General features: G+C 62.3%; 51 protein-coding genes and 2 pseudogenes (1 of these 53 only partly in view). 31 read left to right on the top strand and 22 right to left on the bottom strand.

Annotation, left to right across the window (positions count from 1 at the left end):
- Positions 1–122: 122 nt before the first annotated feature.
- Both QWI75_RS03790 and QWI75_RS03785 read right to left on the bottom strand, forming a co-directional pair.
- On the bottom strand, positions 123–872 hold the full coding sequence (locus QWI75_RS03790; RefSeq protein WP_289267356.1) for a hypothetical protein: 750 nt from the start codon (positions 870–872) through the stop codon (positions 123–125).
- 378 nt (positions 873–1,250) lie between these two features.
- Complete coding sequence (locus QWI75_RS03785; RefSeq protein WP_289267355.1) at positions 1,251–1,736, bottom strand: GNAT family N-acetyltransferase; 486 nt, start codon at positions 1,734–1,736, stop codon at positions 1,251–1,253.
- 482 nt (positions 1,737–2,218) lie between these two features.
- Between QWI75_RS03785 and QWI75_RS03780 the strand changes: the two genes are divergently transcribed.
- Complete coding sequence (locus QWI75_RS03780) at positions 2,219–2,692, top strand: DUF3015 family protein (RefSeq protein WP_289267354.1); 474 nt, start codon at positions 2,219–2,221, stop codon at positions 2,690–2,692.
- Positions 2,693–2,914: 222 nt separating this feature from the next.
- Positions 2,915–4,237, top strand: a pseudogene (locus QWI75_RS03775) (DUF4403 family protein); the annotation flags it as partial.
- Between the two features lie 44 nt (positions 4,238–4,281).
- On the opposite strand, the gene QWI75_RS03770 reads toward QWI75_RS03775, so the two are convergent.
- Both QWI75_RS03770 and QWI75_RS03765 read right to left on the bottom strand, forming a co-directional pair.
- A complete protein-coding gene (locus QWI75_RS03770; protein WP_289267353.1) occupies positions 4,282–4,737 on the bottom strand; it encodes a hypothetical protein in 456 nt (151 codons plus the stop codon).
- Between the two features lie 65 nt (positions 4,738–4,802).
- Positions 4,803–4,946: pseudogene (locus QWI75_RS03765) on the bottom strand (cupin domain-containing protein); the annotation flags it as partial.
- Between the two features lie 137 nt (positions 4,947–5,083).
- Between QWI75_RS03765 and QWI75_RS03760 the strand changes: the two are divergent.
- Positions 5,084–5,575 (top strand): DUF4112 domain-containing protein, encoded by a 492-nt coding sequence (locus tag QWI75_RS03760; protein WP_289267351.1) that lies wholly within the window; start codon positions 5,084–5,086, stop codon positions 5,573–5,575.
- Positions 5,576–5,758: 183 nt separating this feature from the next.
- Positions 5,759–7,633 (top strand): ABC-F family ATP-binding cassette domain-containing protein, encoded by a 1,875-nt coding sequence (locus QWI75_RS03755; RefSeq protein WP_289267350.1) that lies wholly within the window; start codon positions 5,759–5,761, stop codon positions 7,631–7,633.
- Here the strand turns inward: QWI75_RS03755 and QWI75_RS03750 are convergent.
- Complete coding sequence (locus QWI75_RS03750; protein WP_289267349.1) at positions 7,596–8,480, bottom strand: hypothetical protein; 885 nt, start codon at positions 8,478–8,480, stop codon at positions 7,596–7,598. The two genes, QWI75_RS03755 and QWI75_RS03750, sit on opposite strands and share 38 nt — an antisense overlap.
- A 242-nt stretch (positions 8,481–8,722) precedes the next feature.
- A complete protein-coding gene (locus tag QWI75_RS03745; RefSeq protein ID WP_289267348.1) occupies positions 8,723–9,322 on the bottom strand; it encodes a tyrosine-protein phosphatase in 600 nt (199 codons plus the stop codon).
- Between the two features lie 105 nt (positions 9,323–9,427).
- On the opposite strand from QWI75_RS03745, the gene QWI75_RS03740 reads away from it, so the two are divergent.
- Positions 9,428–10,267, top strand: a complete 840-nt coding sequence (locus QWI75_RS03740) for a DUF6502 family protein (protein WP_289267347.1) — start codon at positions 9,428–9,430, stop codon at positions 10,265–10,267.
- The gene (locus QWI75_RS03735; protein ID WP_289267346.1) at positions 10,264–11,739 is read left to right on the top strand and encodes a DUF5666 domain-containing protein; all 1,476 of its coding nucleotides are present in this window, start codon (positions 10,264–10,266) and stop codon (positions 11,737–11,739) included. Before QWI75_RS03740 ends, QWI75_RS03735 begins: the two co-directional genes overlap by 4 nt.
- 72 nt (positions 11,740–11,811) lie before the next feature.
- Here QWI75_RS03735 and QWI75_RS03730 read toward each other — a convergent pair whose 3' ends face one another.
- Entirely contained in the window at positions 11,812–12,342 is a 531-nt protein-coding gene (locus QWI75_RS03730) for an outer membrane beta-barrel protein (RefSeq protein ID WP_289267345.1), read from the bottom strand.
- Positions 12,343–12,502: 160 nt separating this feature from the next.
- Here QWI75_RS03730 and QWI75_RS03725 point away from each other — a divergent pair, with 160 nt between their 5' ends.
- Entirely contained in the window at positions 12,503–13,057 is a 555-nt protein-coding gene (locus QWI75_RS03725; RefSeq protein WP_289267344.1) for a hypothetical protein, read from the top strand.
- Here QWI75_RS03725 and QWI75_RS03720 read toward each other — a convergent pair.
- The gene (locus tag QWI75_RS03720; protein WP_289267343.1) at positions 13,054–13,659 is read right to left on the bottom strand and encodes a 2,3-bisphosphoglycerate-dependent phosphoglycerate mutase; all 606 of its coding nucleotides are present in this window, start codon (positions 13,657–13,659) and stop codon (positions 13,054–13,056) included. The two genes, QWI75_RS03725 and QWI75_RS03720, sit on opposite strands and share 4 nt — an antisense overlap.
- Before the next feature lie 214 nt (positions 13,660–13,873).
- Between QWI75_RS03720 and QWI75_RS03715 the strand changes: the two genes are divergently transcribed.
- Positions 13,874–14,740 carry a hypothetical protein gene (locus tag QWI75_RS03715; protein WP_289267342.1) on the top strand — a complete coding sequence of 289 codons (867 nt, stop codon included), beginning with the start codon at positions 13,874–13,876 and terminating at the stop codon, positions 14,738–14,740.
- Here the strand turns inward: QWI75_RS03715 and QWI75_RS03710 are convergent.
- A complete protein-coding gene (locus tag QWI75_RS03710) occupies positions 14,710–15,417 on the bottom strand; it encodes a zinc-ribbon domain-containing protein (RefSeq protein ID WP_289267341.1) in 708 nt (235 codons plus the stop codon). The two genes, QWI75_RS03715 and QWI75_RS03710, sit on opposite strands and share 31 nt — an antisense overlap.
- A 215-nt stretch (positions 15,418–15,632) precedes the next feature.
- On the opposite strand from QWI75_RS03710, the gene QWI75_RS03705 reads away from it, so the two are divergent.
- The 9 genes from QWI75_RS03705 (at position 15,633) to QWI75_RS03665 (ending at position 24,826) form a co-directional block, all read left to right on the top strand.
- Entirely contained in the window at positions 15,633–16,844 is a 1,212-nt protein-coding gene (locus QWI75_RS03705) for an acetylornithine transaminase (protein ID WP_289267340.1), read from the top strand.
- A gap of 28 nt (positions 16,845–16,872) precedes the next feature.
- On the top strand, positions 16,873–17,862 hold the full coding sequence (argF, locus tag QWI75_RS03700) for an ornithine carbamoyltransferase (RefSeq protein ID WP_289267339.1): 990 nt from the start codon (positions 16,873–16,875) through the stop codon (positions 17,860–17,862).
- 13 nt (positions 17,863–17,875) lie between these two features.
- Positions 17,876–19,096, top strand: coding sequence for an argininosuccinate synthase (locus QWI75_RS03695; protein ID WP_289267338.1), 1,221 nt, complete (start codon positions 17,876–17,878; stop codon positions 19,094–19,096).
- Between the two features lie 56 nt (positions 19,097–19,152).
- A complete protein-coding gene (argH, locus tag QWI75_RS03690) occupies positions 19,153–20,523 on the top strand; it encodes an argininosuccinate lyase (RefSeq protein ID WP_370693613.1) in 1,371 nt (456 codons plus the stop codon).
- Complete coding sequence (locus QWI75_RS03685; protein WP_289267336.1) at positions 20,520–20,786, top strand: hypothetical protein; 267 nt, start codon at positions 20,520–20,522, stop codon at positions 20,784–20,786. Before argH ends, QWI75_RS03685 begins: the two co-directional genes overlap by 4 nt.
- Before the next feature lie 60 nt (positions 20,787–20,846).
- Positions 20,847–22,109, top strand: coding sequence for a diaminopimelate decarboxylase (gene lysA, locus QWI75_RS03680; RefSeq protein WP_289267335.1), 1,263 nt, complete (start codon positions 20,847–20,849; stop codon positions 22,107–22,109).
- Between the two features lie 22 nt (positions 22,110–22,131).
- A complete protein-coding gene (gene dapA / locus QWI75_RS03675) occupies positions 22,132–23,004 on the top strand; it encodes a 4-hydroxy-tetrahydrodipicolinate synthase (RefSeq protein ID WP_289267334.1) in 873 nt (290 codons plus the stop codon).
- Positions 23,005–23,091: 87 nt separating this feature from the next.
- Complete coding sequence (dapB, locus tag QWI75_RS03670; protein ID WP_289267333.1) at positions 23,092–23,895, top strand: 4-hydroxy-tetrahydrodipicolinate reductase; 804 nt, start codon at positions 23,092–23,094, stop codon at positions 23,893–23,895.
- A 688-nt stretch (positions 23,896–24,583) separates the two neighbouring features.
- The gene (locus tag QWI75_RS03665) at positions 24,584–24,826 is read left to right on the top strand and encodes a hypothetical protein (protein WP_289267332.1); all 243 of its coding nucleotides are present in this window, start codon (positions 24,584–24,586) and stop codon (positions 24,824–24,826) included.
- On the opposite strand, the gene QWI75_RS03660 is transcribed toward QWI75_RS03665, so the two are convergent.
- The gene (locus QWI75_RS03660) at positions 24,823–25,128 is read right to left on the bottom strand and encodes a hypothetical protein (protein WP_289267331.1); all 306 of its coding nucleotides are present in this window, start codon (positions 25,126–25,128) and stop codon (positions 24,823–24,825) included. The genes QWI75_RS03665 and QWI75_RS03660 overlap by 4 nt on opposite strands.
- Positions 25,129–25,337: 209 nt before the next feature.
- Between QWI75_RS03660 and fsa the strand changes: the two genes are divergently transcribed.
- Positions 25,338–25,985: a fructose-6-phosphate aldolase gene (gene fsa, locus QWI75_RS03655; RefSeq protein ID WP_289267330.1), complete on the top strand. Its 648-nt coding sequence runs from the start codon at positions 25,338–25,340 to the stop codon at positions 25,983–25,985.
- Between the two features lie 19 nt (positions 25,986–26,004).
- Here fsa and QWI75_RS03650 read toward each other — a convergent pair whose 3' ends face one another.
- Complete coding sequence (locus QWI75_RS03650; RefSeq protein WP_289267329.1) at positions 26,005–26,685, bottom strand: uracil-DNA glycosylase; 681 nt, start codon at positions 26,683–26,685, stop codon at positions 26,005–26,007.
- Positions 26,686–26,801: 116 nt separating this feature from the next.
- On the opposite strand from QWI75_RS03650, the gene QWI75_RS03645 reads away from it, so the two are divergent.
- The 3 genes from QWI75_RS03645 to QWI75_RS03635 are packed head-to-tail and all read left to right on the top strand — an operon-like array spanning position 26,802 to position 31,904.
- Entirely contained in the window at positions 26,802–27,893 is a 1,092-nt protein-coding gene (locus QWI75_RS03645; RefSeq protein ID WP_289267328.1) for a lytic transglycosylase domain-containing protein, read from the top strand.
- The gene (locus QWI75_RS03640; protein ID WP_289267327.1) at positions 27,893–29,230 is read left to right on the top strand and encodes a glycerate kinase type-2 family protein; all 1,338 of its coding nucleotides are present in this window, start codon (positions 27,893–27,895) and stop codon (positions 29,228–29,230) included. Before QWI75_RS03645 ends, QWI75_RS03640 begins: the two co-directional genes overlap by 1 nt.
- Before the next feature lie 4 nt (positions 29,231–29,234).
- Positions 29,235–31,904 (top strand): PEP/pyruvate-binding domain-containing protein, encoded by a 2,670-nt coding sequence (locus QWI75_RS03635; RefSeq protein WP_289267326.1) that lies wholly within the window; start codon positions 29,235–29,237, stop codon positions 31,902–31,904.
- A 23-nt stretch (positions 31,905–31,927) separates the two neighbouring features.
- Here QWI75_RS03635 and QWI75_RS03630 read toward each other — a convergent pair whose 3' ends face one another.
- From QWI75_RS03630 to QWI75_RS03610, 5 genes are all read right to left on the bottom strand, one after another.
- Positions 31,928–32,953 (bottom strand): MBL fold metallo-hydrolase, encoded by a 1,026-nt coding sequence (locus QWI75_RS03630; protein WP_289267325.1) that lies wholly within the window; start codon positions 32,951–32,953, stop codon positions 31,928–31,930.
- Between the two features lie 58 nt (positions 32,954–33,011).
- Positions 33,012–34,247 carry a sulfite oxidase gene (locus QWI75_RS03625; RefSeq protein ID WP_289267324.1) on the bottom strand — a complete coding sequence of 412 codons (1,236 nt, stop codon included), beginning with the start codon at positions 34,245–34,247 and terminating at the stop codon, positions 33,012–33,014.
- Between the two features lie 269 nt (positions 34,248–34,516).
- Positions 34,517–35,287: a methanethiol S-methyltransferase gene (gene mddA / locus QWI75_RS03620; protein ID WP_289267323.1), complete on the bottom strand. Its 771-nt coding sequence runs from the start codon at positions 35,285–35,287 to the stop codon at positions 34,517–34,519.
- 57 nt (positions 35,288–35,344) lie between these two features.
- Positions 35,345–36,010 (bottom strand): OsmC family protein, encoded by a 666-nt coding sequence (locus QWI75_RS03615; protein ID WP_289267322.1) that lies wholly within the window; start codon positions 36,008–36,010, stop codon positions 35,345–35,347.
- Positions 36,007–36,438 (bottom strand): hypothetical protein, encoded by a 432-nt coding sequence (locus QWI75_RS03610; protein WP_289267321.1) that lies wholly within the window; start codon positions 36,436–36,438, stop codon positions 36,007–36,009. Before QWI75_RS03610 ends, QWI75_RS03615 begins: the two co-directional genes overlap by 4 nt.
- 343 nt (positions 36,439–36,781) lie before the next feature.
- Between QWI75_RS03610 and QWI75_RS03605 the strand changes: the two genes are divergently transcribed.
- Positions 36,782–37,000 (top strand): hypothetical protein, encoded by a 219-nt coding sequence (locus tag QWI75_RS03605; protein ID WP_289267320.1) that lies wholly within the window; start codon positions 36,782–36,784, stop codon positions 36,998–37,000.
- Between the two features lie 56 nt (positions 37,001–37,056).
- Here QWI75_RS03605 and QWI75_RS03600 read toward each other — a convergent pair whose 3' ends face one another.
- Complete coding sequence (locus QWI75_RS03600) at positions 37,057–39,003, bottom strand: sigma-54 interaction domain-containing protein (protein ID WP_289267319.1); 1,947 nt, start codon at positions 39,001–39,003, stop codon at positions 37,057–37,059.
- 241 nt (positions 39,004–39,244) lie between these two features.
- Between QWI75_RS03600 and QWI75_RS03595 the strand changes: the two genes are divergently transcribed.
- Both QWI75_RS03595 and QWI75_RS03590 read left to right on the top strand, forming a co-directional pair.
- The gene (locus QWI75_RS03595; protein WP_289267318.1) at positions 39,245–40,336 is read left to right on the top strand and encodes an aldo/keto reductase; all 1,092 of its coding nucleotides are present in this window, start codon (positions 39,245–39,247) and stop codon (positions 40,334–40,336) included.
- Positions 40,337–40,461: 125 nt separating this feature from the next.
- Positions 40,462–42,015 carry an ATP-binding protein gene (locus QWI75_RS03590; RefSeq protein ID WP_289267317.1) on the top strand — a complete coding sequence of 518 codons (1,554 nt, stop codon included), beginning with the start codon at positions 40,462–40,464 and terminating at the stop codon, positions 42,013–42,015.
- Between the two features lie 80 nt (positions 42,016–42,095).
- Here QWI75_RS03590 and QWI75_RS03585 read toward each other — a convergent pair whose 3' ends face one another.
- Entirely contained in the window at positions 42,096–42,479 is a 384-nt protein-coding gene (locus tag QWI75_RS03585) for a hypothetical protein (RefSeq protein WP_289267316.1), read from the bottom strand.
- A 533-nt stretch (positions 42,480–43,012) separates the two neighbouring features.
- Between QWI75_RS03585 and QWI75_RS03580 the strand changes: the two genes are divergently transcribed.
- The 6 genes from QWI75_RS03580 (at position 43,013) to QWI75_RS03555 (ending at position 47,401) form a co-directional block, all read left to right on the top strand.
- Positions 43,013–43,246 carry a hypothetical protein gene (locus tag QWI75_RS03580; RefSeq protein WP_289267315.1) on the top strand — a complete coding sequence of 78 codons (234 nt, stop codon included), beginning with the start codon at positions 43,013–43,015 and terminating at the stop codon, positions 43,244–43,246.
- A 16-nt stretch (positions 43,247–43,262) separates the two neighbouring features.
- A complete protein-coding gene (locus QWI75_RS03575) occupies positions 43,263–43,631 on the top strand; it encodes a c-type cytochrome (RefSeq protein ID WP_289267314.1) in 369 nt (122 codons plus the stop codon).
- A 57-nt stretch (positions 43,632–43,688) separates the two neighbouring features.
- The gene (locus QWI75_RS03570) at positions 43,689–45,305 is read left to right on the top strand and encodes a bifunctional metallophosphatase/5'-nucleotidase (RefSeq protein WP_289267313.1); all 1,617 of its coding nucleotides are present in this window, start codon (positions 43,689–43,691) and stop codon (positions 45,303–45,305) included.
- A 334-nt stretch (positions 45,306–45,639) separates the two neighbouring features.
- A complete protein-coding gene (locus QWI75_RS03565) occupies positions 45,640–45,870 on the top strand; it encodes a DUF2798 domain-containing protein (RefSeq protein WP_289267312.1) in 231 nt (76 codons plus the stop codon).
- 101 nt (positions 45,871–45,971) lie between these two features.
- Complete coding sequence (locus QWI75_RS03560; protein ID WP_289267311.1) at positions 45,972–46,481, top strand: DUF2938 domain-containing protein; 510 nt, start codon at positions 45,972–45,974, stop codon at positions 46,479–46,481.
- Positions 46,482–46,519: 38 nt separating this feature from the next.
- The gene (locus QWI75_RS03555) at positions 46,520–47,401 is read left to right on the top strand and encodes a LysR family transcriptional regulator (protein ID WP_289267310.1); all 882 of its coding nucleotides are present in this window, start codon (positions 46,520–46,522) and stop codon (positions 47,399–47,401) included.
- 265 nt (positions 47,402–47,666) lie between these two features.
- On the opposite strand, the gene QWI75_RS03550 is transcribed toward QWI75_RS03555, so the two are convergent.
- The 3 genes from QWI75_RS03550 to QWI75_RS03540 all read right to left on the bottom strand — a co-directional run bounded on the left by QWI75_RS03550 (position 47,667) and on the right by QWI75_RS03540 (position 50,316).
- Entirely contained in the window at positions 47,667–48,689 is a 1,023-nt protein-coding gene (locus QWI75_RS03550; protein ID WP_289267309.1) for a D-alanine--D-alanine ligase family protein, read from the bottom strand.
- Positions 48,686–49,723: a putative zinc-binding metallopeptidase gene (locus QWI75_RS03545; protein WP_289267308.1), complete on the bottom strand. Its 1,038-nt coding sequence runs from the start codon at positions 49,721–49,723 to the stop codon at positions 48,686–48,688. The genes QWI75_RS03550 and QWI75_RS03545 overlap by 4 nt, the downstream gene beginning before the upstream one ends.
- 194 nt (positions 49,724–49,917) lie before the next feature.
- Complete coding sequence (locus QWI75_RS03540; protein WP_289267307.1) at positions 49,918–50,316, bottom strand: hypothetical protein; 399 nt, start codon at positions 50,314–50,316, stop codon at positions 49,918–49,920.
- 134 nt (positions 50,317–50,450) lie between these two features.
- Between QWI75_RS03540 and QWI75_RS03535 the strand changes: the two genes are divergently transcribed.
- Complete coding sequence (locus QWI75_RS03535; RefSeq protein WP_289267306.1) at positions 50,451–52,364, top strand: glycosyltransferase family 39 protein; 1,914 nt, start codon at positions 50,451–50,453, stop codon at positions 52,362–52,364.
- 307 nt (positions 52,365–52,671) lie between these two features.
- Here the strand turns inward: QWI75_RS03535 and QWI75_RS03530 are convergent, their stop codons facing one another.
- Positions 52,672–56,604 carry the 3' portion of a multicopper oxidase domain-containing protein gene (locus QWI75_RS03530; protein WP_289267305.1) on the bottom strand. 906 nt of this gene lie beyond the right edge of the window, so only the last 3,933 of its 4,839 coding nucleotides appear in the window; the start codon falls outside the window, past its right edge; the stop codon is at positions 52,672–52,674.

Raw genomic sequence — 56,604 nt, 5'->3', positions numbered from 1 at the left:
ATGCGTGGTCGTCAATCGCAAGGCAATGAAGGGGACAGGTAAAAAACTCGCCGCTCCTCTACGTTTGACGAAGTGGCGAATGACGGATGTCCGTCCGTCCCACGAGAGGCGGCAGCCGGCAGTCAGAACAACCGGCCTCGGCCGAACTGTTGTTCCGCCGACTCCTCCGTCACGGCGATCAGGAGATCGTCCCTCACCTCGGCTCCTTCGTCTCGATCTTGGAGTTCCTTGGCCGCGTCTTCCAACGCCAATTGCTGGCTCCGGACCAGCCCGCGCAGCCGCGCGATATGCGCCGCCGCACGCGCCAGCTCCTTTTCCTGAGCCGCCAAATGCGCGCGGACCACGCCGATCTCATGCCGCAGCGCCTGGTTCCGGACCAGGGACCGCTCCTGCCAGTAGGTGGAATCGTAGAAGTTGTCCGTCAACCCGTTCCACGGGATGGACGACGGCGCCGCTGGCACTTCGGCTTGATGCGCGCGTGTGGACAACCAGCCGTGCAGACGGGCCAGACCCTGCCTCATCCCCGCCCGGGAGGTTCGGCCAAGCCATCGGCCTGTCGCCGCCGCTCCGCGACCGGCCGCGCACACCGTCCAGGAAAACCCTGACCCCGCTGCCCTCCCAAACCGAAGCAGGTTAGTTCCCAACGAAAGGCGCTGGAACGTCGCCACGATCAGCCTGCCGGTGGCTCGCGCCATCCTCGTCGCGCCGGCAGCCAAGGCGCAGCCCACCGAAAGGAGCGCGGTCCCGATCTGCCGCCATCTCAACCCTGTTCGGGACGAACGGGAGGCACAGGGATACTTGGCCACGACGCCTTGCGGCATCAACTGCAACCGTTTGACCGGTTCTCGATTGGCCATGATATGTCGATTCATGGGACCCTCTCCTTCACATCCACGTCATCCTTTGCCGCTGGCGCTGTGGTCCTGTCACGGAGGCGGACGCGACAAACACGCGATCCGTGGCCGGAGGCCATGAGTCGCAGCACCTGTTCAGCGCAAGCGGTCAGACGACAGCATCCGACCGATGTCTCGACAATCGTTTACACGCTCTCGAACGCCTGATGCGCAGGAGGATCATATCCGTGACGATACGGATCGAAGGGAATGGGGCAGGAACCCGGATGGGTCTTGATCTTGGACCATCCGTCGGCCATGACTCCTGTTTACTCCGCTTCGCATCGTGAGTCAACCGCGCAAGGGCGGAACCGGAATTGTGCGGCGAGAAGCCCGGCGTCGGGACCATGCGGCCGATCACAGATCGAGCTTCAATTTGCGCCCGCCGGACAGGTTGAACCCCTGCCGTTCATAGAAACGCAGGGTGCGATCGAACTGAGGCAACGGGGGCGTCGTGACTTCGAGCCTGGTCCATCCGCGTGACCGGCCCCATTGCCTTGCACGCGCGATCAATTGTCCTCCGACCCCGAAGCAGCGATAGGCGGGACGGACGAACAGTTCCGGGATCGTGCCGAAGACGCCCCCTGCGTAGAGGGCACGGCTCTCGCCAAGCGCAAGGAATCCGCAGATCGAGCCATCCGCCTGATCACGAGCCAGAAAGACCGTATAGGTCCGCTCAGCCAGCCAGGTCTGCGCACGAGCGACGGTTTCCTGTTCGTGATACTCGAACACTCGGGCGCCGACGGCCGCCATGATTTCGCCCAGCAGCTCGCCGACCATCCGCGCAAGCGCCCGCGCATCTTCCGGTCGAGCTGGGTCTATGTGAACCGGCCGATTCGGCATGGTCGCCCGTCTCCTTCTTTCCCCGCGCCGTTCCCTCCGGCCATCACCCTTCATGGCGGCAGGCAGAATGGGCATCGCTATAGCAAGGGCTCCACCTCCATGACAAGAGTGGGGGTCAGACAGGAACGGCTGTATGAAGGGGGGTTCGATGCCCACTTACTACTATGCGTGCGCCGGCGCCGGCCTGCGCTCACCGATTGGGGACATTCCCTCCTAAGGCTAGGGAATCGCCCAGTGCAGGGGCTCATGCCTCCGCGATAAGTGTCGAACAGGATACGGCAGAGGCCGAGTGCCCGAGCGAGTGGGTCGAGAAGGAGCCTGACGCTCGCTCCCTGCATCAGCCTGATTCTGCCGGCCAGACCTGTTGATGCGACTGGCTGGATGATCGACATCGAGATCCGAAGGAATCGAAAAGAAATCGAGTAGGGACCACCGGCTCGGTCGAGCCCACTTCATTATCGTAGAGAGGGAGGAAGCACATCATGAAGCATCCGATCGGCAACGTCGGCATGAGTCAAGGAAACCAGCAGGGAACGACGTCGTGGGTATGGGCGATCGCCCTCCTGGCGGTCTCAGGGTTGATGGCCGCGTGCAATACGACCAAGGCCACCATCGACACGACGGTCAATTTTTCCTCCAGCACCTCCCCGCAGTCGCTGTTCACGCAGGATGGGCTGGTGGCGAAGGATCAGCAAATGAACCTCTATACCGCGGTCGCCTGGGAAAGCATCCAACAGGACATCGCGCGCGGACAAGGCGAGTACGTCACCTCCCTTGGGGTGCTGCTCGATGTGCCGCCCCAGGACCAGGCTGCGATGCCGGCTTACTGGCAGAGCCGGTACGACAGCCTCTTCCCGGAAGAGGCGCGAGGCGCCCGCGAATCCATCGCGCTCCTGCGAACGGGGTTGTCTTCACCCGGCTCCGCCGGGCAGGCGAGTTCAGCGTCCAGTCGATAACACCTTCATGACCTGTTGACCCAGGCAGGCGGCCCAGGCGCCGCCGGCCTGGAAGCGAGGACCCCATGTCTACGACCACACGGATGATCGCGGCCGCCGCAGCCTGGACCTTGCTCGCATCGGCCCTCGGATGCAGCCACACGATCCCCGCCGTCGTTCACCGCCACGGGTCAACCGGTCGCTCAGCCGCCGGAAGCTCAGTGGCCCCTCGCCGTCAAGGCAGATCTGCGTCCGATCCAACGGGCCATCCAGGCTTCCTTGCCGGAACGTTTCACCGATGCCACCCATCCCCTGGGGCGCGATTATCGTTGGACCTTCGTGCGTGACGGCCTGCCGGAGGTAACCATTCAGGACGGGCTCGTGACCATTCGGGCGACGTATCGGGGCGACATCGAGGCGCGGGAGCTGGCGCAATCCTGCCGTCTCGGTCCGCTCTATCCGGTCTTCGAAGGCGGCGGGCCGCTCCAGGTCCGCCAAGACGGCTCCTTTCTCGTCTTTGCCATGGACCAACCGCATCTGACCACCGTGCTCAAGCCGGAGAGCGAGGCCAAGTGCAACCTGTTTGCGCTGCCGGTCAAGGATCAACTGAATGATCTGCTGGACCGGGATGGATTGGAACGGCAGATTGCCCAGGCCATTACGCCTGGCACGTTCCGTATCCCCATCGCGCAGGTATGGCAGGCACTTCAAGGCCCGATCAATCTGCCGGCCGGATCTCCGGCCAGCGCCCTGTGCCTCTACGGCACCCCCCTGGAGATCCAGATCGGCGGCGTGAGTGGGACCGTGGAAGAGAGCACGATCAAGGGGGCCGTAAGGGGGAAACCCATGGCGGCCTACGAACCGGACTGTGCCCATCCGGTTCCGGCCACCCCGCTCCAGGTGAAGAACGGCGCCACGGTGGCCGAGGACAAGCCGTTCAGAATTCTCGGGTCCATGACCGTTCCCTACGAAACCATCAACCATGACCTGCAAAGCAAGCTCTTCCATCAGCAGATCGTCACGGCCGGCGGCGACTCCCTGATGATCGAGCGAGCGTTCGCATCGGACGCCAACGGACGCATGCTCCTTACGGTGGAGACCAGCGGCGACGTCAACGGCACCCTGTACTACTGGGGCACGCCTCATCTGGGCGATGATGGCACGATGGTGACGGTTCCGGACCTTCAGATGGCCAACGAATCCAAGAAAGCATTGGACGGCATCAAGATCGGCTATTGGCACAGCGTGGACGACAAGCTGAAGGACCGGATCCAAAACGCCCTTAAGACGGACATGAGCCAGCAGGTGAGCAAGATGAAATCCTCCCTGAGCGGCCGCCATCAGCTCGGCGATCTCGCGCTCAACATGGCGTTGGCGCGCCAACGGTCCGCCAGCGCCTTTTCCACCCCGCAAGCGCTCGTCGCCAACGTGTTGTTCGAAGGAACGGCGAGCGCGAGCGGTCGATTCTCGGGACAGGCGGAGGAGGAACAGCCGCAGGCGCCGTCCTCGCCGGCCGGCACGGAATCACGGCAGGAGCCGGAACAGGTCCGGCCTCAATCGGAGTAGGAAACCGGTGCCGGCCGCTTGATCTGACTCCGGCCAATGGCACTCTACTTGGGCAGGTGCGGGCCGGGAGATCCCCTTGGCTCCTCCGGGATCGAACTGTTGGCGGAGACTTCGAACTCGTTGAGCCAGAAGAAGAGCGTCCAGGGCAGCCAATAGGAGCGGTCCCGCACGCGCAGGTCGGTGAGCAAGGTGCCCCCCTGCCGCCGGGCTTCCTCCGCCACGCATTCCACCAACTGATCCACGCGGACGGTATTGGTGAACAGGTTGGGTGGCCTCAGCCCGCCCGACCTGTTCAAGTTCCCCGTCACGAGCGGAATGTACTTGAACAGATAGATCCCCCAGTTGTCGGCATAGATATGGGCAACCGGCGTCGATGCGGCGGCCAATTGCTGTCCGCGCAACTGCTCGGCCGGGACCACCTCGACCGTCGCGCAGCCGGTCGCGCCGGGGACGCTGAGCCAGGCGAGCAGCAGAATCTCGAGGAACGGAATGCGATTCATGGCGCTCCTCGATCGGGTGCCTGCGCCCCTGGCCGCCCGCCGCACAGGCCGCACGACCCAACCGATCATTCAGTCCAATCCCGATGCACGGCTTCCGGCGAAAAGGCCGGCAGACAGATGGCCAGGTATGCCGCTCCCTCCGGGCCCGGCGTGCTGTATCGAATCCACTCTCCACGAGAGGTGATCACGGCCTGCCCCGCCTTGACCTCCGATCCTTTCCGCTTCCGTCCACCCATCCACCCGTCGGCGCCTCGCCGATACAGGCGCACGGAGGCTACCGATTACGATGATGGGAGTCAATCGTTGACCGCCTCGGCAGGGTCTGAATGAATGATAAAATGCCCGCATGGCGTCTGTCCGAGCCAAGGAAGAGCAGGCCGAGTGGATCGCTCATCTCCTGGATGACGCGGTGCATCTGCCCCACACCAGGATCCGGTTCGGTCTGGACCCGATCATCGGATTGGTGCCGATCGTGGGAGATGTCGCCGCAACGATCGCCGGGTCCTTCGTGCTCGTGGCGGCCCGGCAACTGGGCGTCCCCACGGGTCTGCTCTTGCGCATGGCCTATTACCAATCGGTGAACGGGCTCCTCGGGAGCGTGCCGCTGTTCGGGGACCTGTTTTCATTCACCTATAAGAGCAACGCCAAGAATGCGGCCTTGTTGGTGCGCAGGGTCAAGCGCGGCGAGGCCGGGGTCTGCCCGCTGGAAGCTCCCTCGCTTAGCTTGGCTGATCTCGGGCTGATACTCCTTCTGACGGCGCCGGTGTGGACCGCCGTCGCCCTCCTCAGCTATTGGTTCTGGTCCCGCAATCTCACGCTTCTCAGCATTCTGTTCTGAGCGCGCCACATCCAGACGATCGCCATCCTCCGCGCCCTCGGCTTGCCATCGAAGCACACGAAAATCCTCGTGGCTCTCATGCGCCCGAACCTCGTATACTGAGCCCGTCGTGACTTCTGTCGTTCATGACGACGCTGATCGACCGCTCAACCGGAACCTTTTCGTCCGCTGCATGAAATCCGCATGCCTCCGACCATCCTGCTGAGTTGTGAATCCATCGGCAAGCGCTACGGGGTGACTCCTCTATTCCAGGACCTCTCCCTGGCCCTGTTCGATGGCGACCATGTCGGCCTTGTCGGTCCGAACGGGTCAGGGAAATCCACCCTGCTGAAGATTCTGGCCGGCATCGAGCAGCCGGACAGCGGGACGAGATCCGTCCGCCGCCACCTTCGTATCGGACACGTCGCCCAAGAGCCGACCTTCGACCCGGACCTTACGGTGGAGGAGGTGCTTGTCCAGGCCGTGAAGGCGGCGGGCCTGGACCCGCTTGAACAGGCGGGCCGTCTTGCACAGGCACTCGGCATCGGGGAGTTTCGCAACGGAGAGCAGGCCGTCTGCACGCTCTCCGGCGGATGGCGCAAGCGCCTGGCTATCGCCCGCGCGCTCATGTTGGAACCGGACGTCCTCTTGCTGGATGAACCCACCAATCATTTGGACCTGGAGGGGATCCTGTGGCTGGAATCGCTCCTCAAGGAGGAGCCGCGGGCCTTTCTCGCCATCAGCCACGACCGCCGGTTTCTGGAATCGGTCGCCACCCGGATGATCGAGTTGAATCGGTGCTATCCCGCCGGGGTCTTCACCGCCAAGGGCCGCTACAGCGACTTCCTGGAACAGCGCGACGCCGCCCTGCAAGCGCAGGCCGACTACCAGGCGTCGCTGGCGAATCGCGTCCGGCGCGAGATTGACTGGCTGCGGCGCGGACCGAAAGCCCGCACGACCAAGGCCAAGGCCCGCGTGGACGCCGCCCGGGGGATGATCGACGAATTGTCTGCGATCGAGGAGCGGGCGACACAGAGCGCCGCCGACATCGACTTTGTCGGATCCGGACGCAAGTCCAAGCAATTGGTCGTCGTGAACGGGCTCGGCAAATCGCTCGGCGGCCGCCCGATCGTGAGCGGCCTGGACCTGCACCTTGGCCCAGGCCATCGGCTTGGGCTCCTCGGGCCCAACGGCAGCGGCAAGACCACGCTTCTCAAACTCCTGGCCGGCAGGCTGGAGCCGGACGCAGGACGCGTCGTCCATGCGGAGGGCCTGAGGGTCGTGACGTTTGAGCAGCACCGCGACTCGCTGGATCCATCGGCGACACTCCGTCGATCCCTTGCGCCGGCCGGCGATGCGGTCATCTATCGGGACCGGGCGATCCATCCGATCTCCTGGGCCAAGCGCTTTCTCTTTCGTCCTGAGCAACTGGATCTGCCGGTCTCTCGCCTGTCCGGCGGTGAGCAGGCCCGGTTGCTGATCGCCCGGCTGATGCTGCAACCGGCCGACCTGCTGATTCTGGACGAGCCGACCAACGACCTCGATATCCCCACCCTCGACGTGCTGGAGGAAAGCCTGATGGAGTTTCCCGGCGCGCTGGTGCTGGTCACGCATGACCGCTGGTTGTTGGACCGGGTCTCCACGTCCTTGCTGGCGCTGGACGGACACGGCCGTGCGGATCTGTATGCGGATTACGATCAGTGGGAAGGGGCGCAACGCCACCGAGCGGAACCAGCCGGCCGGCCTGAGACCGCGGCCGACGATTCCCCTGTCACAGGGGCGGCGTTGCCGACAGCGCCGCCCGCCCCAAAACGCAAAGGCCTGTCGTACCGGGAGCAACGGGAATGGGAGGCCATGGAAGACCACATCCTCGAAGCGGAGCGGCGTCTCGCCGACTGTCAGGCGGCGCTCCAGGACCCCGACGTGGCCTCGGATGCGGCGGCGCTCCAGGAGCGATGCGTCGCGCTGGAGTCGGCCCAAGTGACGGTCGAACGGCTCTATGCGCGCTGGGCCGAGTTGGACGAGAAGCGGGGCGCAATCCTTAACGAAACAGCTCGATCACGTGAAACAGGTCGATGAGAATCGTGGTGCCGAAGGTCGGTCCCTGATCCTTGTCCGCGATGACGTCATCCCATAATTCAATATGGATACCCGGGCCGCGCAGCGCGATAGTGCCGTACGTCTGTTCAATGGAGTTACCTCGCCGATCAACAAAGAGGCCTGAATCGATCGACGCGCCCACTTCCAGTTCCCATCTCGGAGGCGAGCCGGAGCGGTAATCGCCGATGCTCAACGAGACCTGCCCCAGATAGGATTGCCCCGCCACCTGTTGAAATCCTGAGCCAGGGGCGAGCTGCCCGTAGCGTCCCATGGCCGAAACCCTCATGAAGGGAACGAAGGGCACCGGCGCGCGCCGCAGACCGATCCGGGCATAGGCTTCGTGGTACAGCGTTCCGGAGTCGATCCCAAGGCCGACGAAGCCGACGTCCGGAACGTTGAGCCATTCTCCCCAATAGGTCACGGACCCCCCGACCATGGCATCGGTGGTTTCTCGCGTTTGGCCCACCGGAATTGGCTCCTGATGCAGAATTTTGCGATGGGCAAAATCGTTTTGGAGAAACCGGCTCGGCTGATCCGAGGTCGGTCCGGCTCCAACGGTCAGATTCGTGCCCCACTTCCCGATGCGCTCCGTCCACGACAGGGTCGCGAAGTTCAACCCGATCGTCTCATCGATCGTGGAAGGGTAGGCTTCCCCCTTCACATTGAACTGGGTGAATCGGTTCATCGTGAAGCCCGTCGAGAGCGTGCGCTGTTGATCCGGATAGGCGAGCGCGCCCCAATGCACGCTGGGCGCGGGCGTTTCCGCCGGACTCACGGCCGGTCTTCCCAGCAGGATGAACAGGCACAACCATAGTCCAAGGCGCACGGCGCCGTTCCATCCAACCGGTGATCCTCGCCTCTCCACCTTCACAACCACAGTCCCGTCCATCCCTCGTCCACGAGAACGCCGTCCTTCGATCCTGCCTCGTACTTATCATTTCCTTCATTTGTATAGCGATGGGGGGAGGTCCTTGCAAGGGGCGCATTCGGCGGACCCTGTTGCCAGAGATTCGTTGTCGGCTCGGTCGCACAAAACGGGGCGAGCCGGAACAGGGAATCGCGAGCCGGTTACCGCAGCAGCCTATACCCGCCCACATGCCGCCAGAAGGTTCGGTCCATGGCTTGGGTGGAGCTGCCGAGGAGGGCGGGGAGATGGCCGTAGAGGAGGGAGAGTTGGTTCGACGCCGTCGAGGAACTGATCCCTTCGACTTCGTACAAATAGAGGGCGGCGACCAGCGAGGTTCGATCCGCTCCGGATTTGCAATGAATCAAGAGGGGCTTGGGCGCGTCATGCAGGATCGCGATGAGGTCCGCAATCTCGGCCTCATCCAAATCGCGATTCGCGGAGATGCCGTAGTCGTACAGGTGCACGTTCAAGATGCCCGCGGCCCATACCTCCTCGCGGTACCAGTCGGCGCCATGATTCTTTCCGCGGAGATTCAGGATACTGCGGATGCGGTAATGCCGAATGATGTCCGCCAATTCATGCGCGTCCAATTGCCGGGAGCGGTAGACGGCCTCGGCTGACACGACGGCGAAATTCCCCTGCTCCCAGCGGTAGACCCCGTACGCAGCCGGCGCGATGAGGATGACGGCCAGGCAAACGAGCACGCACTTCTTGAACGCGACTGTTCCCGGATGGCTGTTGGAGCGAAAACCGATGCGCATAAGGCTGACGTCGCCTCCCCCCAGCCGCAGTTGCCGCCGATCGCCGTTCCTGGTATATGGGAACAAATTCCCATTCACTATACATGGGAAAAAAATCCCACGTCAATGCCTTCATCGCAAACTGAGGCCCTGTGCGTCGCCACGCGGGTGTTGCTCCGCCCCCTCATCCGCATATTCCTGCGGCATGGCCTGCCCGCGAAGGCCTTCTTCGACCTGGCGAAACAGGTGTATGTCGAGGTGGCGAAAACGGAATTCGGCATCGGGGGGAAGGCGGCCACGACCTCGCGCATCGCCATCCTGACCGGACTCACCCGCAAGGATGTCCAGCGGCTGTTGGCCGCTCCTCACCGGGACGAGGCGGCGATGTCGGAACAGTACAATCGGGCCGCCCGCGTGATCGCGGGCTGGTTAAAGGACGAGGATTTCAGCGACCACAAGGGGCATCCGGCCCCCCTTCCGGTCGAAGGCGAGCGCCGTGCGTTCTCGGAGTTGGTCAGACGGTACAGCGGGGACATGCCGCCGCGCGCCATGCTGGACGAATTGCTCCGGGTGGGAGCCGTCAAGCGGATCAAGGATGGCCGCGTCTGTCTGGTTGAGCGGGCGTACGTGCCTGAAAGGGGCATCGCGCAGAAGCTCAATATCCTCGGCGCCGATACCGCCGATTTGATCGCCACGATCGAACATAACCTGTACGTCAACCCCCAGAAGCCCCGCTTCCAGCGCAAGGTGATGTACGACAACGTGCCGGCCGACACGGCGAAGGAGTTCCACGCCATCGCCGCCGCCCGCGGACAGGAGTTGTTGGAAGCCTTGGACCGCTGGTTGGCGCATCGAGACCGTGACGTGAACCCAGCCGTCAAGGGGACCGGCCGAGTTCGTCTTGGAATCGGCATCTACCATTTTGAAGAGTCCCTCGATCCCGAGACGAAACGAAAGCCGTCATGACACAGTCCCGGCTGCGCCCCCGCTCTTTGCTCTTATTCATCGCCGTCGCGCTGACCGCCTGCGGCCCCGGCGCGCAGCAAGGCGGGGGCATCGGCGGGACCGGCGGCATCGCCAGCGTGTCTACCGGACCCGTCACCGGATTCGGGAGCGTCTTTGTTTCGGGGGATGAATACGACACCACCAACACGTTGTTCCAGGTCGATCGGCAGGCAGGGGCCGACCAGAATCAGCTCAAGAAGGGGATGGTCGTGGTCGTCGAGGCCAGCGTGCTGCAAGACGATGCCAGCAAAAAAATTCTCCAGCGGACGGCGAATCGGATCGTCTATACGGACACGGTGGAGGGGCCGGTTCAGGCCGTCGCCCCGGACGGCCACAGCCTGGTGGCGCTCGGACAGACCGTGCTCGTGACCGGAACGACCATCATCGACGGCAGCGTACCGGGCCAGGATGTCACCAGCTTGACGCCCGAGGTGGACCTGCTCGAGATCAGCGGGTTCGTGCTCGGCGACGGAGTGATCGTGGCGACGCTGATCGAGCGAAAGGCCGGCTCGCCCGATTACGAGATCAAGGGGTTCGTCAAGAACCACGATGCCGACCGCGCCCTGTTCCAGATCGGAGCGCTCACGGTTCACTATGGCGGAGCGGACATCAGCCTCATGCCGAGCCCCAACGGCAATGCCTGGAACGGGCTCCCGATCGACGCGCTCGGACGCGCGTTCAGCCTACCGCAACCTGGGCAACCCGACGGGGTCCTAACGGCGACCAGGATCGCTCCCGAAACGATCGGCAATCAGGACACCAGGCTGGCCGAAATTGAAGGTTTTGTGACCCAGGTTCTCAGCCCGAGCGAGTTTTTCGTCGGCAACATTCGGGTCCGTATCGACGCCGACACCCAATTCGAGGGCGGCACGCCGAGCGACATCGGGCCCGGCGTGCGATTGGAAGTCGACGGACTCCTGAGCAACAACATCCTCACCGCCGCCCGGGTCGAGTTCAATGATCGGATCAAGCTGGAGTCCGACGTCGCGACCATCAACAGCCAGGACGGCGCCAGCGGAACGGTGACGTTGGCCGGCTTCCCCGACACGATCATCCGCGTCAACAGCCAAACCCGGTTCAAGGGCCAAGGCGCGCCCGCCCGATTGGGGGATCTACAGGTCGGCGCTCACATCACGGTTCGAGGAGAACCGCTCAACGGAGGGGCGCTGGCCACGGAGATCACGGTCCTGCTCGCCTCCGCCTCGGTTGTCTTTCAAGGGCCGCTGGATTCGGCCGCCAATCCCCTATTGATGATTCTCAACAGCGCAATCGATACTTCCGCCATACCGGACTCCGGATTCAGAGACGCGAGCGACTCACCGATTGGACGGATCGCGTTCTTCAATTCCCTCGCCCCGGGCCTGATCGTGGAGTTGGAAGGAACCTGGATTGGCGGTGCGATCCAATGGCGTGAGGCCGAGCTGCAGCAGTGACCGACACAAAGAGCCAACGGTACGACGCCGGCAACCGGCGCCCGTCCCTGCGTTCAGCTTACGCGGACGGTCTCACGGACCGAAGTGCACGCCGAAGAGGGCTGCGATGCTGGTATCGTCTCGTTCAAGGGGCGAGAGGCGGACGGCGTGGAGGTTCACCATCACGGTCGTGGAGAGCGCAATACCGGACGTGACCGGATATTCGGCGCTGATCCCGAGCGGAATCCAGTGGCTCGTGTCGCTGGCATCGACCCGGGGAGGCCCGCCGGCATCCAGGCTCATGTGCATGAAACCCAATCCGGCGAACGGGACCAGGGTCACTCGATCCAGTCGAATGTGATATTTCGCGACACCGGCAAAACCGTAGGTATTGAGATCGCTGGCCGGGGTAAAGAGCGTCAGGAGGCCGAATGAGAACGACGGATCGACGTAATAGTCCAGTCCAAAGCTTACCGCGAACATGGTGCCGTCCGGCGAACCGCTGAGCAGGCCCAGATCGGTCGTAAACCCGAACCGTGACTCCTGAGCCTGAGCGGAAGCAACCCCCGACAACAGCGCCCAGAGAGTGAGCCAGAGGGCAAGTCCTCGCAATGCCGTCATCATGCGAGATCCCATTCGCCGTCGGTCCCGCTGCCTCTTCCGGCCTCGTACATGAATGACTCCAGGGTTGGGTTGAACGGCGAATCTAGCACAGGAGCCAATTCACCGGCAAAGCGACCGCGGGCATTGTCGCCGGTCGATCAGTTGCGCTATTCTGCCGCCCATGTTTCAACAGGGGGGGAGCCAGCCGAAACAACCGCTCACGCCGCTTCATGCGGCGGAGGCGCTCTTCGCGCTCCTGCCGAAGAGCCTCACGCCAAAGACATTAGATCAATACGGGCTCTCACTCACCACGGAGCAGGCGCAGCAGGTTTCCAGGGAACTGCTGTCCTTGAGCCTGTACTGGATCCAGGCGGCGCTCACCGCCCATTATAAAGACATCGGGGACGTGCTCGTGACGCCGGAGCTGCACCGGCTGCTCCGCGAGCGATGGACGACGGTGTTTCGCATGCCGGCGGCCGGGTGGCGGACGTTTCTCCCGGAGGCGGAGGCGCGCCGGCGGGACTATCTTGAGGTGGCGGAGCAAGGCGGCGGCCAGATCGACATTGGCAACCGGGCCGTCGCGCGGATGGAGTCGGACTGGACCATCCGGCCCGAACAGAAAGCCGCGCTCCTCTCCCTGATCGTGGATCTGGTTCCGATGGAAGCGATCGGCAAGTTCGTCGAGGCGCTGGAACTGGTCCCGCCGCCCGAGGCGCAGGGGTCCGCAACCTATTAGAGATAGCGGTGAGCTAACGGGACGCCCGCGGAATCAAACTCATAGAGCAGCGGGGCGCCGGTGGGGATGTTCAGTTCCAGCACCTGCTCCGGCGTGAGCCGGTCAAGGTGCATGACCAGGGCGCGCAGGCTGTTGCCGTGGGCGGCAATGATGACGGATCGTCCCGCGACGATGTGCGGCTTGATGTTCGCCTCATAGTAGGGCAGCACCCGCTCGGCCGTATCTTTCAGACTTTCCCCGCCCGGCGGTTTGATATCGAAGCTCCGGCGCCAGATCTTCACCTGCTGCTCGCCGAACTTCTGCGCCGTCTCCGCCTTGTTGAGCCCCTGCAGGTCGCCGTAATGCCGCTCGTTCAAGGCCTGGTCCTGGTAGGTCGGAATATCGGTCTGATTCAGCTCGCGCAACACGATCGCGAGCGTATCCTGCGCCCGCTTGAGCGCCGAAACGAAGGCGACGTCGAAGCGATAGCCCTTGAGCTTCGCCCCGGCCTTCTTCGCCTCTTCCTCGCCGCGTGGAGACAAGGGCACATCGACCCATCCGGTAAACCGGTTCTCCAGATTCCACTGAGACTCGCCGTGCCGGATCAATACCGCCATGCCCATGATCGCTTGCCTCCGCTGCGGGTAGATGTGTCAGGTTGCCTCTCGTCAGATGTAAGCGCGAGGCATCGTGCCCGAGCCGAGCATACCTTGCAATCCCCCCTTTCGGCCAGTACGATGCGATCGTTCCGTCGGGCGGCGGGCTCTTCGTGAGAGCTGTCGCCGGGCGCCGCACCTCGATCAGCTCCATGCCCTCGCCATGAAACAGGAGCAGCCCGTGTCAGGCTTGCCCAATGAGTCCCCATTCCGGTGGGCGACTCATTCCCCGCTGCTCGCCTCCTGGTGGATCAGCCTGGCCGAACGGTTGGGCGTCGGCGAACGGTGCGACTCGTTCTTCCAACAGGCGATTGCACTGAACAGCCTGAACCGGGTGGAGCAACTCGGCGGACAGGTCGATTACCTCCTGTTCGTGCTCGTGCGCTACTGGCTGCCGGTGGTGCTGCCTCCTTCCGGACGGGAACGGCTCTCGAAGGGTGATCTCGACTATTGGCTGGAGTCGGAGCAGATCCTCAAGGCGGCCGTCGCGCGATTGCGCGAGTTGAAGCCCTTGATCGAGTTGCTGACGGCGCAGAATCCGCTCGGCGCGCCGCCCGCGGAAGGGACCGAATCGAGACAACCGGCCGTCGAGGTGGACCTGGCGCGCATGTTGGAGGGCATCGCCGAAGCGGCCGGGAGCTACGGCGGTCCGGACTACACCTCCGTCATCAAGCAATTCGACCCGGTTCCGCTTCGCCAAAGCCAGCCCTTCAAGCACAACAAGAAGCACAGCGCGGAACTGTGGGTGGTGTTTTTGCTGCGCGAGCACCTGCGCGCGCTGGGACTCGGCAAGGACCGCTATTGGCCGGTCGTGGCAGAGGTCTGCGCGTCGGCCGCGATCGTGCAGCCCTCGGGCCAACCCTACAGCGCCGACGACCTCAAGTCCTGGTGGCAAAAGAACTGGCCGCGGACCTACACCCAACTGGAGCAGGGCCAGGCGACGGGCGACCTGACCGGGGCCGCCTATCAGCACGACTATACTTGGTTTCAGGCCTGGATCGCCTGGCAGCGAGCGCGCTATCCGCTGGCCCCTGGACGCCGCGCCTGATCGGAGTCCTGAACGATGGAGGCCGGAGAGAGGGACACGGACCGGGCGGGCGCGCCGGACGGTTTCGGAATCGGGAAACTGCCGTCGCCGGCCCGCCCCTGCTGCAACATGAACAGGACCAGGGCGAACTTCAATACCAGTAGGCCGACGCCCACCCAGACCACATAGGCCTGCACGCCGCCGGCATCGCGAATCAACCGATCCCGCAAGGTATTGTCGAACCCCGCCTGTCGCCGGATGTCGGCCAACTGTTCCTTGATGTGCCAGAAGTAGAGATAGTTCGCGCTCGCGCCCGCCATGATCCGCCACACCATGTCGGCAGACCAATCCTGCGTGAAGTAAAACGCCAGCACCGGGCCGATCGCGTAGACCAGGGCGTAGAGATACATTTTTCTGTAGAGGAACCAGAGAAAGGGCTCGAACACAAAGGCCGGCCAGTTCCAGGTCAGCGCAAATTTCGGGCCGGAGGGTGAGGTGAACTTGGTGAATTTTTTGAGATAGTGGTCGGCTTTAGGACCGATGAACTGCCGCCAGGCCTGTTCCTGTTCCGCCAGGGCCGGATCGCTTACCGTGGCGGTTGGAGCAGCCGGCGCCGGACCGCCGAGTCCCACGCCGCATTGGCTGCAAAACTTCGCGTCGTCGGCGTTGCTGTTGCCGCATTGAGGACAGAGGCCCATCGCGTCAGCTTATAACACAGCGCTAGTAGGCTCACAAGAAACGGGCGCGCCGCTCAGCGGGCGGACCCTGCCGTTGCCGGCTTCTGTTCGACGCAGTCGCTTTATTGCTTTCACCGGATTCCTATGCTACCGTTCCGCTCTTCCCATGGGCTGCTCGGTCTGCTGTGAAAACAGCCGAGCCACGGCACCGCTTCACGAAGAGGGATCACCACACCATGTTGACGGAAGAAGTTCGGCGGGAAGCCGATCAGTATCTGATGAACACCTACGCGCGGCTGCCGCTCTCGATTGCGCGGGGTCGCGGCGCCAGAGTCTACGACCTGGAAGGGCGCGAGTATATCGATTTTGTGGGGGGCATCGCCGTCAATCTGCTCGGGCACGGCCATCCTGACCTTGTGCTGGCCATTCAAAAGCAGGTGGTCCATTTGATCCATGCCTCCAACCTCTATTACACCGAGCCACAGGTGAAGCTGGCCAAGGCCCTCGTCGAGCACTCCTTTGCCGACAAGGTCTTTTTCTGTAACAGCGGCGCCGAAGCGAACGAAGCGGCGATCAAGCTGGCCCGCCGGTACGCCCACGACAAGCACGGTTCGGGCCGCTTCCAGATCATCACGATGAAGAACTCCTTTCACGGACGGACGCTCGCGACCCTGACGGCGACCGGCCAAGAGAAGGTCCAGAAGGGCTTCGAGCCGTTGATGCCGGGCTTCACTTACGTGCCCTTCAACAATTTGGAGGCGCTAGAGCAGGCGCTCTCCGATCAGACGGCGGCGATCATGCTGGAACCGGTACAGGCAGAAGGCGGCGTCCACGTTGTCCATCAGGCCTATCTCGCCCGCGTCCGCGAACTCTGCCGGGAGCGGGACATCCTGTTGATCTTCGATGAAGTACAGACCGGCATGGGCCGGACCGGCACCCTCTTCGCCTACGAACAGTTGGGGGTTCAGCCGGATATCATGACCCTGGCTAAAGGGTTGGGGGGCGGCGTTCCTATCGGCGCCTGCCTGGCGACCAATGCGGTAGCCAAAGCCTTCACGCCCGGCTCCCACGCCTCGACCTTCGGCGGGAACCCCTTGGCCTGCACGGCGGGACTGACGGTCATGCAGGTCCTCTTGGAGGGCCGGGTCCTTGACCATGCCAAGCGCATGGGGGACTATCTGGCCAAGGGCCTGCAGGACTGCAAGGACCGCCAGCCGAGCGTGAAGGAAGTGCGAGGCCTGGGACTCCTCCAAGGGATGGAGCTGGCCGTGGATGGAAAGGCGGTGGTGGAAAAGGCCCAGTCGAGAGGGTTGCTCCTCAATTGTACGATGGATCGGGTGCTCCGGTTCGTTCCGCCGCTGGTGATCACGCAGGCCGAGATCGATCGCCTGCTCGATGTCCTGCCCCACCTCATTCCGGCCGCGACACAGGCCGGTCACCATAACTAACCAACCCCGATACCGGACGACGGTCTCCATGGCTCGCTCGGCTCGCACAGCAGGTCGGACTTCTCCCCTTCGGACGATTCAGAAAGACCTGCTGTCGCTCGCGTCGGTTCCGCGCGAATCTGTACAGGCGCTCCTTTTGCTGGCGGCCAGGCTCAAGGACATGCAGCGGCGCGGTAAGCCCCATGCCTGGCTGGCCGGCCGCACGATCGGCCTGCTGTTTCAGAAGGCCTCGACCCGCACGAGGGTGTCGTTCGAAGTCGGCATGAATCAGTTGGGCGGCCAGGCCCTGTTCCTGCCGATCGGAGACATTCAACTGTCCCGCGGCGAGAGTATCGCCGATACGGCCCGGGTGTTGTCCCGCTATCTGGACGGGTTGGTGATCCGCACCTACGATCAGACCATTGTTGAAGAATGGGCCCGTGAAGCGACCGTGCCGGTCATCAACGGTCTGACCGATCTGCACCATCCCTGTCAGGCCCTGTCCGATCTTCTGACGATCCAGGAAAAGAAGGGGCGCCTCAAGGCCCTGCGCCTCGCCTATGTTGGGGATGGGAACAACATGACCAACTCGTTGATCGAAGCGGCCGTCAAAGTAGGCATGTCCGTGAGTTGCGGCTGTCCCAAGGGCTATCAACCGGATTCAACGGTGGTCGAGCAGGCCCGCCAGGAAGCGGCCAAGACCGGATCGGCGATCGAGCTGTCTGACGATCCGGAAGTCGCGGTCAAGGACGCGGATATTGTCTATACCGACGTATGGATCAGCATGGGGCAGGAGCGGGAACAGGCCCGCCGGCTCAAGGCCTTCAGCGACTATCAAGTGAACGAACGGTTGATGAAACGGGCGCGGCCGGACGCGATCGTCATGCATTGCCTGCCGGCGCATCGCGGCGAGGAAATCAGCGCCAAGGTGCTGGATGGCCCGCAATCCGTCGTGCTGGACCAGGCCGAAAACCGCCTGCACATGCAGAAAGCGATTCTGGTGGAACTTGTGCGGCCGCTGGGCCGCGCGCAGACGTGAGAGAGAACCAAGGATGAAACCGACGACATTGAAGAAAGTCGTGCTCGCCTATTCCGGCGGGCTGGATACCTCCGTGATCCTCAAGTGGCTCCAGGAGACCTATGGATGCGAGGTGATCGCCTTTTGCGCCGATCTGGGACAGGGTGAAGACCTCAGAGCCATCAAGGCCAAGGCCACCGCGCTGGGCGTCCGCAAGGTCTATGTCGAGGACCTGCGCGAGGTCTTCGTGAAAGACCACATCTTCCCCATGTTGCGGGGCAACGCCGTCTACGAAGGCAGCTACCTGCTGGGCACCTCGATCGCCCGCCCGCTGATCGCCAAACGTCAGGTGGAGATCGCGGTCAAGGAAGGGGCGGAGGCGGTCTCGCACGGAGCGACCGGCAAGGGCAACGATCAGGTCCGTTTCGAGCTGACCTATCTGGCCATCGCGCCGTCGGTGAAGATCATCGCTCCCTGGCGCGAATGGTCGTTCAAATCCAGGCGCGAACTGATCGAGTACGCGGAGAAGCACGGGATCCCAGTGACCGCCACCAAGGCGAAACCCTACAGCATGGACATGAACCTCTTTCACATCAGCTACGAAGGGGGCATTCTGGAAGATCCCTGGGAGGCGCCGCCGGAGGAGATGTTCCAGCTCACGGTCTCGCCGGAGCGAGCGCCGGACAAGCCGCGGATCGTGGATCTCGAGTATGAGCAGGGCAATCCGGTCGCCGTCGACGGCAAACGCCTCTCGCCGGCCAAGCTCCTTGCGCATTTGAATCGACTGGGCGCCGAGCATGGGATCGGCCGGGTCGATCTGGTCGAAAATCGCTATGTCGGCATGAAGTCGCGCGGCGTGTACGAAACCCCGGGCGGAACCATCCTGCATGTGGCCCATCGGGCGCTGGAATCCCTGACGCTCGACCGGGAGGTGCTCCATCTGCGCGACAGCTTGATCCCTCGGTACGCGGAGCTGATCTACTACGGCTATTGGTACGCCCCCGAACGGGACATGATCCAGAAGGCGATCGACGAGGCGCAACAGGATGTCTGGGGCACGGTGCGCGTCAAGCTGTACAAGGGTTCCTGCACGGTCGTCGGCCGGCGGTCCGACCGCTCGCTCTACCGGTTGGACATGGCCACGTTCGAGGAAGACGAAGTCTATCGGCAGCGGGACGCGGAGGGCTTCATCCGGTTGAACGCGCTGCGTTTGGCGATCCGCGCGCAACGTCGCACCGCGAGGACGCGCCGGTGAAATCCACCCGCCGGAGAGGATCGACCAAACCGAAAGCCAGAGCCAGCACCAAGGGTCTGAAGGCCTGGGCCGGGCGGTTCGGCGAAGAGACGAATCGCCTCGTGGAAGCCTTTACCGCTTCCGTGCAGTTCGATCAACGGCTCTACTCCTGGGACATTCAAGGCAGCCTGGCCCATTGCCGGACGCTCCAACGCGCCGGCATCCTCACGGCCACAGAGGCCAAGACCCTGATCCGGGGGCTCGAACAGGTGCAAGCCGAATTGGACCGGAAGCGCTTCCGGTTTCATCCCGGCGACGAGGACATCCACATGGCCATCGAGCGGCGGCTGACCGAGCTGGTGGGTCCGGTGGGCGGCAAGCTCCATACCGGGCGCAGCCGTAACGACCAGGTGGCCACGGACCTGCGCCTGTATCTGCGCGACATGCTTGCAACCCTTCGCAGCAGGCTGGAAGCCCTGCAGCGCGCGTTTGTCTCTCAGGCTCGGGCCAATCTCGGCATCGTCATGCCGGGCTATACCCACTTGCAGCGGGCTCAGCCGGTGCTGGTGTCGCACCACTGGCTGGCCTACGTCGAAATGTTGGAGCGGGACAAGGGACGGCTGGCCGACGCCCTTGTTCGCCTAAATGTGATGCCCCTTGGCTCCGGGGCGCTGGCCGGCACGAACTATCCCGTTGATCGGCAGTACACGGCTCAGCTCCTTTCGTTCCCGGCTGTATCACAGAACAGCCTGGACGCCGTCTCGGACCGGGACTTCGTCGTCGAAGTCTTGGCTGCCTTGGCGGTGCTGATGATGCATCTGTCCCGGCTCAGCGAAGAACTGATCCTCTGGGCCTCGCAGGAGTTCCGCTTTGTGGATCTTCCCGATCGGTTTTGCACCGGCAGCAGCATGATGCCGCAGAAAAAGAACCCCGACGTTCCGGAGCTGGTGCGCGGGAAAACCGGCCGGGTGTACGGCCATCTGATGGGGATGCTGACGACCCTCAAGGGCCTGCCGTTGAGTTACAACCGCGATATGCAGGAAGATAAGGAGGCCTTGTTTGACGCGCTGGACACGGCCCAGGCGTCGGTGGAGGTGCTCGCCGAGTTGGTCCAGGGACTCCGCGTAAACCGCCCTGTCGTCGAGCAGGCAGCGGAGGTCGGGGGCATGTTGGCCACGGAGCTGGCGGATTATCTCGTGCTCAAGGGCCTTCCCTTCCGCGAGACCCACGCGATTGTCGGACAGATCGTCCGGTACTGCATCGAGAAGCGCCGCGAGCTGGCCGATCTCTCGCTCGGCGAGCTCAAGCGGTTCGCGAAGCAATTCGAAGCCGACGTCATGGAACGGCTGACCGTGCAGGGCGCGATCGAACGGAAAAGCCAGACCGGCGGCACGGGCCGGCAGGCCGTCGCGGCCCGGCTGGTGGCATGGGAGAAGCGCCTGGCATGAACGGAACGGGGGCGCACAGGTCGGCCATGATCCCTCTGGCCCTCTGGCTGCTTGCCGGAGTAGGATGTGGCACCATCGGCTCACCGATAGCGCCGGAAGACGTGGGAATCGGCCCCCGGTTGCAGCGGGAGCAACAGGCGGCCAAGGCCAAGGAGCAGCAGGCCCAGGAGCGGAAATTTTCCGCAGAAGAGTCTCGGCAGCAGCCGGCCGTGGTGCCTGACGAAGCGGAACTCCCGCCCCTCCGGCCGATTGGGACACGATAACGACCAAACCCCACCCGAGACGCACCAACAAGGATACGTCGGATACGAAGGATACGCGCCATGGAAGATTTCCAATACCGCGAGGGGGAATTGTATTGCGAGGACGTTCCGGTCAGCCGGATCATCAAGGAATACGGAACTCCCTGCTACATTTACAGTCACGCCTCGTTGTTGCGGCAGTACCGGGCCTACGACAGCGCCTTCTCCGGCATCCCCCACATCATCGCCTTCGCGATGAAGGCCAATTCCAACCTAGCCATCCTGCGATTGATGGCCAAGGAAGGCAGCGGCGTGGATATCGTCTCGGGCGGCGAGCTGTTCCGAGCCCTGCGCGCAGGCGTCCCGCCCCAGAAGATCGTCTTTGCCGGCGTCGGGAAGAATCCGGACGAAATCCGCGACGCGCTCAAGACGGATATCCTGATGTTCAACGTCGAATCGTCGGCCGAACTGCAGGCGATCAACGACGTGGCGGCTTCGATGGGTGTTCGGGCCCGGGTCGCGCTGCGGATCAACCCGGACATCGATCCCAAGACCCACCCTTACATCTCGACCGGTCTCAAGAAGAGCAAATTCGGCATCGCGGCGGACCGAGCGCTGGAGGAGTTCAAGCTCGCGACCTCGCTCAAGCATATCGAGGTGGTGGGAGTCCACAAACATATCGGCTCGCAACTGACCGAGGTCACGCCCTTCGTGGAGGCTTTGAAAAAGATTCTGGGTTTGGTCCAGCAGGTGAAGGCTCACGGCACCGATATCCGTTATATCAATATCGGCGGCGGGCTCGGGATCACCTATTCCGACGAGAAGCCGCCAAAGCCGCAGGATCTCGCCGCCGCGATCGCGCCGCTCGTGCAGCACTTGAACTGCACGCTGATCATGGAACCGGGACGGAACATCGTCGGCAACGCCGGCTCGCTCATCACCCGCATCCTCTATACCAAACAGGGCGAAGCCAAACGCTTCGTGATCGTGGACGCCGCGATGAACGACCTGATCCGTCCCAGCCTGTACGGGGCCTACCATGAGATCAGGCCTGTGCAGCAACGGTTTGTCCAAGCCGCCACCCATATGGTCGACGTGGTCGGGCCGGTCTGTGAATCCGGCGATTTCCTCGCCAAGGATCGTACCTTGCCGGAGGTGCCCCCCGGCGAATTTTTAGCCGTCATGAGCGCGGGCGCCTATGGGTTTGTGATGTCGTCGAACTACAATTCCCGGCCTCGCTCGCCGGAAGTCCTGGTCCGGGGCGGCGAGGCGCACCTCATCCGCGCGCGCGAGACCTATGAGGACCTGGTCAAGGGAGAAGCTATACCGGCGTTCCTGAATTGACGCCAAGGACGGAGGCAGCGCTATGTTTACCGGATCCATCGTCGCGATCGTCACGCCGTTTCGGAACGGCAAGGTTGACGAGCGCGCGCTCGGCGACTTGATCGAATTTCAGATCGTCAACGGCACGGCCGGCATTGTGCCCTGCGGGACGACCGGCGAGTCCGCCACGCTCTCGCACGAGGAACATGATCGCGTCGTGGCGTTGACCGTGGAGGTGGTGAAGCGCCGGGTGCCGGTCATTGCCGGAACCGGCTCAAACAGCACGGATGAGGCCATTGCCCTGACTAAACACGCCAAGCAGGCGGGAGCGGACGGGGCACTGTTGATTACCCCCTATTACAACAAACCCACACAGGAGGGGCTGTTCCGTCACTATAAGGCCGTGGCGGAGGCCGTCGATCTTCCCCTGGTGCTCTACAACATCCCCGGCCGGACGGGGGTCAACCTGCTGCCGGTCACGGTTTCGCGCCTGACTGCTTGTTCCAATATCGTCGGGATCAAGGAGGGCAGCGGATCGGTCCAGCAGACGTCCGATATCGTGCAGATGTGCGGGGAGCGCATCACGGTCTTATCGGGGGACGACCCCTTGACCTTGCCGATCATGGCCTTGGGCGGCAAGGGGGTCATCACCGTCACCGCCAACCTTCTTCCCAAGGACATGTCGGCGATGGCCGCAGCGGCCTTGGCGAACCGCTGGGATGAGGCTCGGCGGCTGCACTACAAACTGTCCCCGCTCTTTGCGGCGCTCTTTTTGGAAACCAACCCGATCCCCGTGAAGGAAGCCCTTGGTCTCATGGGGAAGATTGATCCGGAATTGCGGTTGCCTCTCTGTCCGCTCCTGCCCGACAACCGGGATCGTCTGACGCGGGTGCTCAAGGATTACGGCCTCATCTGATCGAGCCAGCCCGTCAATGGTCCTCGACCAGACCCCGTTCCCCATCATTGCACACACATGCAGCACCATGCTCCAGCCCGGTCAGCCATGATTAACACCATCGTGGTCGGAGCAGCCGGTCGCATGGGGGGCCGCTTGATCTCGTTGATCAAGGACTCCACATCGCTCACGCTGAGCGGCGCTGTTGAAACCGCAGGGCATCGCGCCCTTGGAGAAGACGCCGGTGAGCAGGCCGGATGTGGTCGCCTCGGCGTTGCGATTACCGATCATCTCCCTGCGCTTTTAGAGCAAGGCGAGGTGGTGATCGACTTTTCATCTCCTGCTTCAAGCCTCGCGAACCTTGGAGAGGTCTCGAAACGAAAGCGGGCCATGGTGATCGGCACCACCGGCTTCACTCCACAAGAAACAGGCGAATTGAAACGCCTGGCGCAGCAGGTGCCCTGCGTCTTCTCACCTAACATGAGCGTCGGCGTGAACGTGCTCTTCAAGGTCTTGGCGGAGATCGCCAAGACGTTGGGCGAGGAATACGATATCGAAGTGATCGAGGCTCACCACCGGCTGAAGAAAGACGCGCCGAGCGGGACGGCGATGAAGATCGCCGAAGTCTTGGCCCGCGCCATGAATCGGGATCTCGGTCAGGTCGGCGTGTATGAACGCCATGGCATGATCGGGGAACGGACGCGTCAGGAGATCGGGGTCCAGACCATCCGCGCCGGCGACATCGTCGGGGACCATACGGTCCTCTTCGGCGGCCTGGGCGAACGCATCGAAGTCACCCACCGCGCGCACAGCCGCGATGCCTTCGCCCGCGGGGCGCTCCGAGCCGCCCAGTGGGTCGTCGCCCAGCCTCCGGGTCTGTACGACATGCTGGATGTACTGAGGCTCCGATAGCGGGCCTGAGCCGCCCGATCGTGTTCAAGACCTGCCTGAAGCCTGCGCCGAGACCATCAGACGATGGAACATCAGGGAGGAAACTCCCGCAGAGGCTTCCATGTGGAAGATCCGACGACTAGCGCGTATGGGCCGGTTCGAGCGGAAACTCTTCGGATTGTTCTGACGAGGACGGCTTTTCAGCAGAGGTGCGGAGGGCGAGGACGGCGGCGATCCCGTCGTACATCTCCCGCGCAGAGTGAGACCACTCGGGATTGAAGGGCTCGCCACGGAACGCAGCTTCGGCGGCTTTCCGTTCGTCGTTGGTCAGAGGTCTTGTGGTTTGTCCGGTCATCAATGCCGTGAGGTTAAGGGACGTGGTTCAGGATCCACCATTTTCCGTCTCCCGCAGTTCAGACAGGCGTAGACGTTGATGGCGAGACCTGCATCCAGGTCGACCGCTCGCTCCGGAATCATGGTACCGCGGCATTTGTCACAGGTTTGCATGGCCTCACAGTAACATCGGCTGCCATCGCGAACCATCCATCTGAAGTACTGGTCACACGCGGGCAAAGGACCCTTTTCTTCTGCGACATCTCTGGGTCCTTCGGCCGGTAATGGCTAGGCCATCCCCATATGCTGCGGGCGGCACGCACGACCTTGACAGTGGTGGAAGACCTTCATAGGATGACTTCAGGATGGGGGCAGGATGTTGAGACTCTTTATTGTCGCGGGGTTACTGATCGTCATGTACCTGCTGGTACGGTCGGCGATCCGCCAGTGGGGACGGCCGCCAGGTGAATTATCCGACCCCAGACAAATGGTCCAGGACCCCATGTGCCGCGTCTTCATCCCGAGAGGAACGGCCGTCCCGGCTCGAATCGGAGGCCAAACCTATTATTTCTGCAGCTCCGATTGCGCGACGAAGTTTGAGCGACAGCTTTCCGGCTAGCAGCCGGAGTAGCTGTAATCGGTCAGCTTGTCTTCCTTGTCGAACTTCAACGTGATGGCGCACTCATTGGGTTTGAAGTTGAACAACGGCAGGCTCGTTCTCCCTCCAGCGATCCGGTAATAGGTCCAGGTCTCTCCCCCAAAAAATCGTGGCGCCTTGGCATTGGGCGTTCCCCAGTTTTGCTCGAACCAGGCCTTGTCCTTTCCTTCCAGTTCGGCCGGTTTGAGCGACTGCTCCAGATAGGGGTTGCTGCTGCAGCCGACGAGCAACACCAGAGCGAGCAGCCAGCTTCTTCCTCTCATGCCTGAGTCCTCCCGTGTCATGACTCTCAGCGCATTCGTAGCCAACAACGCTGCGGACGAACGCGCGGCCAATGAAAAAATTGTACCGGCCGCGTGAACATTCTGCAAACGACGCATCGGTTTTCTGCACCGTTTGCATTCAGATTCGGTTCTTTTTAGAATGGCTGAGTGACGCCGACGATCAGTCCATTCGACGAAAGGATCATGCCATGAAACTCTTTCTCGACACAGCCAATGTAAAGGAAATTCAGGAGGCCGCCAGCTTGGGTCTTCTCGACGGCGTGACGACGAATCCGTCGCTGGTGGCCAAGGAAGGGCGCAGCTTCCGTGACGTGCTCGAGGAAATTTGCCGCATCGTCGATGGTCCGGTCAGCGCGGAAGTCGTGGCCGTTGAAGCCGACGCGATGGTGAAAGAGGGGCGCGACCTCGCCAAAATCCACAAGAACATCGTCGTCAAGGTGCCTTTGATTCCGGAAGGCCTCAAAGCCACGAAACGGCTGTCTAGCGAAGGCATCAAAGTCAACGTCACATTGTGCTTCTCGCCGACCCAGGCGCTGCTGGCCGCCAAGGCGGGCGCCTGGTGCGTCTCCCCTTTTATCGGGCGGCTGGATGACGTCAGCTCGGACGGCATGGCGTTGATCCGCCAGATCATCGCCATCTACAAGAATTATTCCTACGCCACTTACGTGCTCGTGGCCAGTGTGCGGCATCCCCAGCATGTCGTCGAGGCGGCGCTGGCCGGCGGCCATATCTGCACGATGCCGTATGCGGTATTCCAGCAATTGGTCAAGCATCCGCTCACCGACGTCGGCCTCAAGAAATTTTTGGCCGACTGGGAATCCCGCGGGCAGAAATAGCCCGGGGCCCTTCTTTCGATTAAGAGAGAATCCGCCGCGCCTCTTCAAACACCGAGTGGAACATCGGTCTCGTGAGCTTGCCGGTGAAGGTGTTCTGCTGGCTGGGGTGATAGGAGCCGATGAGCGTTACGCCGGCCGGTAGCCGGCAGACCGTCTTATGCGCAAAGCGAGGAACCGGTTTCGGAACCTCCCATCCGAGTTCCGTCCTCGCTTTCAGGTAGTGGTCGAACGCAATTTTGCCCAACGTCACCACCACGCAGACCCTCCTGAGCGATTGAATCTCCTGGAGCAGAAACCGCCGGCAGGCTAAGAACTCGTTCGGCTTCGGCTTGTTGCCGGGCGGCGCGCAGCGGACAGTCGCCCCGATATAGCAGTCCGAGAGCTTGAGCCCATCGTCCCGATGCAGGGACGCGGCCTGGTTGGCAAACCCGAATCGATGCAGGGCTTCGTACAGCCAGTCGCCGCTCCGATCTCCGGTGAACACCCGTCCGGTCCGGTTCCCTCCGTGGGCAGCCGGCGCGAGGCCCAGCACGTACAGGCGGGCCGCGGGATCTCCAAAACCGGGCACCGGTTTCCCCCAATAAGTCCATTCGCGGTACTGTCGGCGCTTGTCCGCCGCCACGCGGGTCCGATAGTCCACAAGCCGGGGGCAGCTCGTGCAGGCCACGATTTCCCGGTTCAGAATGGCCAAGGCCCGCATGGGGCGCAGTCTACCACGAACCCAAACCGCAATCCCGCTTGCTGCGCTCCTGACTTGCTGCTAGCATCGGGCCTGACATCCCGACATGAGCCGCCAATGATGGAAGGGGTTGACGCATGATGCGAGGGTTTGCCGCCGCAGTTCTGATCGGATTCACCTGGTTTTTCCTTGTCCCTTGGGTCGACCTCCGGGCGCAACCGGCGCAACTCCCGCCCCACCCCAAACCGGCCGTGGTCCCGGACAAGTCCTTGGAATCGCCCCAGCCCCCCAACGGAACCGGAGACCCCACAGCTTCGGAAATCGAAGAAGCGAACACCGAGGTCGAGGATCGGTTGGTTGTGCTTCCGGAGATCAAGCGTGAAGGGGAACGGTTCTACCTCAGCAGCTTTAAGCTCCCGGACAAGCTCACCTTTGCCGGGCAGCCGGTCCCGCTCGATAATTGGCAAGTCCGGGAACGGATCGAGTATGAGTTCTACACGTTTCTGGAGGATCAAGGCGAAAGCATCATCATGGCCAAGCGGACCGGCCGTTGCTTCCCTCCCGTCGAGAAGCAACTGACCGACGCGGGACTGCCGGACGATCTCAAGTACATGCTTCTGGTCGAAAGCAAATGCATCGCCGCCGCCTACTCGAAAGCCAAGGCCTCGGGCCCCTGGCAGTTCATCAACTCGACCGGCCGGCGCTACAAGTTGCATAACGACCGCGTGCTGGACGAGCGGCGGAATCTGGAAATGTCCACCGACGCCGCGGTGAAGTACTTGCGGCACCTGCGGGACTTCCAACAGGGGGATTGGTTTCTCGCCATGGCCTCGTACAACGCCGGCGAGGACCGTATCAGAAAGCTGATGAAGGAGCAGAAGGTCGCCGATTACTGGAAATTGCACGGCCCGCGTGAAACCATGCGCTATGTGCCCCGGATCATCGCGGCAAAGGAAATCTACTCCCAGCCGGAACGGTACCTCGGCCTGTCGAAGAAAGATCTCTACGCTCCGTTGGAGACCGAATCGGTGACCGTGACGATCAAGGAGGCTCAGCGCTCGCTGGTCTCGATTGCCGAGGAGTACGGCACCTATTACCTTGAACTGAAGATGCTCAATCCGGAGTTCAAAAAGGAATACCTGCCCCGGGGCGTCTACACCGTCAAGGTTCCGCGCCAAACCTGCCCGCAGCGTTGCTTCAAGCAAGAGACGGCTGCTCCCGTGCGTTGATGCAGGTCGGAGTCAGGCAGACTCGCGCTCGCCGTCTCTTGACCCGCCTGTTCACTTCCGTCCTCCAGGCGGTTGATCCGCGCGAGGCAATCGAGCGTCACGCGCAACGGCGCGGCTCCATCCTTTCCATCGGCTCAGATCGATTGGATCTCCGCCGCTATCGGCGCGTCATCGTCATCGGAGCCGGCAAGGCCGCCCTACCGATGGCTCGGGCAATGGAGGATATTCTCGGCCGATACCTCGAGACAGGCTTAATCATCACGAAGTACGGGCACGGTGGCCCCACCCGCAAGACACGGGTCATGGAGGCGGGACACCCGGTGCCGGATCAGACGGGAGAGGAAGGGGCGAACAGGCTCCTTCACCTGGTCCAGAGCCTCACCAGCGACGATCTGCTCCTGGTCCTCCTCTCCGGAGGGGCGTCGGCGCTGCTCCCGGCCCCCGCGGTAGGCCTCAGCCTTAAGGACAAGCAGAAGACGACCAGTCTTCTACTGCGAAGCGGCGCGACGATTCATGAAATGAACACGGTCCGGAAGCATCTGTCCAGACTCAAGGGCGGCCAGCTTGCGGCCTCGACCAAGGCTCGTGTGGTCAGCCTCATTCTGTCCGACGTGATAGGAGACGACCTGGGTACGATCGGGTCCGGCCCCACCGCGCCGGACGCCGCCACCTATCGAGACGCCATCCGGATTCTTCAGGCCTATGGCGTGTGGAACAAGGTCCCGGCCTCGGTGCGCCGCCACCTGTTGAAAGGTCGCCGAGGTTCCGTAAAGGAAACTCCCAAGCCTGGTTCGGCAATCTTCCGCCGCGTCACGCACCATCTCATCGGCAACAATCGCGCGGCCGTCGACACCGCCGCCAAAGTCTGCTCGGCCGAAGGTGTCACACCGCTCGTGCTGACAACGGAACTGGTCGGCGAGGCCAGCACAGCGGCCCGCTGGTTCGGATCGCTGGCCAGGCAGGTGGTCTTGCGGGGACGGCCGGCGAAGCGGCCCTGCTGCCTGATCGCGGGCGGCGAGTTGACGGTCACGGTCCGGGGAAAAGGAACGGGCGGCCGCGCCCAGGAATTTGCCTTAGCGGCGGCGAAAGAGATCCGGGGACTCCCGAACGTCTATGTGGTCGGGTTCGGCACAGACGGCACCGACGGCCCGACCGATGCGGCCGGCGCCGTCGTCGACGGGGAGACGGTCACGCGGGCCTCGAAACGCGGGCTCAACGTCTCCCGGGCGCTATCGGGTAACAATGCCTATCCCCTCCTGAAATCCTTGAAGCAGCTCATCATCACGGGTCCAACCGGAACCAACGTCAACGACCTCTACCTGCTGCTCGTACTCTAATCCCATGGGCGATCGTCCCTTCGTGCTCCCGCTTGCTGCCTCGCTGGACTTTCCGCTGGTCGGAGGCAAAGCGGTCGGCCTCGGGCAGTTGATCCGGCACGGCTTCCCGGTGCCGCCCGGCATTTGTCTCACGACCGCCGCGTACGACGAACATTGCCGTGAGGCCGGACTCGACGCTGAAGCGAGTTGGCAGGGAGCTTCCCGCGCGAAGGGCCATGAACGATCGAGCCTCCTGGCCGAATGCCGCAGGATCATCCTACGCAATGATCTCCCAGACCTCGTGGCTTCCCTGCTCAACGAAGAATTGCAGCGTGTACCCTGGGGGCGGATAAATTGGTGGGCGGTCCGCTCGTCCGGCACCGCGGAAGATCGCGCGCGGCGCAGCATGGCGGGGTTGTACGAGACGGCGCTCGGTTTTTCATCCGCAAACCTGCGTGAGGCGATCCTCCAGCAATGGGCCGGGCTGTGGAGCGAACGGGCGGTTGACTATCTCATCCGGTCAGGGCGTATGAGCCAAGTCCCCAAGATGGCGGTGCTCCTCCAACCGATGATCGCGGCAAGGGCGGCGGGCGTCCTCTTTTCACGGTCCCCGGTCGATCCACGAAACAACCTCGTGCTGATCAACGCCGTCCCCGGACTCGGCGCTCCGCTGGTGGCGGGGACGATCGCACCGGATGAGTACCTCGTTGCCGAGCAGGGCGGACAGTGGTCGGTTGCGGAGCACCGGATCCAAGCCAAGACCCGGGCGTTGCGGCTGGGAGAACAGGGCGTGATCGAGGAGTCGATCGAGAACAGCGCGGCCACCACCTCGACCCTTACCGAGCAGGAATTGCTCGAATTGGCCGCAACCGGGAGATCGGTTGAACGCGCGATGGGCTATCCGGTCGATCTCGAATGGACCTTCGACAGTCAGGGCCTCTGGTTGCTCCAGGCCAGGCCGATCACCGCAATGGGAAGCGATCCTGCTCCGGTAGAGAAGCAAACGGAAGGTTCCAGCAAGCCTACCCAGCCTGTGTTGAACAATCTGACGAGCGTGTGGTCGCGTGCGAACTTTAAGGAAACACTGCCGGAGGTTCCGAGCCTCCTGAGCGCGTCGTTTCTGGAAGAATACATGGAGGACAACATCCTGACGCACTACAGGGCCCTGGGATGCGTCATCCCGCCCGAGCTGACACCGGTGCGCGTCATCCAAGGCCGACCGTTCATCAACGTCACCCTCTTTCAATCCTTGATGGCGCAATTGGGAGGAGATCCGCGAGACGTCACCGAACAAATGGGAGGGCAAGGGGCTGTATCGGAACAGCTGCCTCCCCGCCTCCCGCTCTGGAAAGTGATCCGGGCCGGCTTCATGGTCGAAACTGCGATCCGCCGGACCATCCGCACGGCCCCTACCTGGTTTGCTGAAATTAGGCAGCTCGCGGCCACAAGGGCGCGGGAGGCCCGAGACTATTCCATGTTTCCGACAGAAGCCCTGTTGCAGCGATTGCAGTCGCTCGGCGACATCTTGAAGAACCGCGATCTGACCTTCGCCATCGTCGCCGGCGTGGGGCAGGGCCTTCGAATCTTGGGCACGTTGCTGCCCGGCGCGATCGGTCACGACTGGCGCTCGCTGCTGAACCGCGCCTTACAGGGACAGGGTACGATCATCAGCGCGAGGCAAATCGCGGAGGTGAAACGTCTGGCCTTGATCGCGGCGCGCGAACCCTCGGCCCGCTTGTACTTTCACCCCGAACGGACCGACTGGAGCGACTTCCGGACCAGGCTGGCCGGCACAACCTTCCTACGCGAATTCGAAGCCTTTCTTCAGGAGTACGGCCATCGTGGGATCGGCGAAAGCGACTTTTCGACTCCGCGACATGCGGATCGCCCGGACTATCTCTTGACCGTTATCCGGAACCACCTCCACGGCTCGGTCGATCAGGAGCCACCGGACCTCATGGCTCGCCAGGAGCAGGCGCGCAGCGAAGCGCTGCTGGAAATCCGCCGGCGCCTTGGGTGGAGATGGGCTCACCGGCTCCTTGCTACCTGGGCATACCGGCGCCTCACCCACTGCCTCTCGCTCAGGGAAGCCAACCGGCATTTCGTCATGTACTTTTCTGTGATGGTCCGGGACCTGGTGCTGGCTCTCGGCGACCGGCTTGTGGCGATGGAGAAGCTTGAGCGACGGGAGGAGGTGTTTTTTCTCACAGCCCGCGAGATCCGCCAGTTAGGGACAGACCCTCTGCGGGATTGGCGGCCGCTGGTGAAATTGCGCCGGGAGGAGCGAGAGACTCACCTGCGCGCCTCAGTCCCGGACCTGGTCGAACCGCACAGCAAGGAGCAGACAGAGGGAGAGCCGACCGGCCTCTCACCGGCGATCCTGCGAGGCATTCCCATTTCCACCGGTCGGATACGGGGCCCAGCGCGGCTCATTCGATCGCCCGAGGATCTGCAGGCAGTGGAACGAGGCGACATCCTGATCGTGCCGGTCATCGATCCGGGACTCGCCCCGCTGTTTGCCCTGGCCGGCGGCCTGATCGCCGAAATGGGCGGGACCCTCTCTCACGGGGCGATCATCGCCCGCGAGTACGGCCTTCCCACCGTTGCCAACGTGTGCAACGCCTTGCAGATCATCCAAACGGGAGACCGCCTGGACCTCGACGCCGAGCGCGGCGAGGTCAGACGAAGGGGATGACCGGACCGTCGCCAAGTGCTCCGTCAGCATCGGTCGGATCGTGAAAAGTGATAGCGCTTCCCGACCGCAGACGGCACCACCACCCCTTCACCGAATGCGTTGACGAGGGCCGCGACCGCCCGCCACCCGGTGCAGTGGGCCGGAATGATCATGGTGAGCCCGAACCGGCTCAGGTCGCGCACCGTCTCTGGAATGATCTGCTCCGGACCAGGACCGGACAGATGCAGCCCGCCCATCACCGCATATAGGGGCATATCGGGGAACAGGGTGTGCGCCCGGGTGAGCACGTTGACCACCCCGGCATGGGAGCAGGCGGTGAAGACCACCACCCCCTTGCCCTCGACGCAGACCGCGAGGAACTGTTCATCCAGGATGAGCGGATCGGGATCCCACCCCGCCCCGTCTTCCCGCTGTCGAAGATGGCTGGGAAATCCCCGCTCATATGCCGTGACCCTCGGGATCTCTCCACTCAGGCAAAACAGCCCATCCGGCAACAGGCGAGGCTCGGAAGAATATTGTACGTCTGTCCCCCTTGCACTGAGTTCGTCGCAGGACGGGATGGGTTTGAATGGAACGATTCCCCCATTCGGCAGCCGCAGAGCACGGCGGCGGAACACCCCAGGATGCAGGTACAACGGAACCCGCCGCCCTCCGGATTCCCGAATGAGTTCCGCCGCTCGAGGCAATCCTCCCCCGTGATCCCAATGCCCATGGGACAAGACCGCGGCCCCAATAGAACCGAACTGGATGCCGAGCCGCCGGCCGTTCCGTTCCACTGCATACCCTTCCGGCCCAGCGTCGAACAGAACTCGGTAAGCTCGGCCTTCTGCGTAGGCCGTCACCACCAGGGAAAGTCCGAAGTGGGCGCAGCAAATGGCTTCGCCGGACCACTCGACCATCCCGGCGTGCAACAGGCAACTCAGCTCAGAATGGACCTGCTGCGGGTTGGTTGACAGTTGGTCGGTGACGTTATCGACCAACACCTGTACCTCAACCCGCTCCGCCATACGGGGCCGGATGTGATGCCGCGATCGACTATCCTGCATCATCGTCGCCATCCTCTCTGTCACCGGTCACCCCACGGACCTGCCTGAGCGACATCGCGCCTCACGCGATGCGCACCCTTCTCGTGATCTGGCCGTTGCTCTCCCAGTAGGTTCGCTTGTTCGCGATCACGGGATCGGTCAACGCGGGCTGAACGTTTCCTTCTCGATCGACGGCGCGGGACGTGACCCGATGTTCTCCGGATCTCGCCTCCCAATCCAGATGCCAGAACTTCCAGGCGTAGTCGTGATCCTGTCCCCGATCGATCGTGGCCGGCAGCCAAGGCCCGTCGTCGATCTGGACCTCCACCCGTTGAACCGGCGCCCCCCAGGCAACACCCTCGATCCGGTATTTGCCGTTGCGCACGATCACCCGGGCCGGCGCCGACTTGATCAGGGACCGCCCAACGGTCTTTTGAGTCCAGACCGTCTCGCCGTTCGAGCCCTTCTCCTCGCGAATCGTGACATAGTCCTTACTCATGAACCGCCCGGCCCATCGCCGGTCGATAACCTCGATGCGAGTCAGCCATTTTACGTTGGCCACTCCGTACCAGCCGGGGACGATCAATCTCGCCGGGTACCCGTTCAGATGAGGCAACGGCTCTCCATTCATCTCGTAACAGAGGAGCACGGAGGGGTCCAGCGCTTCCGGCACGGAGAGGCTGCGGCTGAAGCACTGCCTCATCTTGATCTCGCGGACCTCCTCCTCTCCCTCGTCGGCTCCAAAGAAGACCACGTCCACCGCACGGTGCTTGATCCCTGCCTGTTTCAAGATTGGAGCCAACGGGGTGCCCGTCCATTTTGCGGTCCCGATGCCGCCGGTGAACCAATCGAACCCGTGGTTGCCGGCGCATTCGAGGGTGAAGACAACCTCCTGCCTCGGCAACGCCCTCAATTGATCCAGCGAGAAGGTCACGGGTCGCTCCACCAGGCCACCGATCGTCAGCCGCCAGTCTTCTTCCCGAATCTGAGGCCGGTTATAGTGCGACACCGTAAAGAAATCCTTGGCAGGGGTGATCCAGGAAGTCGACCGTTGCCAGTCATGTTTGTTCAGTTCGCCATAGGCCTTGATGGCCTGTTCCGGCGGGGCGGGCGGCCGGTCAAGAAACGGGATGAGCTGCGTCCCTTCCTCAGCCTGGGCGAACCGGGCCAACAGCGGCGAGTTCATCACAGCCAGGAGCGCCAACGTCGAACTGCCCTGGACAAGGAACTCGCGCCGCGAAACGGAGCGGGGCTGGCCTTCTCTCAGCTTTTTTCCACCTTCATCATGTTCCTTTGTTCGAACGTCCAAATCGGTCATCTGTGATCCCTCCTTTGGTCCATACTCTCCAACCGAATATGGCGGTCTTCGCTTCGTTCTATGGTCGAATCCAATAGAGCAGCGCCGGCGCGAGGAGCCAAAGCAGCCCCTTCACGAGGAAGAAACCAAATCCCGCGTAGCCGGCACGTTTCATCCAATGGCTCCCTTGTCCTGTGTGTGCGTGATTGAGGCTCAGGGAGTTCCGCATGGTCGTGTCTCCATTGTTATGGGGCAAGGGGGCACGGCCAGTCGTGCCCCTCCCCGTTCCATTAGGCAGCCGACGCCGTCCGGGTCCGCATCTCCGCTGTCGCCGAACGGCCGAAGCTCGGCACCAACATCGGCACCTGTTGACGATAGTCGGCATAGGCTCGGCCGTGCATGGTCACCAGGTCTTGCTCCTCAAACCGAATCGCAATCAAAATATAGGCCGTGGTCGCCAGCGCAAAGACCAGGTGAGCGATCGTCATGGTCGGCGTGGCCCAGAACGTGAACAACCACCCGACATAGAGCGGATGCCGGACATGCCTGTAGAGTCCGGGAGTCTTGAACGCCAGCGGCACATAGTCCCGGCCCCGGAGATACAGCCACACCTGCCGCAGCCCGAACAGGTCGAAGTGGTTGATCAGGAACGTCGCGATTAAGACCAGGAGCCAGCCCCCGGCGAAGAGGCCGTGCAGGACTCCACGGCCGATCGGATGCTGCACATCCCACAGCACCACGCCCATCGGCTGCCAGGCATGAAACAACAGGAGCAGCGCCGCGCTTGAGAACAACACATAGGTGCTCCGCTCGACCGGCTTCGGTATGAATCTCGTCCACCAGCGTTTGAAGGCCGGTCTGGCCATGACGCTGTGCTGTACCGCAAACAGGCCCAGCAACAACAGATTGATGGCAAGCGCTTGGCCGAGCGGCCGTTGAGGCTCCCCGTCGATCGTTTGTGCCACCCCGATGTTGCCGATGAAGGCGATCGCATAGAGAAACGTGGCCAAGAAAATGACGTAGCACAGGGTTCCATAGCTGAAGGCGAGTATCCGGTTCATGACAAGGCCTCCTTTCCGTTTGGTTGCATGTGTGTGAATGTTGTCGGAATCCGTGGTTCATCCGGCCTTGGACCGCTGCACCTCAATTGAGACCGACACGGGAACGGGATTCGACACGATGTCAAAGACCGGCGAATAGGTCGTCAACTGCTGCAACTCCTCGGCCGGTGCATCGGATGCAACCTGAAAGTGCACCCGAATGTTTTTATAGCCTGGCCGAACCTTGTCGGAGGTCCCCAGAAATCCTCTCAGGTCAAGGTCGCCCTCCAGGCGCGACTCCACCGAATCGATCCTGATGCCGCGGGCCGCCGCGTGATAGACCATCGAGGTGGTCAAACAGGCGGCCAGGGCATGCAGGACGAACTCCACGGGATTCGCCCCTTGATCCTTCCCGAGCAACACCGGGGGTTCGTCCGCATCGAGAACAAACGCCGTGGCACGCGTCCTGTCCTCCTCACCTGCCCCATAGAAACCTTGAATCGTCGAGCGATTGTGGCCGCCCTCGATCCATCGGTTAGCCGCGCGGAATTGAAAGGTGGCCAGACTCGGCTGTTGCCGCACCGCCTCGACCGTCTGGCCCAGCCGGGCCACATCCACTCCGTTCACCGTTTGACTGACGATGCTTTGTGACATGATGGATTCTCCTTTGTGCGTCTGTTGGTTGATCATCATCCGGCGAAACAACCATTGGTCCGCCGATCGACAGAGGGCTTCCCAGTTCATGCGAGCCAACTCCTCAACGCCGGATCTCCTGCCCCGGCGCAGGGCGAGACTCCGGCGGGAAACGAGAAATAGGTTCGGCGCAACAGGTCCAGTGACCAGGGTTCGAAGCGGTTCCACGGAGCCAGGGACAGGGTCCTGGCCAAGAGGCAGTAATTGAAGACCACTCGGGCCGTGGTGCCGACCAACTGGAGGACATGAATCCAGATGAGCGGCGGCCAGAGCCCGGCGATCAACAGGACGAGATACGCCATTCGCACCTGTACCAAGAAGCTCGTGAGGCTGCCGGTGCGCTTCGCGAAGTGAGCGATCTGGACGATGCAGAGGGCAATGGCCAGCCAAATGCCAGGGGTCCAGCCCGACAACCAACCGGCTAGCAGAAAAACCGTCGCCAGCCAGTACCGCCATCCAAGGTCGTGAACCTTCTTCATGGATTCCTCCTGATCTCTCTGCCAGACCCTATCGACGGCTCGGACTTGAGCATGAACGATGCCAGTGAGCGTTCTGGACATTTTTTATTCTGAATCAATAAGTTATGAATTTGACACCAGGACCATCTGGCACGTGAGATTTCGCAATTCCTGAGATCTCGCGAGGTACTTCGCGAAGATTCGTGAGTGAATCTTCATGAGCCGGTGACAAAGGGGTTCGGCTGGCTGATCAAAGGGGCATCCCCCGGAAGGTCGCACCAGGGATCTTCCGAGTGGGAGGGGATGTCGTGGTCTCGTAGAATCTCTTGTAGGACAACCGACGACTTGACGAAAGGAAGAGAAGATGTCGGAGCCGAAGGGGATGCCTCGTCAGCCGGACGAACTGCTCCGATTGTTGCAGGAATTGCGGAAAGAACTGGAGCAGCTTCTACGAGGGTTCCCAGCTTCCGACCAAAACCGGGATCGCGCGAGGACTCGCCCCAAGGATCCGCAGGATGCAGCCGGGGTCAGTCCACACGAATCGACGCAGGACGTCGCCGACTCGAAATCGTCCGAGTCGTGAACCGTTCGACAAGGCGGGGCACATCATGATAGGAGGGAAAAGTCTGCGGCCGATCTTTATGAACGGGAACGGCGGGAGATACCCAACGCTTTCATGCGGGAAGCCAAGGTCGATGGATTCATCCCGAGGAGCCTGGCAGCCCCCTTGTCGCCCGAGACCTTCCAATCGGCGGTCTCGAGCGCGCGGAGAATATTCTCCCGCTCCATCGCCTCCAGCTCTTTCATGGTCCGTATGGGAGGCCTGCTTCCATCCCTGCAGGATATCGGTTCGTCAACAGGGGAGGGCGCGACTTCCGGCAACGCCCGGTCCAAGTTCAGCCGCCCGTCCCGGGCCGTGATCACGGCCCTCTCTATCACGTTTTGGAGTTCGCGCACGTTGCCGGGCCAACTGTAAGCCTTCAACCGGCGGATGCACTCGGGGGTCAGCGGCGCGATCGTCTTTCCCATCCGTTGGGCAAAACGCTGCGCGAAGGCCTGGGCGATTCTGATCACATCGTCGCCACGTTCGCGGAGCGGCGGCAGTGGGATCGGGAACACGTTCAAGCGGTAAAACAGGTCCTCCCGAAACTTGCCCTCGCGTACAGCCTTCGCCAGGTCTCGGTTCGTCGCGGCCAGCACCCGCACATCGATCTTTTTGGTGTACGAACTGCCGACCGGCTCGAACTCCCCTTCCTGCAGGACACGCAGCAGCTTCCCCTGGAGATCCAACGGCAATTCGCCGATCTCGTCGAGGAAGATCGTTCCCTTGTCCGCCAGGGCGAACCGCCCCTCCCGCCGCTTGGTCGCGCCGGTGAACGCGCCCGGCTCATGCCCGAAGAATTCGCTCTCGATCAGCGACGAGGGGATCGCCGCGCAGTTCACCGTGACCAAGGGCCGCTCGCGGCGCCGGCTGGCGCCGTGGATCGCGCGGGCGATCAGTTCCTTCCCGGTCCCCGTCTCGCCCATGATCAGCACGGTCGCATCCGTTTCGGCCACCTGCGCGACATCCCGGAGCACATGCCGAAGCGGCGCGCTCTCCCCGATGATCGCGTCGTACTGCTGCAGCGCCTGCAATTCCTGGCGCAACAGCTCGGTTTCGGCCGTGAGCGATCGGATCTTCCGCTCGGCTTCGAGGCGCTCGTTCACATCGCGCAGGATCAGCGTGTAAAAGGTCCGGCGCCGCAATTCGAACTGCGACAGGGTCGCTTCGGCGGGAAACTCCGCGCCGGCGCCGCGCCGGGCGGTCAATCCGCCAGCGATCCAGAGCGAGCGTCGGCCTTCCGGCATGGTGCGCAGCTCGTCGATGAGCTTGGTGAGGGTCTTCGAACTCTCGACCGTCAGTAAGGCGGACACGTGCCGGCCGATGAGATCCGGTCCCCTATTCGAAAAGATGTCCTCGGCCGCCGGGTTCAACCGCGTCACCGTCAGGGCGTCGTCCAATTCGATGATGGCATCAAGCGCGCTCCTCACCAGACCGGACAATTTCTCCTCGCGTTCCCGGACCTGAGCCTCCGAACGGAGCCGCCGGAGTTCCGCCGCGGCGCGCGCCGCGAAGATCTGGAAAATGGCATGGATGCGCGGCTCTTCCGGAAGCGGACGCCGATCGATGACCGCCAGATGCCCGAGGATCGTCCCGTCCGTGTCCTCCAACGGCACTCCCATGTAGCTCACCGCGCCGATGGCAAGCACGTCCGGCTCGTTGGGATAGAGCTCCAGCAGCCGATCGGGGAAATGCACCAATCGCTTGGTGTCGATCACGCGCTCGCAGGGCGACCCCGCGATGTCCACTTCATAATTCTGCACCCATCGCCCGTCCATCCAGAAGGCCAGGGCGCGCAGGCGGCGCGTATCTGCAAAGTATTCCGTCACCCAGGCACCGTGGGTGTTCAGCGCGCGGGCCAGATTCTGGACCAGCGACTGGAAAAACCGCTCGCCGGTTTCGGTGGCGGTGCCTTCAAGAATCGCCCGCAAGGCCGAGTCAGGTTCCAACCCGTGGAGCGGAGTATTTGTGGCGGGACTGGACATAGGCACGATGCCGGTGAACGGACCGAATCGCGACAGTAGTATGGACAGGTACGAGGAGGTGCGCAAGGGGGCGACAGGTCGAGGGAACGGCCCCTCTCCCTCACCCTCTTGAAAGGCCGTCAGGCCCGGTTGACTCGGCCCGGCGGGCGGCCTAAGGTTGATTGATGCTCAACATGCCGTTGACTCGATGCAACAGGCCGATGAGGGAACCGCGATGAGCCGGAACAAGAAGAGGCCCCCCATGCATCCCGATGCCCAGAAACAGATCTGGAACCGTCGTCTTGACCGCCGGGAGCTGCTCAAAACCATCGGCATGGCCGGATCGATCCTGGCCCTGACCGGTCCCAGCCAATGGGCGCGGGCCCTGGCGCAGGAACAGGCGGGAGTTGCTGCCGAGGCCGATACCTCCGTCGCCTCCGTGCCGCCCTCAACCGGAGAAGTCCCGAGACGCGCATTGGGCAAGACCGGCGTGGAGGTTTCGGCGCTCTGTTTCGGCGGGGCTCACTGGGGCCGAATCAAGGACGAGGCCGAGGCGATTCAGCTCTTGCACGAAGCCATCGACGCGGGCGTGACGTTTCTTGACAATGCTTGGGAATACAACGGCGGCCGGTCAGAGGAATTGATGGGTCGCGCGTTGATGGGGCGTAGGCCACAGGCGTTCCTGATGACCAAGGTCTGTTCGCACGGACGAGACAAGAAGGTGGCCCTCCAGCAATTGGAGGATTCATTGCGCCGCTTGCGGACGGATTATCTCGACCTGTGGCAGATCCATGAAGTCGTCTATCCGGACGATCCGGAGCGCCATTTCGCGCCCAACGGGGCGGTCGAGGCGTTGCTGGAGGCCAAACGCCAGGGCAAGGTCCGGTTCATCGGCTTCACCGGCCACAAGGATCCCAAGATCCACCTGAAAATGTTGCAATACGACTTCCCCTTCGACGCCTGTCAGATGCCGCTGAACGTGTTCGACGGCACCTATCGAAGCTTCGAGCGCGAGGTCTTGCCGGTGCTCAACCAACGCGGCATCGCGCCGCTCGGCATGAAGAGCCTGAGCGGCAATGCGGCTCCAATCACCGAGGGCATCGTCACGGTGGAAGAGGCGCTCCGCTACGTGTTGAGCCTGCCGATCGCTTCATTGGTGAGCGGGATCGATTCGGCCGCGGTGCTGAAACAGAACCTCGAGATTGTCCGGCGATTCACGCCGATGACAACCGCCGAGATGCAGGCCCTCCGCGCTCGCACGGCGGCCTACGCCGAGGACGGCCAGTATGAGCTGTTCAAGTCCACCACTCGCTATGACGGCCGCATCGGGCGAGCGCAGCACGGGCTGAGTTAGTCGTCATCCGTCGTCCGCCTCTCCGACTCCGCCTCGCAAAGCCGCATCTGCTTGACTCTCTTTCGCGATGGTGTAGAAGGAAAAGAGCAGTCCAGAGGAGCCGCTTCGCCGGCAAGGGGTCCACTATGGCCGCTTCGTCCTCTCCGCCGAATCTTCCCCAGTACGACCCGCAGACCTTGCTCAATTCGCAGCCGGTCATCGTCTCGGTCATCGATCCGGAAACGCATCGCGTGCAGTTTCAGAACGAGACGGGGCTCAGGAAGTTCGGAGACATCGCCTGCCACCCCTGTTACGAGAAGATCGCAGGCAACGCCTCGCCTTGCGCCTTTTGCCGCATGCCCGAGGCCCTGGCCACCGGCGGCATCGTTTCGAGCGAAGTGGCGCTCCCCAACAATCAATACCTCCTCATCCACTGGTCCCAGGCCCGGACGGCCGATGGGCGGGTTCACGTCATCGAGACCATTGCCGATGTCTCCGAGCACAAACGGATCGAACACAGCCTGCGCCAGGCCCAAAAAATGGAGGCGATCGGACGGCTGGCGGGAGGGATCGCGCATGACTTCAACAACCTGCTGATGGTCGTGATCGGCCATGCGCAGCGGCTGATCCAGCAGCTCGCCTCGCATCCCAGCCGTCACGAGCTGGAATTCATCAGCCAGGCGGGGACGCGCGCCGCGGCGCTGACGAAGAAGCTCTTGACGTTCAGCCGCCATCAGGTCCTCGAACAGCGCGAACTCCACCCCAACAGCCTGCTTCGCGAGATGGAAGACATTCTCCGCCGCCTGATCGGCGAGCAGATTCAGATCGTGATCGTGCTGGACCCCAAGGCGGGACACTTCCTCGGCGATCCGGTCCAGGTGGAGCAGGTGATGCTCAATCTGGCGTTGAACGCGCGCGATGCAATGCCGGACGGGGGTATTCTGACGATCGAGACCGGCAACATGGACGTGGACGAGGAGTTCGTCCGCCGCCATCCCGGATCAAAGGTCGGACCGCATATCAAGTTCGTGGTCGAGGACACGGGTTGCGGGATCGACGCGGACACCCTCGCCCATATCTTCGAACCATTTTTCAGCACCAAGGAATTCGGCAAGGGCACCGGGCTGGGGTTGGCGACGGTCTACGGCATCGTGAAACAGAGCGGCGGCTACATCGACGTGGCCAGCCAGCCTGGCCGAGGTTCCCGTTTCACCGTGCTGCTCCCGCGCATCGTCAAGGAGGACGCGGAACCCGACCAGCCGACGGACGACGCCGCGAAGCCGATCTACCGTGGGACGATCCTGATCGTGGAAGATGATGAAGGCATCCGCCACCTCATGGGAGCGGTCCTGCGCGATGAGGGGTTTGAGGTGCTTGAAGCGGGGGACGGCAACGAGGCGCTCAAGATGCTCCAGCTCCGCCGGGGCCATTGCGATCTGCTCATCGCCGATGTCGTGATGCCCCGCATGAAGGGCGCCGTGCTGGTCCAGGGAGTCCGCGCCATGGTCCCTGCCATCAAAGTCCTCTACATCTCGGGTTACGCCGGCGAAACCCTGTCGGCCAACGGGGTCGATGACCAAGCCGCCTTTCTCCAGAAGCCGTTTCTCCCCTCCGCCCTGACGGAAAAGGTCAACGAGCTGCTCTCCGCCTCTTCCACGCAAACCCAGGGAACCCGTCAATCGTCAACCATCACTCGTTGAGGCCAACGGACCGTCAGTCGCGGTCCTCCTGATCGAATGACGATCGCCACTTGATCGTTGACGCGACAGCCGGATGAAGATCAGGCCGCTTGGACGGAGCCGGTCCTCAACCCTGCTTCCAAGACGGATCGCCGAAAATGCTCATAGCAATCCATGAGGGCCGGCTGATCGGGGGAGAGTCGCAGAATGCCCTGGGTGGAGCCGGAGAGCAACGCCCACTCCGCCGCATAGGCCGCGAGTTGATTCGGAGTCAGGCCATGTTGGCCGAACAGGGTCACGGCCGATTCGGAAAGCTTGACCCTCATCGTGGAGAGGGACGCCCCATAACCGATCAGAAATTCATGGCGGAAGCCGAACAATACAAGCACGCCGTTCGTCGCGACAATCCCTCGCTGTCCGCAATGGAGACATACGACCGGCTGGAGCGGGGCTTCATCGCTGTGAGCATCCGGATCCGGTCGCATGGAACGCAGGCAGGCGCGGCTTGGACAAAGCGGAGGCCTGCCAGCGAAAACCGTCCCGACCGAGGGGTCATCTCCTTCATGACGTTGGACGACCTGGCTGGAGGACCCGTTCATCATCACCCTCATTCACATTCACAACTCGTCCAAGACGCGCGCATCTAAGGAAAGTTTCAACAACCCTCTGCCAGTATAGGCCTCTTGCTTCTCTCCTGTACTGGGAGCTCCCCTAGCACCATCCTGTCTTTTACAGTGCAAATGGCGAACCACGTGCAGGATCCGGCACATTCCGCAACGCTTTAGCATGACGCAAGATCGAAAACGTATCGAGAAAGATACAGCGCTGTATCCTTTTGGCCTCAGGATGATTGGATCATCAAAGGGGTGAGTGGCGGTATGTATGGTATGTATGAGGTATGTGACGGCGCGATTCGTGATTGACAAGCCCATCCATATCCGTCAGAGAGTAGAGGACGCCGCCGACGGTTTCGGGCTCCGGCGATTCCCTAGTCGATCACATTGCTAGGACCTGGAGCATGGCTGAAGAACAACAGAAACCGGACTCGCCCGGGCTCGATAGCCCTGCCGACGACACCGGCTCTCAACAGGGAGCTTTGTTGCGACTCTTGGGAGAACTGCGTGCCGAACTCGATCGTATCCTGGCGAGCCTCCCGGCTTCGGCTGCTGCCGATGCCACTTCGTCACAGGAGTCCGTCGGGCCGGAGCGAGATGATTCCCGTAGCGACAAGACAGACCGCCCGCAGGAGTGAGCAACGAGAGGAGCACATGCCGATGATGATCCCTCCCGCACGACGGCGATTCGGCCGCTGGTGGCACCTGAGCTTGGTGATCGCAGCCGGCGTCTGGACGGCGGCGGCGGCCGAGCAGTCTCATACAACCCAGGAGGAACAGGGCAAACGGATCTTTCAACGATACTGCGCCGGCTGCCACGGCCGCGAAGGCACCGGCGAGGGCTACCGATTGCTCGGCGCCGACCCCGCCAATCTGACCTCGCGGCAGACACAGGAGAAATCGGATGAGGACCTGCTGGAGTCGATCCACGAGGGCCAACAGGGGATGCCGGCCTGGAAGGATCGCCTCTCGAACGAGGATCGCCGGCGAGTCTTGGCCTACATCCGGAGTTTGGCACAGTGAGCGGGCGAGCTGTCGAACCGGACTGACGAACCGCCACAATCGAGGCGCAAACCGGGCATGAATTGTGACAGGCGCTTGATTGGGCTGGCTCTCCTGCTGACGGTCTGTTTCCTATGGCCTGCCCCTGGCGAAGGAGCCGAACAGACCCTGACGATCCTCCATACCAGCGAGCACCACGGACAGGTGCTGCCGATCGAACGGATGGGGCAGAAGCGGGAGGGCGGCATGGCCTCCCGCGCCAGCGTGATCGCTGAGATCAGAACAGCCGCCTCAGCCCTCCTGTTGGTGGATTCGGGCGACCTGCTGATCGGCACGCCGATGTCGTCGGTGTTTCGGGGCGAGCCGGACATCAAGGCCATGAACCTGATGGGGTATCAGGCGATGGCGGCCGGGAACCACGAATTCGATTTCGGCCTGGACCACCTTCGCGCGTTGCAGGCCCTCGCGCGTTTTCCCCTCCTGTGCAGCAATCTGACCGGCAAGGGGGTCGAGTTGCCCTGCCGGACCTCCGCCGTCGTTTCTGTCGGAGACCTTTCGATCGGATTGATCGGCCTGCTCGGACGGAGAAACTTTCCCGACACCTTCAACCGTGAAGTCGTCCGGTTGCTGAACCTCCGCGATCCGATCGAAACCGCCCGCGATTCCGCCCGGACCCTCAAGCAAGAAGGGGCCCATCTGGTTCTAGCCGTCACCCATCAAGAGGACGAGGAGGATCTGGCCCTGCTGTCGAAAGCCCCGGAGATCGACGCCGTGATCGGCGGCCATACGCCGGGCTTCGATGGACTCCGCACGGCAAGATCGGCTGAACCGGTTGCCGAAGCGACCATCCCCGGTCCCGTCTTCGTCAAGACCCATCGCCAGGGCCGGACGATCGGGCGGCTCGATCTGACGCTCGATCGAATGCCCGGTGATCCGACAAAGGTCACGGTAGTGAAGGCCCGGGCCAAGAACCTGTCCATCGGCGAGGACATCCAGCCGGACCAGTCCGTGAACGAGCTGATCCAGGACTATGTGCGCAGGATGGATGCACTCGGCGCGATGATGGTCGGACGAGCGTTGGTGAATTTGGACGGCGAGACCGCGACGGTGCGGACCAGAGAGAGTAATTTGGGAAACCTGCTGGCCGATCTGGCGAGAGCGGAGTTTGGAACCGACCTGGCCTTGGTGAACGGCGGACAGATTCGGGACAGTATCCCGGCCGGTCCGGTCGATTTGACGCGAGTGCTGCGGGTCTTGCCCTTCAGCTCCACGCTGGTGACGCTCTCGATCTCGGGACAGGAACTGCGGGCGGCGCTGGAGAACAGCGCCAGCCGGCTGCCCGCCACCAACGGCCGGTTTCTTCAAGTCTCCGGCCTGACCGTGACCTATGATCCGCAGGCGCCGATCGGATCGCGGGTGAAGGTTGTGATGGTGGGGGACAAACCGTTGGACGAATTCCGCCGATACAGGGTCACGACCGATTCATTCATCGCTGACGGCGGGGACGGCTATACGATGTTGCAACAGGCTCAGGATCGGATCGAGCGGCAGGTTCCCCTACGCGACCTGTTGTTGCAAGCCCTCAAGGAGCGACCTCTGAAAGCTTCGCTGGACGGACGGATTCGTTTCGCGGAACCTGCCAATACCGGCGCCCCATTTGACGAAAAACTCCCGACGACTCCATCCTCTCCCTGATCGACATTGAGATCCATCACGTCATTCCCGTAACCAGCCAACCGTTCACCGTAGCGATTACCAACCTGCATGACAAGGCCGTTCATCGACCATCACAGGGCGGTAGGCGGCTCGAGAGCCCTGAATCAGAGCTGGAATGCGCGGGAAGGCGACGCCGACCCTCAGCAATGCTGAGGTGGCCCTCCGAACATTCAATTGGACGGGTGGCAGGAATAGTCCTATATACCAACGCGATGATCCCGCCCTGCCGCGGGACACTATCCGATGAGCCTCTCGGGAATTCCCCGGGCCATTCGATAGCCACTCAACCGGTTATCAGAAAGGAGGATTTGCCATGATTCCGAAGAAGCACACTGGCTATGTCTTTTCATTCTTTATGGCCCTGCTCATGTCGAGCATCATGTCGTCCATCATTTCCGTTGTTAACGTGGGTTTGATCAACGGCATCATCGTCATCTGGCTCAAAGCCTGGGCGCTGGCGTTTGCCGTCGCCTTCCCTACACTGACCGTGATCACGCCCCTGGTTCGTACGCTCGTGTCCCTGGTCGTCGAAGATAGGGACTGACGGACACGCAACGGGCCGATCGCCGCCGCTCGGTGCGGCCCGGCCGTTGTGACCCACCCCGCTCCATGCCGCACGTGGAGGACAGATATGGAGGCATTGTGATGAGTATAGAACAGAGTTACATTGGTGGTGCAGTGTTTGTGGGAATGGGTGCCGCTTTGATCATGGATCTCTGGAACCTCTTCTTGAAACGTGCCTTTAACATCGCCTCGCTGGACTATTGTTTCGTCGGGCGTTGGCTGAGCCATATGCTTCTCGGCACCTTCACGCACGCTCGGATTGCAGCCGCCCCGAAGCGACCGGCGGAATGTGTGATCGGTTGGACCGCACACTTTCTTATCGGCGTGGCCTTTGCTCTGGTACTGGTCATTCCAACGTCGGGCGGTTGGCTGGAACAGCCGTCTCTCTTCCCGGCCTTGCTGGTCGGTGTCGGGACCGTGGTCATCCCGTATTTCATTGTGCAGCCGGCCTTGGGGCTTGGAGTAGCTTCAGGCAAGACGCCGCATCCAACCCAAGCCAGAATGAAAAGCTTGATGACCCATACAGCGTTTGGTGTCGGGCTCTACCTCTCTGCGATTCTGTGGCGTTACTTGATGCACGCCTATGCGTAGCCGTCACCAGCAACAGACACCTTCTTGAGGCAAGAACGATGGAGATCTATCAGTTGAAAACGTTCGCAACTGTCGCCCGAGAGGGTAGCATCACGCGTGCCTCGGAACTCCTGTTTCTCAGCCAGCCGGCTGTGAGCGCGCATATCAAGGCCATGGAAGATGAACTCGGGCTGGTATTGTTCGAGCGTACGCCCCGTGGCATGAGCCTGACCGACAACGGAACGAAGTTATTGGCCAAGGCGGAGCAGATGCTCGCCATGCACCGGGACCTCCTCGACGAAGCACGGCGGATCAAGAGCCAAGTGAGCGGAAAACTCCGTCTTGGGTCGAACCGCAGTGCCAGTGCGCAGGTGATGGGAAAGTTGTTGACCAGGCTTTCCGAAACATGTCCGGAGGTTGAGATGGCGCTGGAATACGGCAGCTCTGCTGAGATCCAGCGTGCCATCCGCAGTGGCACGCTGGATGCGGGCTTCTATACCGATGACGGCAAGGCCGATGCGGAACTGGAGACCATAGCGGTGGAGCGGTTCGGCATCTTCCTGGCCGCCCCGCGTGGATGGATCGACAATCCAGGGCGCCCCGACTGGCAGAAACTGGCGCGCATGCCATGGATCTGCGCGGCGTCGAATACGTGCTGCGGACGTGCGGCGGAAAGTGTGTTCGAGCGGAACGGATTCCGCCCGGAGAAGCTCGTCAGCGTCGACCAGGAGAGTGTGACGCGAACGCTGATTGCCGGCGGAGTCGGCGTCGGACTGTTGCACGCCGAGACGGCCCGGGAGGCGGAGGCGAAAGGCGAGGTGGAGTTGCTCAGCGGTGTGCAGCAAGAGGTGCGATTGCTCTTCGCCTACCTATGCCGGCGTGCGCAAGACCCTCTGATAGCGGCCGTGTCGGCCGCCGTACGAGGAATCCTTGTGCAGTGACCCGAGGATCGTCTAGGTTCGAATCGCTACGAGACTGGGATGGGACCGAGCGGTTGGCCTCCGGCTCACACTCTTCGTGATGGTTCGTCGCGTTGCAACGAGTCTGATCCACACCCGACTCCATCACGGCAATCGCGACCTCTGTCATGCGGCTCGGGAAATGATCTTGCGGTTCCCCCATTGCGAACCTCGGTGAGCGTGAACACGTCGACCGGACCGAAACTGTACAGTCCGTTTATCGCCTCACGTCTGACAAGGTTCGTGGTCACGCGGCCTTGGCGGGACACCAGCGCAGGCCGAGATTCAACAGCTCTTGCAGCAAGTCCCCGTAGGTCCAGTCGGCCTTCAGGGCGGATTCGGCAAAATCCTCATCGCGCGAGATCTGTGGGTTGGGATTGGCTTCGAGCACGTACACCCGTCCCGATTGATCCATCCTCAAGTCGATCCGGGCGTAGCCGCTGAGCCCCAAGGCCCGGTACACGCGGCGCGCCAGGTGCTGAATCTTCTCTTCCATCCCGTCGGGAAGATTCCGGGCCTCGCCGGACCGGATGCCGTACTTGTTCTGATACGTCCGGCTCCACTTCACCCGCTCGGTCGCGATCCGCCAGGCCTCCTCCGGCATCCGGTCCATGACCAGCTCCCACACGGGCAGCACGCGCAGATGGCCGTTGCCCATGACCCCGACGTACAGCTCGCGCCCTTCGATGTACTGTTCCACCAACGCGCCCGTGCCGACGCTCTCGTGAATGAAGGCCACGCGCTCGCACAGCTTTTCCTCGTCGTTCACGATGGAGGCCTGGGAGATTCCCAGCGACGCTTCTTCGGTGACCGACTTGACGATCAGCGGAAAGCCCAGATAGGCGGGGCGCTTGACCGACCGGCCCATTGGAAAGACGGCGAAGTCCGGAAAGGGAATGCGATGGAACGACAGCAGCTTCTTGGACAGGCTCTTGTCCCGCGCCAGCATCAGGCCGCGCGGGTTGCAGCCCGTATAGGGCACGCGCAGCAATTCGAGATAGGAGACGACGTTCTGGTCGTAGACGGCCACGCCGTCAAATTCCTCGAGCAGATTGAACGCGATGTGCGGATGCCACTCCTCCACGGCCGCTCGAATGACGCCGAGGTCGCTCTTCACTCCAAGCGGGCGGACCTCATGGCCCAGCTTGCGCAGAGTCGAGACGACGTCGTATTCGGTTTTCCACTCGGCCGCGGCCGGATCCTGCCCGTTCAGCTCGTCGGGGGGAACCAGGTCTTCGTGCATGAGCACCAGCACACGGAGCTTCTTCATACCGCCACCCGATGCCGGCCACTGTGCAGGTAATTCATCGACTGCCTGGTCAACAGGACCGTGAACCCCAGCTTGGCCTGATCCAGCGGCGTCGCCACCCGGAGATTGAGCGTCCGGCACCGTTCGATCATGTCCTCGATGACCTGGTCGATCGTGTATTGATATTGGCCCGTCCACAAGGCGACGGTCCGGCGCACCTCGCCCCTGATGCTGGCCAGGAACTCGGCCGCGCCCATGCCGCCGGGACGGCGGGGCTTTGCGGAGAACAGCCGCAGCAGCCACATGTCATAGGCCTTGGCATGGTCCACGTCATAATGGGCCCGTTTTTGGAGATAGTGCTCGCGCAGGGTCTTGTTCAGCCGTTCGAGCGGATCGATGCGGCGTCGCGACGTGACGTTCGGCGGCATTGCCGCCAATTCCTTCATCACTTCCTCGATGTACTGGAGCTTCTTCATTGCCGGCCAGCCCGCATAACGCCGGCGCCAGAGCGACGAGGGGTCCAGCCAAACCGCGAAGGTCTCGGCGAAATCCTCGTCCGGATGGCTCTGCGCGTACCAGACCTCCAGATACTGGACGAAGCTGCGGCTGTAGGGGTTCGGCGTATAGTGATCCGGATAGGGTTCGGAAGATTTGCCGAACAGTTCCTGGCGCCGGCTGCGGCGTCTCAAGAGATAGGCATTCTCGATCGCATGGCCGGTCTCGTGGCGAAGGAGTCGCATGCACCACTCAGGCGTGCCTCCTTCCACTTCCAACATGTAGGTCCGTTCAAGCCGCGCCAGCCTGGGATGGGCGAGATAGAAGGGGATCGCGATGCCCGGCACCCCGTCGGGACAGAACCATTCGTCGGAGAGCCAGAAATGAGGGCGGAACCGGATCTGTTTGGCCTCGAGTTCGTCGTACAGACGCTGGATCTGCCTGTTCAGCAATTCCCCGTCGATCGTCAAGCCCAGGTCGCACAGCCGCAGATCCAAAAGCTTCTGTTCCGGCCAATTGGCCCAGGGCATCAGCTTCTTGGCGGACAATCGCCGGATCATCCTCTACCGAGTCTCAGATCATCATGCCGCCGCGCGCGATGAACATAGCTCGACGGCGCGCCTCGGAAGGATCATAGCATCGGGTCGGGGACGTGAGGACCAAATGGTGAAATTTGACCTCGGGATCGGGTGGCATGGACGAAACCCGGCATCGCAAAGAGCAAAGCGGGCTCGAAGGGCAGATGAACGTGCGGCTACAAGATGTCGCCTCCGGAGGATTCGTCCTGGGGGCGCGGCTCGGAGAACCGGAAGCGAAACGAGAACTGATGCGGCAAGGCTTCGAACCTGGCATCGGTCTCAAACCCTTCGGAGGAACGGCTCTTGCCATCCGGATACCACTTGAAATGGAATCGGCCGGCCCCGCCTTCGCTCAATGAATCGGCGCGGTACTCTCCATCGATCTCGAAGTGCTCCTGTAGATAGCGATCTGCCGCCGAGAACAGACGATTGAGCGCTGCTATTCCGGATTCGAGGTCGAGCTGTCGAGTGATTTCAGCTGTCCGCCGGGAATCCTGAAGGCGAGCCCCATCCTCCGCCCAGGCGGGAGCTGTGACAGTGGACAGAAGCAAGGCAATCCAGACCAGCCGTACCATCGAGGTCACTCTAGCGCCCTCAAACACCTCGGTCAAGCTGGACCGGGGCGCGCAAGAAAGGCCGTTCGGAAACGCCGGTCTGCTTGCCTCCCAGATTTCTTCCGCTATCATCGGTGTCGTGCGAGAACCGGTCGATGTTCGTTCCGGCCGCTCGTACGATGGACACGATGGTGATCAAGAAAGACCTTCCGCTCCTGTCGGCCGCCGAAGCCAACGCATCTGCACAGGACCATTCCTCGACCCTGCCGATCGTGGCACTGTTGCTGACCGCCTTGGTTGTCCGTCTATTGGCGCTGGTCTCGCTGCTGGGAACCGGCTATGCCGGGGTGCTGGTGACGGACGAATTGGTCTACCATCAGTGGGCGAGTGACCTCGCCGCCGGCACGGTCCAATCCACCTCGGTTTATGGTTTCTCGCCGCTCCCCGCCTATGTCATCGCGATCCTCTACAAACTCTTCGGGCCGGACCCGGTCTATATCCGCCTCTTGAATGTTCTCCTCGGGGTCGCCACCTGCTTCGTGATCTACCGGGTGGGATTCCACTTGGGCGATCGGCGGATCGGCCTGATCGCGGGGTTCCTGGCGGCCTTTTGCGAACCGTTCATCCTCTATAGTGTCGTGCCGTTGAAATCGGCGCTGGCCGTCTTTCTGTTCTCCCTGACGCTCCTTTGTGTTGTCCGATTGCTTAAGACTTCATCGGGCCGCTCCGCCCTCCTCACCGGATTGGCCGCCGGGCTCCTGGCCGCCACCCGCGAGAATACGCTCGCGCTGCTGCCTTTGATGCTGGGCCTCACGCTCTATGCCTCATGGCGAGTGGGTGGAAGCATGCGGCAGCCAGTTCGCATCGCCGCCTCGCTGTTGGCCGGATACCTCCTCGTCCTCGCTCCCTTCGCCCTTCGAAATTATCTGGTGGCGGGCGAGCTGGCCTTGACGACCCATCAGGCAGGATTCAACCTGTACATCGGCAACAACCCGGCCAATCCGACTCCCTACTTCCAACCGGCCCCCTTCGCCTCGGCGTTGCCGTCGGAAGCGGAGACGCACTATCGCATCGAGGCCAGCCGGCGAACGGGGCGGATGCTGTCCTATCAGGAAGCCGAGCGATTTTGGATCGGAACCGTCGTCGCCTACGCCCGGGAGCATCCGTCGGACTTTCTGGCCAAGATCGGGCAACGGGCGCTTGCCCTGTTCAATCGGTTTGAGGCAGGCGATCACTACGATTGGACGGTGCTTGGGGAATCCGCGCTGTTCTTTCAGATCCCGTTCCTCGGCTTTTTCCTCTTGGCGCCACTTGGGCTCGCGGAGATGGTGTGGCATGCCGACCGCGACATGGGCCGGTGGAGCTTGATGCTCCTTGGCGGCCTGTATGCCTCGACCCTGCTCTGGTTTCCCATGATCGGCCGCTATCGGTTGCCGCTGCTCGTCATCCTGATCATCTTTGCTTCGTTCACGCTGGCAAAGCTGTACGATGCCTGGCAGGATTGGTCCTGGCCGTCCGTCGTAGGGCCGGGAGTCACGACCCTGCTTTGCCTCGGTCTGGTTTCGATCCCGATCGAAGGGAGCCAGGACCGGTCCGGCCACTACAATATCCAGGCCTGGATGCTCATGCAGCAGGGCAAACTGGAGGATGCGGCGGCCATCTGGCGGTTTTCTTCCGGTCTGAACGGCGCCTATTCCGTCTATGCGAACCTCTCGCTCGCCCGCATGGCCTTGCAGCAACAGGATGCGGACTCGGCACGGCTCTATCTCGACAAGATCCCCGACTCCTCCTTCGGCGCGGCGGCGAAATATGAAGTGCTGGGCGACCTGTTTGCGCTCACCCAGCAGCCCCAAGAGGCCATGGCTGCCTACCGACGGTCGCTGGAGATCAATGCCGGCAATCTGAGCCCGCGTAAGAAGCTGCTGGCACTCCTCTCCCAGTTCGACCCTGAACAGGCGAGGGAAGAAGGCCGGCGCTTGGATGAGATGGCATCCTTCTATGCCGACCTTCACCATCCACGTCCCGGGCCGTCCCCCTCACTCCAGAAACGCTCCGCGCTGGTCCGTTGATCGTTCGACCAGGGTCCGGTTCTCCGGCAGCCCTCTCTTCGATGCCAGGCCGGCGCCTATCGACCGGCTGGGTTCTCCCTTGAAACAGGCGGACGTGTGTGCCGCTGAAGGCTATGCGGTGATGTTTACGATCTATCGCGATCGGTCATGGTCACCGGTGAAGGCCAAAAACCGGATGATCTGCTTGAGGCACTCTTGATCGGGCGCGTGGAATAGTGCGGGGGTGAGCGTAGGCGCTCAAAAACAAGACGGGGAACACCCTGACTGAGCGGTGTTCCCCGTCTTGCGACTCGAACCAGAACGACGGTCAGTTGCGGGAGCCTGACACAGCCGTCGTCTGGATCGAGGGCTCGGTCGCGGCTTGTTTGATCGTGGGGCGCCCGTCCGAGAGCGGCAGGAGTCGCTGATCGCCGGGAGACAGCACCCGCAGGTATCCCCATTGCCCGGACTGGGAATAGGGCAGGCGCTGGTTGCTCCAGACGTAGTCGCCCGGCATGCGGAACGGTCCGCCGGCGCTCGGAATAAAGGCATCCAGCGCCTCGGACCCCGAGAATTCCACCACGCTGATCATATCGGCCCCGCGCATGAACGGCTCGATCGGCCATTCATGCCGTTCAACGCCGAACATGCCGTTCTGCTCGTTGCTGGCTCCGAACACATGGATGCGCACAGGATCTCCGGCATGCGCTTCGATGATCGGGGTCGCCGGATCTTCCGGCTTCTCGACGACACAGGGTTGGAAGACCTTGCCGAGCGTGCACCCGGTTTCCTCCCGGAACTTGTAGGGTTCCGCCCGGTAGTTCACCGCCGTAAGACCGGCGGTGTTCTGCACATAGGGCATGAAGCTCGTCCCGATGATGTTGTCTTCATCCTGGAAGAACAAGGCCACGTCACGATAGTTCACGCGGTGTTCGTGGCCCGGGATCGTGCGATCCACAATCACGTCCGCTACCCAACTGTTCTTGCCGGAAAGGTCCGCGCCGGTCTTGGGATCCCGATAGGCCGCGCCCTTTGGCCCTATAATGACGGCCCCGTACAGCCCATTTCGGGGATGGGTCATCACGTTGCCCCAGTCCCAGACCAATGAGGCGGTCTCGCCGAGGAAGGGATCCGCATAATAGGTATAGATCCGGCTCTCTCCCGGCGCAACCGTCTGCTCGCCGGGGTTCCCGCCGACGTTCGCCCCAAGCGAATCCTTGGGATCGAACGCCAAGCCGATCGCCGAGAAGGAGGCCCGCCCCTCCTTCATCCGGTTCGTCAGCTTCACCTTGAGACAATCCCCCACATTGGCCCGCAAGGTCAGCGGCATCGGCTGGAGGCCCGCCGCGACCGTCGAGACCTCGTCCTCGAGCGCATAAATCTTCGCGTTCGGGTTGACCATGTGGATCGTCCGTTCAAAATCGACCTCGATGGCATCCGGCGCTTTGGGATTCAACTTCAGCGAGGGGTAGTCCATCGCCACGACGTTGAAACTCTTCACCGGCGCCTCTGCCGGACAGACGGCCAGCGGCTTCGGAATGTCGTTGCGCCGGCTATAGCCCGCAGGCAGCTTTTGCAGGTCCGGAATCTCTTTGTCCAGGACCCGCATGATGCCCCAGGCGCCCTCGGAAAACTTGGACGCGCGGCCGTTGAAGTGGATGTAGTCGCCCGGCTGGAGCCGCGGGCCGCCGGCTTGCGGCACGACCAGGTCGTACCGTTCGGCGATGCCGATATGGATGGAATTTTTCCGGTTGGCATCTCCCGCGTACCGCTCGGTGAGATAGGTATGGCCGGAGAGGGTCCAGACCATCGTCTCATTCGCCATGGTCTGGAGCAGCCGGAACACCACCGTGTCTCCCAGGTAGGCGCGCACCATCGGCGTATAGGGGTCCCCATGGACCGCGCTGCTGAAGAGCTTCGACGGATCAGGATTCGCCGCCAAGCGGCTCGCGATCGGTTCCGCCTTGAAGTTCAGGCCGCCGCCCGTCGTATGGGTGCCACCGTTGAGAAACGCCATCGGCGACATGGGAATGGTTTCCGGCATGACAAAAGACACGGTCTTGCCGGCTTCTAACGCCACCTCGATGGGCTGTCCCGGCGGGTTGCCTTCGGTGACGATGTTCACCGTATGGGGGACGGTGTCGTTCAACTGCACCATCAGCTCCCGGAAGCTTCCATTGACTCCATAGCCGACCGGCTCGGCCGTCCGGATGTCGGCGAGCGGTCCGCTGCGGATGGGTTTGCCGGTCTTGGGATCATGGTAGGTTGAGCCGACCGGCTCAATGATGATGGTGCCGAAGCCGCCATGCGGCCAGGTGACCCGCCCCAAGGCATGGTCGTGCCAGAACACCGTCCCCACGTCCGAATCTACCCAAAACCGTTGCCGGACGAATTCCACGGTCACGATATCGTTGGCCGGGTGCGCGTGCTTGAGCGGCCGGTAGAGCGTGATCTGATTCCCTTTGATGGATTTGATGCGGCCGACCTCGTTGCCGTCGACGTTGTCTGCCCCGATCAGAATCTCCACGTTGGGATGGTATTGCGCGGCATTTTTGACCGTCAGGACCCGGTCGCCTTTCTTGGCCGGCTTGGTAAAGACCGTGTTCATCGGCAACGGCAGGCCCTTGTTGACCTTCTTCTCGAGCATCGTGAAGGGGCGCACGGATTGCTCGTAGGAGAAGCCGGTAATGACGCCGTCGGAGGATTGATTGTCGAACTGCAAGAAATGCCAGTGCGTATTGATCTTGGACGCATGGAAGTTGATGTGATCGTCGTCTTCCCATTCGCTGGTGAGCATCCAGTCGATGCAATCGTAGATATTGGCGCGCACGACCAGCGGATATTTGATGTCGCTCTTGCGGACCTGGGCTTCCTCCTCGTGCAGCACGTAGATCAGCCCGTCCTTATCCACGATGGCCGGTGTGTCGCCTTGTTTATCCGCCAGCGTCATCGGCGTCTGGATGAAGTGCACGTTGTACTTCTTCGATCCGGCGTTGTCCGGACACATGCTCCAGCGGCCGTTCTCGCCGGGTTTCGCAGGGTAGGAACTGGGCAGCCCATCGTCATCGAGATGGATCATGTCCAGCCACGGGGACGGGTTATGGTTCTGGGAAAACGGCACCCGTCTCCCAAAATGAGGTTTCAGATGAGGCCATGCGATCTTCCCCGTGGCCGTCTCAAACAGGATCGGCAGCCGCTCGCCCGGATGCGCCGATTGGTAGCGGGGATTCGGGACGGTGTTTTCCCGTTCCGTCATGGCGCGACGGCCCTGCCAGACCCAATCCAAGACCGTCGCGTCGTACGAGAGGGTTTGCCCAAGTTCATCGTCTTTATGACCCGGCTTGCCCTGTGGGGGCAACTGCATTTCCACCCAATCTTTGATCGTGACCAGGGCCGGGTCCGCGTTCCAATCGGTCTTGCCCTTCTCAATGATCCGGAACTGCTTGCCGAACCAATCGACCGTCTTGCCTATCAGCTCGTCCGAGGTCACGCCGGGCTTCAGGCGGCCGGCACGATCGGGCAACTCGCGGAGCGCGGGCATGGTGTCGTTGTGGTGTGCGCCTTGCTGGAGCGTGTTGTACACGCGCCAGTATCCCCACATGCCCGCGATATAGTGATGCGCGACATGGCAATGAAACAAAAAATCGCCGGCCAACTGCTGGCAGAGGCCGGAGCCGCATTCGGTTTCCAGATCCATGGTCTCGGACGGTCCGATGACCTCGACGTCCACGCGATCGGACTTGGTCCGGATCACGGGATATTTGACCGGTCCGTTCTTGGCCGCATGCCAGAGCGGCATTTCATCGATCGCGCGGGGGCTTCGCGGCCAGCGGATGGAGCCGCCGTGAGGATGGTGGGAATGAAAGACCTCGGATCCGCCGTGCACCAGGCGGAATTTGGCCGGATCGCCTAAGTAGCTCCGCGGAATCGTGGTGGCGGGGTCTCCGAAGGTATAGGCGCTGTAAGCCATCGACTCGTCTTCAAAGCCGAAGTATTCGTGCTGCGCCTGCATGTTATCGAGGCCGAAGGGTTCGCTCCGGTAGTTCAGCGCACGGGCGACCGGCCGATAGACGTCGGTCAAGGGATCGCGCTGCGGGAGGAAATCGCCCTTCTTGTTCAGGGGCCTGAACGCTTCATCCCCGACTTCGTGATAGATCAGCACGAACTCTCGAAAATCCGGCCCCGCCCCGTTCTTGATGATCGCCTGCCACCCGCTTCTCATCGGCTCGGGCTCGCCGGTTCCCAGCGGATCAAGGTATTC

The sequence above is a fragment of the Nitrospira tepida genome, assembly GCF_947241125.1.
GTDB classification, from domain to species: Bacteria; Nitrospirota; Nitrospiria; order Nitrospirales; family Nitrospiraceae; genus Nitrospira_G; species Nitrospira_G tepida.
The sequence above is the reverse complement of the archived record's forward strand: the minus strand, read 5'-3'. Positions and strand labels throughout refer to the sequence as shown.

Coding starts and splice junctions, on each gene's coding strand:
- QWI75_RS03760 (WP_289267351.1), top strand. CDS start 5,084: ATGGCGTCTGTCCGAGCCAAGGAAGAGCAGGCCGAGTGGATCGCTCAT.
- QWI75_RS03735 (WP_289267346.1), top strand. CDS start 10,264: ATGACACAGTCCCGGCTGCGCCCCCGCTCTTTGCTCTTATTCATCGCC.
- QWI75_RS03625 (WP_289267324.1), bottom strand. CDS start 34,247: ATGACCGATTTGGACGTTCGAACAAAGGAACATGATGAAGGTGGAAAA.
- QWI75_RS03785 (WP_289267355.1), bottom strand. CDS start 1,736: ATGCCGAATCGGCCGGTTCACATAGACCCAGCTCGACCGGAAGATGCG.
- QWI75_RS03705 (WP_289267340.1), top strand. CDS start 15,633: ATGTTGACGGAAGAAGTTCGGCGGGAAGCCGATCAGTATCTGATGAAC.
- QWI75_RS03685 (WP_289267336.1), top strand. CDS start 20,520: ATGAACGGAACGGGGGCGCACAGGTCGGCCATGATCCCTCTGGCCCTC.
- QWI75_RS03580 (WP_289267315.1), top strand. CDS start 43,013: ATGGCTGAAGAACAACAGAAACCGGACTCGCCCGGGCTCGATAGCCCT.
- QWI75_RS03595 (WP_289267318.1), top strand. CDS start 39,245: ATGCATCCCGATGCCCAGAAACAGATCTGGAACCGTCGTCTTGACCGC.
- QWI75_RS03610 (WP_289267321.1), bottom strand. CDS start 36,438: ATGAAGAAGGTTCACGACCTTGGATGGCGGTACTGGCTGGCGACGGTT.
- QWI75_RS03640 (WP_289267327.1), top strand. CDS start 27,893: ATGCAGGTCGGAGTCAGGCAGACTCGCGCTCGCCGTCTCTTGACCCGC.
- QWI75_RS03665 (WP_289267332.1), top strand. CDS start 24,584: ATGTTGAGACTCTTTATTGTCGCGGGGTTACTGATCGTCATGTACCTG.
- fsa (WP_289267330.1), top strand. CDS start 25,338: ATGAAACTCTTTCTCGACACAGCCAATGTAAAGGAAATTCAGGAGGCC.
- QWI75_RS03695 (WP_289267338.1), top strand. CDS start 17,876: ATGAAACCGACGACATTGAAGAAAGTCGTGCTCGCCTATTCCGGCGGG.
- QWI75_RS03630 (WP_289267325.1), bottom strand. CDS start 32,953: ATGATGCAGGATAGTCGATCGCGGCATCACATCCGGCCCCGTATGGCG.
- QWI75_RS03570 (WP_289267313.1), top strand. CDS start 43,689: ATGAATTGTGACAGGCGCTTGATTGGGCTGGCTCTCCTGCTGACGGTC.
- QWI75_RS03770 (WP_289267353.1), bottom strand. CDS start 4,737: ATGAATCGCATTCCGTTCCTCGAGATTCTGCTGCTCGCCTGGCTCAGC.
- QWI75_RS03545 (WP_289267308.1), bottom strand. CDS start 49,723: ATGATCCGGCGATTGTCCGCCAAGAAGCTGATGCCCTGGGCCAATTGG.
- QWI75_RS03660 (WP_289267331.1), bottom strand. CDS start 25,128: ATGAGAGGAAGAAGCTGGCTGCTCGCTCTGGTGTTGCTCGTCGGCTGC.
- QWI75_RS03650 (WP_289267329.1), bottom strand. CDS start 26,685: ATGCGGGCCTTGGCCATTCTGAACCGGGAAATCGTGGCCTGCACGAGC.
- QWI75_RS03560 (WP_289267311.1), top strand. CDS start 45,972: ATGAGTATAGAACAGAGTTACATTGGTGGTGCAGTGTTTGTGGGAATG.
- QWI75_RS03565 (WP_289267312.1), top strand. CDS start 45,640: ATGATTCCGAAGAAGCACACTGGCTATGTCTTTTCATTCTTTATGGCC.
- QWI75_RS03635 (WP_289267326.1), top strand. CDS start 29,235: ATGGGCGATCGTCCCTTCGTGCTCCCGCTTGCTGCCTCGCTGGACTTT.
- QWI75_RS03615 (WP_289267322.1), bottom strand. CDS start 36,010: ATGAACTGGGAAGCCCTCTGTCGATCGGCGGACCAATGGTTGTTTCGC.
- QWI75_RS03745 (WP_289267348.1), bottom strand. CDS start 9,322: ATGCGCATCGGTTTTCGCTCCAACAGCCATCCGGGAACAGTCGCGTTC.
- dapB (WP_289267333.1), top strand. CDS start 23,092: ATGATTAACACCATCGTGGTCGGAGCAGCCGGTCGCATGGGGGGCCGC.
- QWI75_RS03555 (WP_289267310.1), top strand. CDS start 46,520: ATGGAGATCTATCAGTTGAAAACGTTCGCAACTGTCGCCCGAGAGGGT.
- QWI75_RS03790 (WP_289267356.1), bottom strand. CDS start 872: ATGAATCGACATATCATGGCCAATCGAGAACCGGTCAAACGGTTGCAG.
- QWI75_RS03590 (WP_289267317.1), top strand. CDS start 40,462: ATGGCCGCTTCGTCCTCTCCGCCGAATCTTCCCCAGTACGACCCGCAG.
- QWI75_RS03575 (WP_289267314.1), top strand. CDS start 43,263: ATGCCGATGATGATCCCTCCCGCACGACGGCGATTCGGCCGCTGGTGG.
- QWI75_RS03720 (WP_289267343.1), bottom strand. CDS start 13,659: ATGGGCATGGCGGTATTGATCCGGCACGGCGAGTCTCAGTGGAATCTG.
- dapA (WP_289267334.1), top strand. CDS start 22,132: ATGTTTACCGGATCCATCGTCGCGATCGTCACGCCGTTTCGGAACGGC.
- QWI75_RS03585 (WP_289267316.1), bottom strand. CDS start 42,479: ATGCGACCGGATCCGGATGCTCACAGCGATGAAGCCCCGCTCCAGCCG.
- QWI75_RS03605 (WP_289267320.1), top strand. CDS start 36,782: ATGTCGGAGCCGAAGGGGATGCCTCGTCAGCCGGACGAACTGCTCCGA.
- QWI75_RS03600 (WP_289267319.1), bottom strand. CDS start 39,003: ATGTCCAGTCCCGCCACAAATACTCCGCTCCACGGGTTGGAACCTGAC.
- lysA (WP_289267335.1), top strand. CDS start 20,847: ATGGAAGATTTCCAATACCGCGAGGGGGAATTGTATTGCGAGGACGTT.
- mddA (WP_289267323.1), bottom strand. CDS start 35,287: ATGAACCGGATACTCGCCTTCAGCTATGGAACCCTGTGCTACGTCATT.
- argF (WP_289267339.1), top strand. CDS start 16,873: ATGGCTCGCTCGGCTCGCACAGCAGGTCGGACTTCTCCCCTTCGGACG.
- QWI75_RS03710 (WP_289267341.1), bottom strand. CDS start 15,417: ATGGGCCTCTGTCCTCAATGCGGCAACAGCAACGCCGACGACGCGAAG.
- QWI75_RS03755 (WP_289267350.1), top strand. CDS start 5,759: ATGCCTCCGACCATCCTGCTGAGTTGTGAATCCATCGGCAAGCGCTAC.
- QWI75_RS03725 (WP_289267344.1), top strand. CDS start 12,503: ATGTTTCAACAGGGGGGGAGCCAGCCGAAACAACCGCTCACGCCGCTT.
- QWI75_RS03535 (WP_289267306.1), top strand. CDS start 50,451: ATGTTCGTTCCGGCCGCTCGTACGATGGACACGATGGTGATCAAGAAA.
- QWI75_RS03740 (WP_289267347.1), top strand. CDS start 9,428: ATGCCTTCATCGCAAACTGAGGCCCTGTGCGTCGCCACGCGGGTGTTG.
- QWI75_RS03780 (WP_289267354.1), top strand. CDS start 2,219: ATGAAGCATCCGATCGGCAACGTCGGCATGAGTCAAGGAAACCAGCAG.
- QWI75_RS03550 (WP_289267309.1), bottom strand. CDS start 48,689: ATGAAGAAGCTCCGTGTGCTGGTGCTCATGCACGAAGACCTGGTTCCC.
- QWI75_RS03540 (WP_289267307.1), bottom strand. CDS start 50,316: ATGGTACGGCTGGTCTGGATTGCCTTGCTTCTGTCCACTGTCACAGCT.
- QWI75_RS03730 (WP_289267345.1), bottom strand. CDS start 12,342: ATGATGACGGCATTGCGAGGACTTGCCCTCTGGCTCACTCTCTGGGCG.
- QWI75_RS03645 (WP_289267328.1), top strand. CDS start 26,802: ATGATGCGAGGGTTTGCCGCCGCAGTTCTGATCGGATTCACCTGGTTT.